The organism is Paenibacillus sp. FSL R5-0378 (genome assembly GCF_038009285.1).
Classification (GTDB): domain Bacteria; phylum Bacillota; class Bacilli; order Paenibacillales; family Paenibacillaceae; genus Paenibacillus_AQ; species Paenibacillus_AQ favisporus.
In genome coordinates this window covers 5603836-5660174 of record NZ_JBBPAY010000001.1, presented here as the reverse complement: position 1 = coordinate 5660174, position 56339 = coordinate 5603836, and the positions used below count along the sequence as shown (strand labels likewise).

66 protein-coding genes and 1 riboswitch (2 of these 67 only partly in view) are annotated in these 56339 nt (G+C 53.8%); of the genes, 61 read left to right on the top strand and 5 right to left on the bottom strand.

The window, feature by feature from the left end:
- From spoIIIAE to MKY74_RS26150, 24 genes are all read left to right on the top strand, one after another.
- On the top strand, positions 1–645 hold the 3' portion of the coding sequence (spoIIIAE, locus tag MKY74_RS26265; protein ID WP_076170010.1) for a stage III sporulation protein AE. The gene continues 546 nt to the left of window position 1, outside the view; only the last 645 of its 1191 coding nucleotides appear in the window; its start codon lies beyond the left edge, outside the window; its stop codon occupies positions 643–645.
- Between the two features lie 15 nt (positions 646–660).
- Entirely contained in the window at positions 661–1425 is a 765-nt protein-coding gene (spoIIIAF, locus tag MKY74_RS26260) for a stage III sporulation protein AF (protein WP_076170011.1), read from the top strand.
- Positions 1426–1441: 16 nt separating this feature from the next.
- On the top strand, positions 1442–2080 hold the full coding sequence (gene spoIIIAG, locus MKY74_RS26255) for a stage III sporulation protein AG (RefSeq protein ID WP_076170012.1): 639 nt from the start codon (positions 1442–1444) through the stop codon (positions 2078–2080).
- A 49-nt stretch (positions 2081–2129) separates the two neighbouring features.
- Positions 2130–3029, top strand: a complete 900-nt coding sequence (locus MKY74_RS26250; protein ID WP_076170013.1) for a SpoIIIAH-like family protein — start codon at positions 2130–2132, stop codon at positions 3027–3029.
- Between the two features lie 148 nt (positions 3030–3177).
- Positions 3178–3678 (top strand): acetyl-CoA carboxylase biotin carboxyl carrier protein, encoded by a 501-nt coding sequence (gene accB, locus MKY74_RS26245; protein WP_076170014.1) that lies wholly within the window; start codon positions 3178–3180, stop codon positions 3676–3678.
- 28 nt (positions 3679–3706) lie between these two features.
- Complete coding sequence (accC, locus tag MKY74_RS26240; protein WP_076170015.1) at positions 3707–5050, top strand: acetyl-CoA carboxylase biotin carboxylase subunit; 1344 nt, start codon at positions 3707–3709, stop codon at positions 5048–5050.
- A 121-nt stretch (positions 5051–5171) separates the two neighbouring features.
- The gene (locus tag MKY74_RS26235) at positions 5172–5579 is read left to right on the top strand and encodes an Asp23/Gls24 family envelope stress response protein (protein ID WP_076170016.1); all 408 of its coding nucleotides are present in this window, start codon (positions 5172–5174) and stop codon (positions 5577–5579) included.
- Positions 5580–5657: 78 nt separating this feature from the next.
- Positions 5658–6197: an alkaline shock response membrane anchor protein AmaP gene (gene amaP, locus MKY74_RS26230; RefSeq protein WP_076170174.1), complete on the top strand. Its 540-nt coding sequence runs from the start codon at positions 5658–5660 to the stop codon at positions 6195–6197.
- A 15-nt stretch (positions 6198–6212) separates the two neighbouring features.
- Positions 6213–6446 (top strand): DUF2273 domain-containing protein, encoded by a 234-nt coding sequence (locus tag MKY74_RS26225; RefSeq protein WP_076170017.1) that lies wholly within the window; start codon positions 6213–6215, stop codon positions 6444–6446.
- A 165-nt stretch (positions 6447–6611) separates the two neighbouring features.
- Positions 6612–7055: a transcription antitermination factor NusB gene (gene nusB / locus MKY74_RS26220; RefSeq protein WP_076170018.1), complete on the top strand. Its 444-nt coding sequence runs from the start codon at positions 6612–6614 to the stop codon at positions 7053–7055.
- 61 nt (positions 7056–7116) lie between these two features.
- On the top strand, positions 7117–7974 hold the full coding sequence (gene folD, locus MKY74_RS26215; RefSeq protein ID WP_076170019.1) for a bifunctional methylenetetrahydrofolate dehydrogenase/methenyltetrahydrofolate cyclohydrolase FolD: 858 nt from the start codon (positions 7117–7119) through the stop codon (positions 7972–7974).
- A 13-nt stretch (positions 7975–7987) separates the two neighbouring features.
- The gene (gene xseA / locus MKY74_RS26210; RefSeq protein ID WP_076170020.1) at positions 7988–9352 is read left to right on the top strand and encodes an exodeoxyribonuclease VII large subunit; all 1365 of its coding nucleotides are present in this window, start codon (positions 7988–7990) and stop codon (positions 9350–9352) included.
- Entirely contained in the window at positions 9342–9605 is a 264-nt protein-coding gene (gene xseB, locus MKY74_RS26205; RefSeq protein WP_076170021.1) for an exodeoxyribonuclease VII small subunit, read from the top strand. The genes xseA and xseB overlap by 11 nt, the downstream gene beginning before the upstream one ends.
- Positions 9577–10503: a polyprenyl synthetase family protein gene (locus MKY74_RS26200; protein WP_208629303.1), complete on the top strand. Its 927-nt coding sequence runs from the start codon at positions 9577–9579 to the stop codon at positions 10501–10503. The genes xseB and MKY74_RS26200 overlap by 29 nt, the downstream gene beginning before the upstream one ends.
- A gap of 117 nt (positions 10504–10620) precedes the next feature.
- A complete protein-coding gene (dxs, locus tag MKY74_RS26195) occupies positions 10621–12528 on the top strand; it encodes a 1-deoxy-D-xylulose-5-phosphate synthase (protein WP_076170175.1) in 1908 nt (635 codons plus the stop codon).
- A 36-nt stretch (positions 12529–12564) separates the two neighbouring features.
- Complete coding sequence (locus MKY74_RS26190; RefSeq protein ID WP_076170023.1) at positions 12565–13422, top strand: TlyA family RNA methyltransferase; 858 nt, start codon at positions 12565–12567, stop codon at positions 13420–13422.
- Between the two features lie 187 nt (positions 13423–13609).
- Entirely contained in the window at positions 13610–14092 is a 483-nt protein-coding gene (locus MKY74_RS26185) for a hypothetical protein (protein ID WP_076170176.1), read from the top strand.
- A gap of 30 nt (positions 14093–14122) precedes the next feature.
- Positions 14123–14572 carry a transcriptional regulator AhrC/ArgR gene (gene ahrC / locus MKY74_RS26180; RefSeq protein WP_076170024.1) on the top strand — a complete coding sequence of 150 codons (450 nt, stop codon included), beginning with the start codon at positions 14123–14125 and terminating at the stop codon, positions 14570–14572.
- 42 nt (positions 14573–14614) lie between these two features.
- Positions 14615–16351 (top strand): DNA repair protein RecN, encoded by a 1737-nt coding sequence (gene recN, locus MKY74_RS26175; protein ID WP_076170025.1) that lies wholly within the window; start codon positions 14615–14617, stop codon positions 16349–16351.
- Between the two features lie 103 nt (positions 16352–16454).
- Positions 16455–17780, top strand: a complete 1326-nt coding sequence (spoIVB, locus tag MKY74_RS26170; protein WP_089548090.1) for a SpoIVB peptidase — start codon at positions 16455–16457, stop codon at positions 17778–17780.
- 184 nt (positions 17781–17964) lie between these two features.
- On the top strand, positions 17965–18768 hold the full coding sequence (spo0A, locus tag MKY74_RS26165; RefSeq protein ID WP_076170026.1) for a sporulation transcription factor Spo0A: 804 nt from the start codon (positions 17965–17967) through the stop codon (positions 18766–18768).
- Between the two features lie 285 nt (positions 18769–19053).
- Positions 19054–19893, top strand: coding sequence for a stalk domain-containing protein (locus MKY74_RS26160; RefSeq protein WP_076170027.1), 840 nt, complete (start codon positions 19054–19056; stop codon positions 19891–19893).
- A gap of 59 nt (positions 19894–19952) precedes the next feature.
- Positions 19953–20840, top strand: a complete 888-nt coding sequence (locus tag MKY74_RS26155; protein ID WP_076170178.1) for a ComEC/Rec2 family competence protein — start codon at positions 19953–19955, stop codon at positions 20838–20840.
- 5 nt (positions 20841–20845) lie between these two features.
- Positions 20846–21058, top strand: coding sequence for a DUF3006 domain-containing protein (locus tag MKY74_RS26150; protein WP_076170028.1), 213 nt, complete (start codon positions 20846–20848; stop codon positions 21056–21058).
- Positions 21059–21125: 67 nt separating this feature from the next.
- On the opposite strand, the gene MKY74_RS26145 is transcribed toward MKY74_RS26150, so the two are convergent.
- Entirely contained in the window at positions 21126–21731 is a 606-nt protein-coding gene (locus tag MKY74_RS26145) for a thymidine kinase (protein ID WP_084203876.1), read from the bottom strand.
- A gap of 199 nt (positions 21732–21930) precedes the next feature.
- Here MKY74_RS26145 and MKY74_RS26140 point away from each other — a divergent pair, with 199 nt between their 5' ends.
- Together MKY74_RS26140 and MKY74_RS26135 are read left to right on the top strand one after the other, a co-directional pair.
- Positions 21931–22143 (top strand): hypothetical protein, encoded by a 213-nt coding sequence (locus tag MKY74_RS26140; RefSeq protein WP_076170030.1) that lies wholly within the window; start codon positions 21931–21933, stop codon positions 22141–22143.
- A 105-nt stretch (positions 22144–22248) separates the two neighbouring features.
- Positions 22249–22593: a hypothetical protein gene (locus MKY74_RS26135; RefSeq protein WP_076170031.1), complete on the top strand. Its 345-nt coding sequence runs from the start codon at positions 22249–22251 to the stop codon at positions 22591–22593.
- A gap of 49 nt (positions 22594–22642) precedes the next feature.
- On the opposite strand, the gene MKY74_RS26130 is transcribed toward MKY74_RS26135, so the two are convergent.
- Positions 22643–22942, bottom strand: a complete 300-nt coding sequence (locus MKY74_RS26130) for a DUF2627 domain-containing protein (protein WP_076170032.1) — start codon at positions 22940–22942, stop codon at positions 22643–22645.
- Between the two features lie 215 nt (positions 22943–23157).
- Between MKY74_RS26130 and lpdA the strand changes: the two genes are divergently transcribed.
- The 5 genes from lpdA to lipB all read left to right on the top strand — a co-directional run bounded on the left by lpdA (position 23158) and on the right by lipB (position 28904).
- Entirely contained in the window at positions 23158–24579 is a 1422-nt protein-coding gene (gene lpdA, locus MKY74_RS26125) for a dihydrolipoyl dehydrogenase (protein ID WP_076170033.1), read from the top strand.
- Positions 24580–24713: 134 nt separating this feature from the next.
- Complete coding sequence (locus MKY74_RS26120; protein WP_076170034.1) at positions 24714–25745, top strand: thiamine pyrophosphate-dependent dehydrogenase E1 component subunit alpha; 1032 nt, start codon at positions 24714–24716, stop codon at positions 25743–25745.
- Positions 25745–26731, top strand: coding sequence for an alpha-ketoacid dehydrogenase subunit beta (locus MKY74_RS26115; protein WP_076170035.1), 987 nt, complete (start codon positions 25745–25747; stop codon positions 26729–26731). The genes MKY74_RS26120 and MKY74_RS26115 overlap by 1 nt, the downstream gene beginning before the upstream one ends.
- A 26-nt stretch (positions 26732–26757) precedes the next feature.
- A complete protein-coding gene (locus tag MKY74_RS26110) occupies positions 26758–28134 on the top strand; it encodes a dihydrolipoamide acetyltransferase family protein (protein ID WP_076170036.1) in 1377 nt (458 codons plus the stop codon).
- Between the two features lie 50 nt (positions 28135–28184).
- Positions 28185–28904, top strand: coding sequence for a lipoyl(octanoyl) transferase LipB (gene lipB, locus MKY74_RS26105; RefSeq protein ID WP_076170179.1), 720 nt, complete (start codon positions 28185–28187; stop codon positions 28902–28904).
- On the opposite strand, the gene prli42 is transcribed toward lipB, so the two are convergent.
- Positions 28890–28991, bottom strand: coding sequence for a stressosome-associated protein Prli42 (prli42, locus tag MKY74_RS26100; protein ID WP_076170037.1), 102 nt, complete (start codon positions 28989–28991; stop codon positions 28890–28892). The genes lipB and prli42 overlap by 15 nt on opposite strands.
- A 96-nt stretch (positions 28992–29087) precedes the next feature.
- Between prli42 and MKY74_RS26095 the strand changes: the two genes are divergently transcribed.
- Positions 29088–30212, top strand: coding sequence for a tripeptidase T (locus MKY74_RS26095; protein WP_076170038.1), 1125 nt, complete (start codon positions 29088–29090; stop codon positions 30210–30212).
- Positions 30213–30345: 133 nt separating this feature from the next.
- Here MKY74_RS26095 and MKY74_RS26090 read toward each other — a convergent pair whose 3' ends face one another.
- Complete coding sequence (locus MKY74_RS26090; RefSeq protein ID WP_076170039.1) at positions 30346–31566, bottom strand: tetratricopeptide repeat protein; 1221 nt, start codon at positions 31564–31566, stop codon at positions 30346–30348.
- Between the two features lie 158 nt (positions 31567–31724).
- A complete protein-coding gene (gene mciZ, locus MKY74_RS26085; RefSeq protein ID WP_076170040.1) occupies positions 31725–31877 on the bottom strand; it encodes a Z-ring formation inhibitor MciZ in 153 nt (50 codons plus the stop codon).
- Between the two features lie 125 nt (positions 31878–32002).
- Between mciZ and MKY74_RS26080 the strand changes: the two genes are divergently transcribed.
- From MKY74_RS26080 to MKY74_RS25940, 29 genes are all read left to right on the top strand, one after another.
- A complete protein-coding gene (locus tag MKY74_RS26080; protein ID WP_076170041.1) occupies positions 32003–32587 on the top strand; it encodes an NUDIX domain-containing protein in 585 nt (194 codons plus the stop codon).
- Complete coding sequence (locus MKY74_RS26075; protein WP_208629294.1) at positions 32584–33825, top strand: endonuclease Q family protein; 1242 nt, start codon at positions 32584–32586, stop codon at positions 33823–33825. Before MKY74_RS26080 ends, MKY74_RS26075 begins: the two co-directional genes overlap by 4 nt.
- A gap of 55 nt (positions 33826–33880) precedes the next feature.
- Positions 33881–34531 carry a stage II sporulation protein M gene (spoIIM, locus tag MKY74_RS26070; protein WP_076170042.1) on the top strand — a complete coding sequence of 217 codons (651 nt, stop codon included), beginning with the start codon at positions 33881–33883 and terminating at the stop codon, positions 34529–34531.
- Positions 34532–34624: 93 nt separating this feature from the next.
- The gene (gene fur, locus MKY74_RS26065; RefSeq protein WP_076170043.1) at positions 34625–35092 is read left to right on the top strand and encodes a ferric iron uptake transcriptional regulator; all 468 of its coding nucleotides are present in this window, start codon (positions 34625–34627) and stop codon (positions 35090–35092) included.
- A gap of 185 nt (positions 35093–35277) precedes the next feature.
- Positions 35278–35511, top strand: coding sequence for a DUF4227 family protein (locus MKY74_RS26060; protein WP_076170044.1), 234 nt, complete (start codon positions 35278–35280; stop codon positions 35509–35511).
- 93 nt (positions 35512–35604) lie between these two features.
- On the top strand, positions 35605–36519 hold the full coding sequence (xerD, locus tag MKY74_RS26055) for a site-specific tyrosine recombinase XerD (protein WP_076170181.1): 915 nt from the start codon (positions 35605–35607) through the stop codon (positions 36517–36519).
- A gap of 14 nt (positions 36520–36533) precedes the next feature.
- Entirely contained in the window at positions 36534–37358 is an 825-nt protein-coding gene (locus MKY74_RS26050) for a purine-nucleoside phosphorylase (protein WP_076170045.1), read from the top strand.
- A 272-nt stretch (positions 37359–37630) separates the two neighbouring features.
- Positions 37631–38818 (top strand): D-alanyl-D-alanine carboxypeptidase family protein, encoded by a 1188-nt coding sequence (locus MKY74_RS26045; protein WP_076170046.1) that lies wholly within the window; start codon positions 37631–37633, stop codon positions 38816–38818.
- Between the two features lie 91 nt (positions 38819–38909).
- Complete coding sequence (gene spoIIAA / locus MKY74_RS26040; protein ID WP_076170047.1) at positions 38910–39263, top strand: anti-sigma F factor antagonist; 354 nt, start codon at positions 38910–38912, stop codon at positions 39261–39263.
- Positions 39260–39721 carry an anti-sigma F factor gene (spoIIAB, locus tag MKY74_RS26035; protein ID WP_076170048.1) on the top strand — a complete coding sequence of 154 codons (462 nt, stop codon included), beginning with the start codon at positions 39260–39262 and terminating at the stop codon, positions 39719–39721. Before spoIIAA ends, spoIIAB begins: the two co-directional genes overlap by 4 nt.
- A gap of 11 nt (positions 39722–39732) precedes the next feature.
- Positions 39733–40488: an RNA polymerase sporulation sigma factor SigF gene (gene sigF / locus MKY74_RS26030; protein ID WP_076170049.1), complete on the top strand. Its 756-nt coding sequence runs from the start codon at positions 39733–39735 to the stop codon at positions 40486–40488.
- A gap of 121 nt (positions 40489–40609) precedes the next feature.
- Positions 40610–41251 carry a stage V sporulation protein AA gene (locus MKY74_RS26025; protein ID WP_076170050.1) on the top strand — a complete coding sequence of 214 codons (642 nt, stop codon included), beginning with the start codon at positions 40610–40612 and terminating at the stop codon, positions 41249–41251.
- On the top strand, positions 41248–41670 hold the full coding sequence (locus tag MKY74_RS26020; protein WP_076170051.1) for a stage V sporulation protein AB: 423 nt from the start codon (positions 41248–41250) through the stop codon (positions 41668–41670). Before MKY74_RS26025 ends, MKY74_RS26020 begins: the two co-directional genes overlap by 4 nt.
- 73 nt (positions 41671–41743) lie before the next feature.
- Positions 41744–43447 carry a spore germination protein gene (locus tag MKY74_RS26015; protein ID WP_084203885.1) on the top strand — a complete coding sequence of 568 codons (1704 nt, stop codon included), beginning with the start codon at positions 41744–41746 and terminating at the stop codon, positions 43445–43447.
- A gap of 116 nt (positions 43448–43563) precedes the next feature.
- Positions 43564–44895, top strand: a complete 1332-nt coding sequence (lysA, locus tag MKY74_RS26010; RefSeq protein WP_076170182.1) for a diaminopimelate decarboxylase — start codon at positions 43564–43566, stop codon at positions 44893–44895.
- A gap of 224 nt (positions 44896–45119) precedes the next feature.
- Positions 45120–45551 (top strand): peptidylprolyl isomerase, encoded by a 432-nt coding sequence (locus tag MKY74_RS26005; protein WP_076170052.1) that lies wholly within the window; start codon positions 45120–45122, stop codon positions 45549–45551.
- 185 nt (positions 45552–45736) lie between these two features.
- Positions 45737–45908, top strand: a riboswitch (FMN riboswitch).
- Positions 45909–46322: 414 nt separating this feature from the next.
- Positions 46323–47432 carry a bifunctional diaminohydroxyphosphoribosylaminopyrimidine deaminase/5-amino-6-(5-phosphoribosylamino)uracil reductase RibD gene (gene ribD, locus MKY74_RS26000; RefSeq protein WP_076170053.1) on the top strand — a complete coding sequence of 370 codons (1110 nt, stop codon included), beginning with the start codon at positions 46323–46325 and terminating at the stop codon, positions 47430–47432.
- 101 nt (positions 47433–47533) lie between these two features.
- On the top strand, positions 47534–48199 hold the full coding sequence (locus tag MKY74_RS25995) for a riboflavin synthase (RefSeq protein WP_076170054.1): 666 nt from the start codon (positions 47534–47536) through the stop codon (positions 48197–48199).
- Between the two features lie 56 nt (positions 48200–48255).
- On the top strand, positions 48256–49497 hold the full coding sequence (locus MKY74_RS25990) for a bifunctional 3,4-dihydroxy-2-butanone-4-phosphate synthase/GTP cyclohydrolase II (protein ID WP_076170055.1): 1242 nt from the start codon (positions 48256–48258) through the stop codon (positions 49495–49497).
- Positions 49498–49517: 20 nt separating this feature from the next.
- The gene (gene ribH, locus MKY74_RS25985) at positions 49518–49985 is read left to right on the top strand and encodes a 6,7-dimethyl-8-ribityllumazine synthase (protein ID WP_076170056.1); all 468 of its coding nucleotides are present in this window, start codon (positions 49518–49520) and stop codon (positions 49983–49985) included.
- A 124-nt stretch (positions 49986–50109) separates the two neighbouring features.
- Positions 50110–50904, top strand: coding sequence for a segregation and condensation protein A (locus MKY74_RS25980; RefSeq protein WP_076170057.1), 795 nt, complete (start codon positions 50110–50112; stop codon positions 50902–50904).
- Entirely contained in the window at positions 50873–51472 is a 600-nt protein-coding gene (scpB, locus tag MKY74_RS25975) for an SMC-Scp complex subunit ScpB (protein ID WP_076170183.1), read from the top strand. Before MKY74_RS25980 ends, scpB begins: the two co-directional genes overlap by 32 nt.
- A 140-nt stretch (positions 51473–51612) precedes the next feature.
- Positions 51613–52296, top strand: coding sequence for a DUF2953 domain-containing protein (locus MKY74_RS25970; RefSeq protein WP_167372868.1), 684 nt, complete (start codon positions 51613–51615; stop codon positions 52294–52296).
- 121 nt (positions 52297–52417) lie between these two features.
- The gene (gene ytfJ, locus MKY74_RS25965) at positions 52418–52885 is read left to right on the top strand and encodes a GerW family sporulation protein (protein WP_076170059.1); all 468 of its coding nucleotides are present in this window, start codon (positions 52418–52420) and stop codon (positions 52883–52885) included.
- Positions 52886–53043: 158 nt separating this feature from the next.
- Complete coding sequence (locus MKY74_RS25960; RefSeq protein WP_084203877.1) at positions 53044–54234, top strand: D-alanyl-D-alanine carboxypeptidase family protein; 1191 nt, start codon at positions 53044–53046, stop codon at positions 54232–54234.
- Between the two features lie 35 nt (positions 54235–54269).
- Positions 54270–54917 (top strand): nucleoside recognition domain-containing protein, encoded by a 648-nt coding sequence (locus tag MKY74_RS25955; RefSeq protein ID WP_076170060.1) that lies wholly within the window; start codon positions 54270–54272, stop codon positions 54915–54917.
- 9 nt (positions 54918–54926) lie between these two features.
- Positions 54927–55460 (top strand): spore maturation protein, encoded by a 534-nt coding sequence (locus MKY74_RS25950; protein ID WP_076170061.1) that lies wholly within the window; start codon positions 54927–54929, stop codon positions 55458–55460.
- A gap of 80 nt (positions 55461–55540) precedes the next feature.
- Positions 55541–55882, top strand: a complete 342-nt coding sequence (locus tag MKY74_RS25945) for a peptidoglycan recognition protein family protein (RefSeq protein ID WP_076170062.1) — start codon at positions 55541–55543, stop codon at positions 55880–55882.
- 21 nt (positions 55883–55903) lie between these two features.
- Positions 55904–56339, top strand: the 5' portion of a protein-coding gene (locus MKY74_RS25940) for a pseudouridine synthase (RefSeq protein ID WP_076170063.1). Its footprint extends 305 nt past the window's final position; 436 of the gene's 741 nt are visible here — the first part of the coding sequence; the start codon lies at positions 55904–55906; its stop codon lies beyond the right edge, outside the window.

The following is a 56339-nucleotide window of genomic DNA, read 5'->3' as shown; positions in this document are numbered from 1 at the left end:
GCTTCAATGGGCAACATCGTCACCGTGTCCGTTACGCATCCGCTGATCATCTTCATGATCAATACGATCGGAACGCTGATCCACGTCATGGTGTTTCCGCTGCTCTTCTTCTCAGCCGTGCTTCATCTGGTCAGTTCGCTGTCGGATAAGTACAAGCTGACGCAGATGGCGAATTTGCTGCGCAACATCAGCGTGGGGCTGCTCGGGGTGCTGCTGACGATCTTTCTCGGCGTTATCTCCGTGCAGGGCATCACGGGATCCATCACCGACGGGGTGACGATCCGGGCGGCCAAATACGTCTCCGGAAGCTTCATTCCGGTCGTCGGCAAAATGTTTGCGGATGCGACGGACACGGTGATCTCGGCATCGCTGCTGGTGAAAAACTCCATCGGTCTGGCAGGCGTCATCATCATCCTGTTCCTTTGCGCCTTCCCGGCCATCAAAATCCTGACGCTCGCGCTGATCTATAAAGTATCGGCAGCCATCATGCAGCCGCTCGGCGATTCCCCGATCACCGCCTGCCTGGACACGATCGGCAAAAGCATGATTTACGTCTTTGCCGCCCTGGCGGCGGTCGGACTGATGTTTTTCCTGGCGATCACCATCATGCTGACGGCTGGCAACGTGACCGTCATGATGCGGTGAAGGGAGGGGAAGCCCGTGGAATGGCTTGGAAACTGGCTGAAAGAGGTCGTCATGGTTGTGCTGCTTGCCACTTTCGTCGACATGCTGCTGCCGAGCAGATCCATGGAGCGATACGTCAAGCTGGTCCTGAGCCTGCTCGTGCTGGTCACCCTGCTCAATCCGCTGATCCGGATCGTGACTGACGCGCCGCTCGACAAGCTGAGCGCAGCGATCGGCCGGATGGACCGGCAGCCGGGCGGCAGCGGCTCCAAAACCAGCCTCGAGCAGATTATGGACGAGGCCGAACAGATCAAGCATCGGCAGCAGAAACAAACGCTCCAGTGGGCGGGAGAGCAGGTCGCTTCCACCATGAAGGAACAGATCAAGCAGCAAACCGGCGAGGAACCCGCGAACGTGCAGGTTGTTCTCGGACTGCCGAAGTCTAATGACGATCCGAATGCCGGAGCCGGCCAGTCACAGCCATACATTAGCGCAGTCACCGTTACAATGAGGGATTCGCAAGGCGATTCGGGCAGTTCGGACGGCACCCGGGGGGAGAGCGGCATCCAGATCGAGCCGGTGAAGCCGGTTCACGTGCAGGTCACGATCGAGCCGGATGAGAAGCAGGCTGGAACAGATCAAATGAATTCTGATCCGGGTGAGGATCAAGCGCAGGAGGCCGCAGGCGCTGTGGATGACAAGAGCGCCGGCGAAGTCCGCAAGCTGCTGGCAAGCGAATGGAATATCGATCCGGAAGTGATCACTGTACGAAGCGGATCCGGGCAGGAGTCCCGGTTATAAAGGCGGAGGTGAAACGATGGGGAAGTGGCTGAAGAAGCTTGAGCAGTGGCTGGGGGGCGGACAGGGAGGGACGAAGCGAGTACATACGTTCAGGTGGCTGATTATCGTCGGCTTGATCGGGGTGGCAATCGTGCTGTTCAACTCCTTTGTCAATGTGAAGAAACTCGATAACGAAAACATAGGGAGGGAGCCTCCTGCTGGGGCTGAGTCCCAGGAAACGTTCCAGAGCTCGGCAGGTCAGACTTCGGACTTTGCAGCGATTGAGGAAACGGCCGAAGGCAGGATGAAGGACATTTTGGAGAAAATCGTTGGCGTAGGCACGGTGGACGTCATGGTCACGGTGGATTCCACGGAGGAAATCGTCTATCAACGGAATGTGAAAGACTCCCAGCAGCAGTCGGAAGAAAACGACGCGAACGGCGGTCAGCGCCATACGACCCAGTATACCCGGGATGGCGAGATCGTCACCTACGAGCAGTCGGGAACGCAGACGCCGATCATTACGAAAAAGGTAAAGCCGCAAATTCGCGGGGTGCTGATCGTAGCCAAAGGTGCAGAGAATGAAGTGGTTCGCAACTTGATTGTGGACGCGGTGGAAAAAGGCCTGAACGTACCGGATTACCGGATCTCCGTCGTTCCGCGCAAGCAGGGGTAAGCCGATTTCCCCGATATAATCCAGTTGACTTATGAGGAGGATTTAACGAATGAACAGTAAAAGACAAACGATTTGGTTGGTGTCGATGCTCAGTTTGATGGTAGTCCTGTCCGCTTATTATCTGTTTACCGAGGACTCCGGGACGTCGAAGACGCCGGTCGCCGACAGCCAGCAGGTGGACAGCAAGACAGACAAAGACGCCAAGACGACGGCCTCGGCCGGCAGCAAAGACAACGGGGTTGTCGTAGACGAAGTCGTGACATCGGGCCAATCGGGTGACAAGACTGCGGATGCGGGCAAGGCCGACGGTTCCGCCGCGAAGGATACAGCCCAGGATACGTCGAAGGAAGACGCGGCTAAGGACGCGACAAAGGATACCGCAGCTGCTGGCAGCACGGCCGATAAGGACGCAGCAGCCAAAGACACAGCCAAGGATACGGCTGACGCCGGACAAAAGAGCGCAGCGACAACCGACAAAGCTGCGGACGATAAAACGGCATCCACAAGTAAAGCAGACGCCGGCAAGACAACCGCAAGCACGGAAAAAACGGACGATGAGATCCTGAAGGAAGTGGCTTCCCAGGCTTCGACAGGCAGCAGCATGCTCGAATCTCTTCAATGGCAGCGGTCGCAGACGAATGCTCAAAAAACAAATGACCTGATGGCTGCGATCAATGACATGAGCAAGGACAGCGAAGCTTCGGCCAAGGCGAGCCAGGAACTGCAGGCGCTCGAAAACAAAGAGACGATCATCGAAAGCATCGAGGAAGAGCTGGAGCAAAAATTCTCCTTTGCGAACGCATTCGTGAAGGAAAATGACGACAAGTACCAGGTGCTCGTCCTGAGCGACAAAATGGATGCCAAGCAGGCAGCGGGCATCGTTCAGCTGGTGATGAAAGAGCTGAAAGTGACCCAGGACAAAGTCAGCGTGAAAGTCGTCTCCGAGTAAAATGGCGGAAAAACAGAAATATCGTCGAAAGAGTCCGGGACAGCCCAGGACTCTTTCCATTTCTTCCGATTATGTTATAATACTTATCGTTATGTGTATGAATTGTCCGAAGCCACGGCTTCCATGCAGCTGAAGGAGTGAATTGCGAATGTTTAAATTGAACGAGATAAAAGAATTGATCAAGCTGGTCGATGAGACCTCCGTACATGAACTTGAACTTGAATCAGAAGGAGCACGCCTTTCCATCCGCAAGCCGGGCAAAACCGAAGTGGTTAGCGTTCAGGCTGCGCCTCAATTTGTACAGGCCCCTGCCGCACAGCAGGCTCCGCAATACGTACAGGCACCCGCCGACAATGCGCAGGCCCCTGCAGCAGGACAGGCAGCAGTACCGGATGCGGCTTCTTCCTCACTACATAAAATCGTCTCCCCGATGGTAGGAACGTTCTACAAAGCCTCTTCTCCGGACGCCGCGCCGTTTGTCAGCGTCGGTGACCGCGTTGACGAGAAAACGACGGTTTGCATTATTGAAGCGATGAAGCTGATGAATGAGCTCGAAGCAGAAGTAAAAGGCACCATCGTTGAGATTCTTGCGGAGAACGGACAACTGGTGGAATACGGGCAGCCTCTGTTTCTGGTGAAGTCGGAATAGGCACCGCACAATGGAGGAGGTTACTTGCATGAAATTTCAAAAAATTCTGATTGCCAACCGCGGTGAAATCGCAGTCCGGATTATCCGGGCCTGCCGCGAGCTCGGCATTTCCACCGTTGCGGTTTATTCGGAGGCCGACAAGGAAGCGCTGCACGTCCGTTTGGCGGACGAGGCATACTGTATCGGCCCTACGCTTTCGAAAGACAGTTACCTGAATTTCACCAACATTATGAGCGTCGCCACGTTGACGGAGTGCGACGCCGTTCATCCGGGATACGGATTTCTCGCCGAGAATGCCGATTTCGCGGAAATTTGCGAGTCCTGCAACATTACCTTTATCGGACCTTCGGCCGACGCCATCAACAAGATGGGCGATAAAGCGGTTGCGAAGCAGACGATGAAGAGCGCTGGCGTACCGGTCATTCCGGGTTCCGACGGCCTGGTTGAAGATTTGGATGAGGCGGTAATGATCGGCCGGGACATCGGCTACCCATTGATCATCAAAGCGACGGCCGGCGGCGGCGGAAAAGGAATCCGCATCGCTGAGGACGAGCAGGCGCTGATTAAGCAAATCACGGCGGCACAGCAGGAAGCCCAAAAGGCGTTCGGCAATGCCGGCGTTTATCTGGAGAAATATTTGACCGGCATGAAGCACGTTGAGATTCAAGTGATTGCCGACAACCACGGCAACGTCGTTCACCTGGGCGAACGCGACTGCTCCGTACAGCGCCGCCGCCAGAAACTGATCGAGGAAGCGCCTTGTCCGGTGCTGTCCCCCGAGATTCGTCAGCGGATGGGTGAAGCCGCAGTCCGCGCAGCCCTTGCTGTTAACTATTCGGGTGCGGGCACGCTTGAGTTTCTGCTCGGCAACGACGGCCAGTTCTACTTCATGGAAATGAACACCCGAATTCAGGTGGAGCATCCGGTTACGGAAATGGTCACCAATGTGGATTTGATCAAAGAGATGATTTCGGTCGCGGAAGGTCACCCGTTGTCGTTTACGCAGGAAGACGTTCAAATTAACGGCTGGTCGATCGAATGCCGCGTCAACGCGGAAGATCCGGACCGCAACTTTATGCCGGCTCCGGGCAAAATCCAGTTTTACCTGCCTCCGGGCGGTCCTGGTGTACGGGTGGACAGCGCAGCCTATCCGGGCTACAGCATTCCTCCTTTCTACGATTCCATGATCGCGAAGCTGATCGTATGGGCGCCGACGCGTCAGGAAGCGATTGCCAAGATGAAGCGGGCGCTGTCCGAATTCGTCATCGAGGGCGTGCACACCACCATTCCGTTCCATCAGAAGCTGATGGAGCATCCGGTGTTCAACCGCGGCGATTTTGACATCAAGTTTTTGGAGGAAAACGAAATCTGACGCCTGCTTCGGATTGTTTGTCATAAAGTTCCCCAAATGGTATAGTATGAATGATTAGGGGCAATCCTGCTTTCGTCTGAAGCGGTTTTATATATTATCTGAAAGGTGTGTTGATTCAGGGATGAGCACATTACCGAGTGAATTTGAACGTACGGACATCGGTGAAATTCAAATAGCACCTGAAGTGATTGAAGTGATCGCGGGTCTGGCTACGGTGGAAGTGAAAGGCGTCGCCGGCATGAGCGGCGGATTTGCCGGAGGCATCGCCGAGCTGCTTGGCCGCAAAAATTTGTCCAAAGGCGTGAAGGTGGAAGTCGGACAGCGCGAAGCGGCTGTGGACGTCTCGGTGATTATCGAGTACGGAAACCGCCTGCCGGAAGTGGCGACGGAAATCCAGCGCAATGTCAAACGCTCCATCGAAATGATGACAGGCCTTACGGTCATTGAAGTCAATGTGCATATCCATGATGTTTACTTCAAAAACGCGGAGAGAGCCGAAGACGTTGATTACAGTCAGCGCGTAAAATAAAGGATTCAATTGGTCACCATAACCCCCGACACCCGAAATGTCGAGGGTTTACTCTAATTTAAGGAGGCTGTGCTGTTCGTGGCTAAGATACTGGACAGACTTCTGCTGTTTATTTACAGCTTGAGTATCGGAGTAATATGTGTATTTGCCATCCTCCTCATGAGTGATTTGGTTCCGTCTCCGGATGAACTGCTGAACACAGCCGAGCTTCAGCTGACGGTCATCGTGGCGGCGGTGATCCTCTTTTTACTCAGTATCCGCTTCTTCTATATCTCGATTCGCCCGGACAGAACGCATGTCCACTCGATTGACCAGAGGACCGAATTCGGCGACATTCAGATCTCGGTCGAGACGATCGAGAACCTGTGTCTCAAGGCGGCTTCGCGGGTGAGGGGCGTCAAGGACCTGAAGGCCAGAATCCATGTGACGGAAGCGGGCCTTGAAATCATGATTCGTGCCGTCGTTGACGGCGATGTGTCCATCCCGGCCATGACTACCGACGTGCAGAAGCAGGTTCATGATCACCTTCAGGAAACGACAGGCATTCCGGTCTCTAACGTGGCGGTATATATAGCGAATGTGGCCCACGCACCAGTGATCAAGAGTAGAGTGGAATAGAGGTGAATTCTCCGAGTGATCTGGAAAGAAATTTGGGAGAGTCACAAAGGACGGATTACCGGTATTGCCGGCGGTATTTTTTTCGGTTTTATTTATTTGTTTGCGGGTTTTTGGGATATGTTGTTCTTTGCATTGGTAGTGTTCATAGGATATTCTGCCGGCAAAAGGAAGGATCTTCGGATGGATTCCTTTTTCCGCTGGCGGGAAATGGGTCAGTGGCTCTCCGAGCGCTGGCGCCCCTTTAAATGAACCCGTGATATGCCTTTCTCCGGAAAAAGAGCTGCAGCTTCTTGAAGCCCATATTCTGGAGATTGACATGCTCACGGTTTTTTTTGTGCAAATCACGATGTTTTTATTCCCGCGGTGACCCATAATAAGGACAAGAGGAAATTTCAAGGTTCTAGGAGGAACATAATGAAAAGACGTGTAGCCAGGGAACTGGTCGTTCAGTGCCTGTATCAGATGGAAATGAACGAAGCAACAAGCGAAGAAGCGCTGGAAATGCTGCTGGAGGATGCCGCTGAAGAAAATGATACCGAGCGGACCATCACCGATGAAGCGGAACTGAAGGAATTTGTGCTGGGGCTCGTAAACGGCATTTGGGGCAGCAAGAAAGCGGTGGACGACCTGCTGGAAAATTATTTGAAGGGCTGGCAAATGAGCCGCCTCTCCAAGGTGGACCGCCAAATCCTCCGCCTCGCCGCCTATGAAATGCTGTATCGCGACGACGTGCCGGCCAAGGTTGCCGTCAATGAGGCGATCGAGCTGGCCAAGCATTTCGGAACCGAGGATTCGGGCAAGTTTGTTAACGGAGTTCTGGGGAACATGATCCGCGAGCTGGATCAATTGAAGTCATAGTCTTGCATAAGGACGTTTAGCCGTCCGCTTTGCCAATCTAAAACATAGGGGAGAGAGCGACATGACAGCATCTATTATCAATGGAAAACAGGTTTCTGAGGATATCCGGACCGGAATTGCCGCCGAAGTCAAGGAGCTGGCCGCCAAAGGCGTCACTCCGGGGCTTGCCGTCGTGCTGGTAGGCGAGGATCCGGCTTCCCAGGTTTATGTGCGAAACAAGGAAAAAGCGTGCCACGACCTCGGATACTATTCGGAGGTTCACCGGCTTCCGGCTTCGACAACTCAGGAGGATTTGCTTGCATTGGTGGACAAGCTGAACAAGCAGGACACCATTGACGGCATCCTCGTCCAGCTGCCGCTTCCCGGGCATATAGACGAGAAGGCGGTCATTAACGCGATCGCGGTAGACAAGGACGTTGACGGATTCCATCCGGTAAACGTCGGCAACCTGGTCATCGGAGATGACAGCCTACTTCCATGCACGCCGGCAGGCGTCATCGAGCTGATCAAGCGTGCGGGTGTAGAGCTGGCCGGTAAGCATGCCGTCGTCATCGGCCGCAGCAATATCGTCGGCAAACCGGTTTCGCTGCTGCTTCAGCGCGAAAACGCGACCGTGACGATGTGCCACTCCCGGACGATCGGCATGGCGGACATTGCGCGTCAGGCCGACATTCTGGTCGTTGCGATCGGCCGGGCCAATTTCATCGATGCAAGCTTTGTGAAACCGGGTGCCGTCGTCATCGACGTGGGCATGAACCGGCTGGAGAACGGCAAACTGGCCGGAGACGTGGATTTCGAAAGCGTTAAGGAAGTATCTGGCCCGATCACGCCGGTGCCTGGCGGCGTAGGACCGATGACGATTACGATGCTGATGCAGAACACCTTGATCGCGGCCAAACGCCACCACGGATTGGCATAACGGAGCGGATGCCATGGAACCGCAGCGTATTTTTTCAATCAAGGACTTGAACCGTTATATCCGGATGAAGATGGACTCGGACAGTCTGCTGTCCGACGTCTGGATCCGGGGTGAAATATCGAATTTTACCCACCATTCCAGCGGGCATATGTATTTCACGCTCAAGGATGAAGGGAGCCGCATCAAAGCGATCATGTTTGCCTCCCACAACCAGCGGCTGCCGTTTCGACCCAAAGAGGGCTCAAGGGTCATCGCTAGAGGGAATGTTACGGTATACGAGCGGGATGGGCAGTACCAATTTTATGCCACCCAAATGCAGCCCGATGGGATCGGCAGTCTGTATTTGGCTTATGAGCAGCTTAAGGAAAAGCTGGAGAAAGAAGGGCTGTTTGCTGCAGACCGCAAGCGGCCGATTCCGGAGTTTCCGGAGACGATCGGCGTCATCACATCACCGACAGGTGCGGCCGTACGCGATATTATGACGACGCTTGAGCGGCGTTACCCGCGGGCGCGGATCATTCTCGCCCCTGTCCTGGTCCAGGGAAAAGGGGCCGCTCCTTCGATCGTGAAGGCCATTCGCACGATGAACGAGCTGGATGAAGCGGACGTGCTGATCGTCGGCCGCGGCGGCGGCTCACTGGAGGAGCTGTGGGCCTTTAACGAAGAAATGGTCGCGCGGGCGATCCGCGCCTCGCATATTCCGGTCATTTCGGCCGTCGGGCACGAAACCGACTTCACGATCGCGGACTTCGCCGCAGACCTGAGAGCGGCGACTCCGACCGCGGCCGCGGAGCTGGCCGTGCCGCATGCAGGCGAGCTGAAGGCGCGGCTGCAGCAGCGGGAACGGCTGCTGCTCCAGCTGCTTCAGCAGCGGGTGAAGCGCAGCCGCCAGCAGCTGGCGTCACTGCAGCGCTCGCCCGTGCTGCTGCATCCGCGGCGCTACATGCTGCAGCATGCGGAGCGCCTGGACATGCTGCGCCAGCGGCTGAGCGGCAACCTGCGTTCCCGGGTTCAGCTGAACCGGGAAAAGAGAAGCCGCATGTACCATGCGCTGATGCGGTACAATCCGCAGGAGCAGCTGACAGGGGCTCGGAGCCGCAACGATGCGGCGCGCCGGCAGCTGCTTCAGTCGATGCAGAACATACTGAAAGACAAGAAATCCCAGCTTACTTCCGGCGTGCGCCATCTGGATGCCCTCAGTCCGCTGAAGGTGATGGCCCGCGGCTACAGCCTCGTTTATGACGAGCAGGAGAAGCGTTTAATTAAATCGATTCATGAGGTACAGCCTGGCGACGTGGTCCAGATCAAAGTGAACGACGGCCAGTTATCCTGCCAGGTATGGGAACTGAAGGAGGATGCACAGGAACATGGGGAATGAAAAAGAGCTCAGCTTTGAGGACGCAATGATTCAGCTCGAGGATATCGTCGGAGAACTGGAGCACGGCGACGTTCCGCTCGAAAAGGCGATCGAGCTGTTCCAGCAGGGAATGAAGCTGTCCCAGCTGTGCGGGCAGAAGCTCGAACAGGTGGAACGGAAAATCGAGATGATCGTTGAAGAGGATGGAGAACTTCGCAAGAAGCCGTTCGGCGGCGGACAGCTCGATCAGAGCGGCGGTGAAGTTTTTGAGTGACCGGGTTTCGTTCCAGGAATACATGCAGCAGATTTCCGAGAAAGTAACCGCCTCGTTGGAGGACAGCCTGCCGCATCATTGGCAGGTTCCTTCTTCTTTAAAGGAATCCATGACGTATTCCTTGATGGCCGGAGGAAAGCGGCTCCGTCCGCTGCTGGTGATTGCAGCCTGCGAAGCGCTCGGAGGCAATGGGGAGGCGGCCCTTGATGCGGCATGCGCCGTTGAAATGGTGCATACCTACTCGCTCATTCATGATGATTTGCCAGCTATGGATAATGATGACTACCGCCGGGGCAAACTGACCAATCATAAAGTATATGGCGAAGCTACCGCCATTCTGGCCGGAGACGCCCTGCTGACGCATGCCTTTTATACGATCGCCCGAATCTCGGCGAAGCATGGCATTGATGCGGCCCCGATTTTGGCCATTGTGCAGGACCTCGCGGAAATGGCCGGTCCAAGAGGCATGGTTGGCGGACAGGCGGCCGATATGGAAGGGGAGCAGGGAGTCACGGATCTGGAGCATCTTCAGTATATCCACCAGCACAAGACGGGCGATCTGATTATTTTCTCCCTCCTTGCCGGCGGACGGATTGCCGGAGGCTCGGAGCCCGAGCTGGAAGCGCTGCGTACGTTTGGCAGCCGCCTTGGGCTCGCCTTTCAAATTCAGGACGATATCCTGGACCTGGTTGGAGACGAGGCAAAACTGGGTAAGAAGACACAGAGCGACATCAAGCAGGAGAAGGTGACATATCCTTATTTTATCGGCCTGGAAGCTTCGCAGCAGCAGGTCGAATCACTGACTCGAGAAGCCAAAGCGGCTGTCTTGAACGCCGGTTTTCAGGATCCGGAGCGCCTGCTGGAGATCGCCGATTATTTAATGCACAGGGACCATTAGAGCATGATGCTTTATGTATGATGGGCATTTTATGATATAATGGCGAAAAGAATCTAATCATGGAAGAATGTCATGGATAACTATACACTAATTACGAAGGAAAGCGGGGAGATTGCCGTGCTGCTTCCACAAATTAACGAGCCAGGACAATTGAAATCACTATCGGTTGACGAGCTCACTTCTCTGGCGGCCGAAATCCGTCAATTTCTGATTGAGAAGCTGTCGGTCACCGGGGGGCATCTCGCATCAAATCTGGGAGTGGTGGAACTCACGCTGGCCCTGCACTATTGCTACAACAGCCCGCGCGATAAATTTATTTTTGATGTAGGACATCAGGCGTACGTACACAAGATGCTGACGGGCCGGATGGATCAGTTCGACACGCTGCGGAAATACAAGGGGATGTGCGGCTTTGTCAAACGCAGCGAAAGCGAGCATGACGTCTGGGAAGCCGGGCACAGCAGCACCTCTTTGTCCGCCGCTATCGGCATGGCCGTTGCCCGGGACTTAAAAGGGGAAAACAACAAAGTGATCGCCATGATCGGGGACGGTGCGCTCACCGGCGGCATGGCATTCGAAGCCTTGAACCATATCGGACATGAACAGAAGGACCTGATGGTCATTCTAAACGACAACGAGATGTCGATTGCGCCGAACGTCGGCGCCATGCATAACTATTTGAGCAAAATCCGCTCGGACCGCCATTATTTGCGTGCAAAAGACGAGCTTGAGATGATGCTGAAGAAGATCCCGGCGATCGGCGGCATGCTGGCTAAGACCGGATCCAGGCTGAAGGAAAGCCTCAAATACATGATGGTTCCCGGCGTGCTGTTCGAAGAGCTGGGCTTAACTTATCTCGGACCGGTGGACGGCCATGATATCCACAAGCTGATCGAAACGTTCAAGCAGGCCGACAACGTGCGCGGACCGGTATTCGTGCATGTGCTTACCACCAAAGGCAAAGGATATAAACCCGCAGAAGCGGATTCATATAAATGGCACGGGGCATCACCATACAAAATCGAAACGGGCCAGGTGCTCAAATCGGTAGGAAATCCGATGTACACCGACGTATTCGGCAAGACGCTGATCGAGCTTGGGGAGCAGGATCCGCGTCTGATTGCGGTAACTCCTGCAATGCCAAGCGGTTCAGGTCTCATTCCGTTCAGCGAACGGTTTCCGGACCGCATGATCGACGTCGGCATTGCGGAGCAGCACGCCGCGACAATGTGCGCCGCGTTGGCGATGGAGGGCATGAAGCCGGTGTTCGCTGTCTATTCCACGTTCATGCAGCGTGCGTATGACCAGATCGTTCACGATATTTGCCGCCACAACGCCAATGTCATGTTCGCCATCGACCGGGCAGGTTTCGTAGGAGCCGACGGCGAGACGCATCAGGGTGTGTTTGACATCGCGTTTATGCGCCACATTCCGAACATGGTCATGATGATGCCGAAGGATGAAAATGAGCTGAGACATATGATGAAAACCGCCCTGGAGTATAACGACGGACCGATTGCTTACCGCTACCCGCGGATCAACGGCCTGGGGGTTCATCTGGACGAGGAGCTTGTGCCGATTCCGATCGGCAAGTGGGAAACCGTCCGTGAAGGCGAAGGGTACGCCGTCTTGGCCTGCGGCCCGATGGTACAGGTTGCGCTCGAGGCAGCAGACCAGTTGAAACGGGAAGGTATTCACCTTCAGGTGGTCAACGCCCGGTTCATGAAGCCGCTGGATGAAGAAATGCTGCTGGAGCTTGCCGAGAACGGCACGAATATGGTGGTGCTTGAGGAAGCCAGCGAAGCGGGCAGCTTGGGCAGCGCCGTACTGGAGTTTTATGCTTCGAAGCATATATTTGACACGAAAGTGTCCTTGATGGGTGTGCCCGACCGCTTTATCGAGCATGGCAGCGTGAAGGAGCAGCGGGAGGAGACCGGTCTAACGGCAGCAGGAGTCGTCGGCGAAATCAAGAAGCTGATGTCCCTGCATCCTTACGAGATCGGCAAAACCCAGTTTCCTTCCTAATGGACGCCGAAATCGCCGTGCAGTCAGGAGATAACGATGAATTTGCCTAAAGAACGAATCGATGTCCTGCTCGTTGAGCAGGGCTTTTACGAGAGCAGGGAAAAAGCCAAGGCGGCGATTATGGCCGGGCTGGTCTTAGCCGCAGAAGAACCGGTCGAAAAGGCGGGAACGAAAATTCCGCGCGATACGCCGCTTAGGGTCAAGGGAGCGGTGCACCCGTATGTCAGCCGCGGCGGTTTGAAGCTGGAGAAGGCGCTCCGCACCTTCGGGATCGATCTGACCGGCAGAACGATGCTGGATATCGGGTCTTCCACAGGCGGCTTTACCGATTGCGCGCTTCAGAACGGAGCCAGCTATGTGTACGCCATTGATGTCGGGTACAATCAACTGGATTGGTCGCTGCGAAATGACGAGCGGGTATGCGTGATGGAACGGACCAACTTCCGCTACATGACGCCCGAGGATCTGAAAGGCCAGGCCCCGGATTTTGCCAGCATCGATGTATCCTTCATTTCGCTGCGCATCATCCTGCCCCCGCTGATGGCGCTCCTGAACAAACCGGCCGACGTAGCTGCGCTGATTAAGCCGCAGTTTGAAGCCGGCAGGGAGAAGGTCGGAAAGTCGGGCGTCGTCCGGGAACCTGAAGTTCACCGCGAGGTGCTGATGAACGTGCTGTCTTTTGCCGCGGAGTTAGGCTTTATTCTAAAAGGACTAACGTTTTCGCCGATTACCGGCGGTGAAGGAAATATCGAATTTCTCGCTCATTGGCATGTGCCCGCGAGCCCATCGGATACAGCAGGACAACCTGTAGCTGAAGAAGAACTGCAGGTTTTGGTTGCTGATGTAGTTGCGCAGGCACGCCATACGTTTACAGGGAACTCATCCAAGGGATGAGTTCTTTTTGTAGAGACGGTCATCATTCTGTTGAAACAAAAACTTTGGAATAACGATTGATGAGAACGTTTGTTTGGGTTATAATGAGCTTGTTTATATGCGTTTATACATTCGAAAAACGGATTTTTATACATTTAAAAAAGGGATTCTTCCGCATTTCCGCGAATACCAAGGCGAGGTGATGAGGATGGAGGGACGTGCAGACTTGCTGGTCATGGTGCTGATCGGCGTGCTCTTGATTGTTTGGATCGCGTACGGTCTGAGATCATGGCTGTTTAACCCTCTGCCTGCCCGCGTACCGGAAATGCCGATTAACGAACAGATACATGACCATCCCGCGGTAGATCTGCTGGAGGAGGCAGGCTATGAAGTGATCGGCGGCAAAATTAAGATCCCGCTGCTGTTTGAGGCGGACGGGGAGGAATATCACAGCCGCCTGTTTATCGATTATGTCGTGAGGGACGATGACGAGGTATTGTACCTTGTGAAAGTCGCCAGAAGGCGTCTGCCCCTGGAATGGACCGGATCCGGTCTGCGCGACCGTCTGCTGCCCTATTTTTTGCTGTATCCGGGCTCAGGCGGCGTGCTCTTCGTCGATGCCGACGAAGGGGAAATCCGGCGTATTCATTTTGATTGGGATGAAGAGGACTGGAATGGTTATGATGATTAAATATGAGCAACTAACATTTGGGAGGCCACTATGAAAGGACAACGCCATATCAAAATACGCGAGATTATCACGCAGCAGGAGATCGAGACCCAGGACGAGCTGGTGGAGGCTCTGCGTGAAGCGGGTTTTCAGGTGACCCAGGCAACCGTGTCAAGGGACATCAAAGAACTGCTGCTGATCAAGGTGCCGATGGATGACGGCAGGTATAAATATTCACTGCCGACGGATCAGCGCTACAATCCGGTTCAGAAGCTTAAGCGCGCGCTGGTGGACAACTTCGTGCACATCGATTACACGAACAACCTGGTCGTCATGAAGTGCCTGCCGGGAACGGCCAATGCCGTTGCCGTTCTGCTGGATAACATGGAATGGAACGAAATCATGGGAACGATCTGCGGCGATGACACGGCGCTGATCATTTGCCGGACGAATGAGGACAGCGAGCGGCTGGTCCAGATGATCAACAGCTTTATTTCATAGTACAAATTATAGATTTGCCTTAGCGGAGGTGCGCTTTTTATCATGCTTTTAACATTGAGTATCCGAAACTTGGCGGTCGTCGAATCCGTCGACGTCCATTTTCATCCCGGCTTTCACGTGCTGACCGGGGAGACCGGTGCCGGGAAATCCATCATTATCGATGCTTTGGGGCTGATTGCCGGAGGAAGAGGCTCGGCGGACTTGATCCGCTATGGCTGCGACAAGGCGGAGATTGAAGCGATGTTCGAGCTGCAGGAAGGCCATCCCGTGTGGGAAGCCTTGGCCAAGATCGGTGTCGGAGGAAGTCATGATGAGCATTTAATTATCCGCAGGGAACTGACGTCCCAGGGTAAGAGCACGTCAAGAATCAACGGGCAGCTCGTTAACTTGACGATGCTGCGGGAAGTCGGCGAGCAGCTGGTCAACATTCATGGCCAGCATGAGCATCAGAACCTGTTGCGCGCAGACAGGCATCTCAGCTTGTTGGATACTTACGGGGATACGCTGATCGGACCCATCAAACGGGAATATCAGGAACGGTATGCGGCGTTCTCCAAAGTGGAGAAGGAGCTTCGGGAGCTGATGGAATCCAGCCAGAAAGCGTATCAGATGCTCGATCTCTATCGTTTCCAGCTGGAAGAAATCTCAGCCGCTTCATTAAAATCCGGAGAAGATGAATGGCTGGGCGAAGAAAGGGTCAAGCTATCCCATAGCGAGAAAATGATGGATGCAGTATCGGGATCCTATGAGCTGCTGAACGGGCATCAGGGAATCAGCGTGATCAGCACGGCCATTTCCCGTCTGGAAGACGTTATGAAGTATGATGAGAAGGGTCTGAAGCCGGTACTTGAGCAGCTGCAGTCCGCTTTTTACCAGCTGGAGGACGCTGCCTTTCAGCTCCGGGATTACCGGGATCAGGTCGAGTTTAACCCCGAACGGCTGGAAGAGGTGGAGCAGCGTTTGGATCTCATCTCCACACTCCGACGTAAATACGGGGACAGCGTGGAGCAGATTCTGGCCTATTACGAGTCGATCCTGCAGGAAACGAGCCTGCTGGAGAACAAGGATGAGCGTCTGGAGCAGCTGAAATCCCAAAGGGAAGGACTGCTGAACGGACTGGTTGAATCCGCCCTGGAGCTAAGCGAAGCAAGACAGCAGTGCGCTGCGGATCTCGCCCGACAGGTCGAGGCCGAGCTGAAGGACCTGCACATGGAGCGAACGTCACTGGAAGTCCGTCTGGAGCGGCTTGATGATCCGCGGGGGATCGAGGTCGACGGCCGGAAGATCCGGCTCACCAGACAGGGACTTGATACCGCTGAGTTTATGATATCCCCGAACCCGGGCGAGCCGCTGCGGCCGCTCAGCAAGATCGCGTCAGGCGGTGAGTTATCCCGGATGATGCTGGCGATGAAGAGCATCTTTGCCCGCCATGACCGCATTCCGGTCCTGATCTTTGACGAAGTGGACACGGGGGTCAGCGGAAGAGCGGCACAATCCATCGCCGAGAAGCTGAACAAGCTGGCTGAGACCTGCCAGGTGTTTTCGATTACCCATCTTCCGCAAGTGGCCTGCATGGCGGATCATCAGTATTTAATCGAAAAGAATGTGGATGAAGGACGTACAATGACGCACGTGGAAGAGCTCTCGACGAAGGGCCGGGTTGAAGAATTGGCCCGCATGCTCGGCGGGGTGGAAATTACGAAGAAAACGCTCCATCATGCCCAAGAAATGCTGAAGCTGGCGGACGAGCGGAAAGCCGTCAAATCCGCACCAGAGTAATGATTGACAGTAATAAAAGCCTAGAGGCGGGGTAATCTTAAAGGTACGCAATTGGCGACCACCTTTCGTCAAGCGAAAGAAGCAAAAGGGAGCGTGACAGCCATTGAACTCCAGCCTCAGGAATAAAATGCTCGGTCTTTTCATTGTCTTCTTTCTTTGTTTTTTAGGAACAACAGAGCCGGTACAAAGCCTGGCCGCCATCCCGAATGAAATCAGGATGTTTGCGGGAACGGCACAAGCGCTCTCCATGCCGGTGACGGCCCAAGCTACCGTCGACCGTCCGGGCGTTCTGCATCTCAACGGTTCCGCCGTTACCGCCAAGGTGACTCCAGGACGTCCATTGCAGCTGACGCCGCAGCACAGCGGAATGGCGAAAGTAACCTTGAAATTATTCGGAACCATCCCTTTTAAAACCGTTCAGATCCACGTCGTTCCCGGACTCAAGGTTATACCGGGAGGACAAACCATTGGAGTGAAGGTGAAATCGGCAGGCATTTTGGTCGTTGGGCATCACCTGGTCAGCGTGGATGCCGATACAAAGGTGTCCCCTGGCGAGAATGCCGGAATCCAGCTGGGTGATTTAATGACCCACATGAATGGGGTTCCGATGGACGATGTCGCAAAAGTTGCCAAAGTAGTCGAAGAGGCGGGCAAAAGCAAGCGACCGGTCGAAATCAAATTCAAACGCGGAAACAAAGAGATGAGCACGAAGCTGTCCCCCGCCTATGACCAGGAAGACAGGGTGTGGCGATTAGGACTGTATATTCGCGACTCAGCCGCAGGTGTCGGAACGTTAACCTTCTATGCTCCCGATCAAGGCGTTTATGGGGCGCTGGGCCATGTTATTACGGATATGAACACGCAAACGCCGATTTCCGTCGGCAGCGGGGAAATTTTGCAATCCAGCGTAACCTCGATATCGAAGAGCCAAGATGGCGAACCTGGCGAGAAGAGAGCGCATTTTCTCAAGGAAAGTAAAATCCTCGGTAATATTGAGCGCAACACGCATTTCGGAATCTTCGGCAAGATGAATCAGAATCCGGAGCACAGCTTGTATAAAGAAGGCATTCCGGTAGCATTCGCCCAGGAGGTTAAAGAAGGCCCGGCCGAAATTTTGACTGTGGTGGATGGGCAGCAGGTCGAACGGTTCAAGGTCAATATTGTCCATGTGGCGAAGCAGGAATCGCCGGCCACCAAAGGACTAGTCATCCGAATTACCGATCCGCGGCTGCTGGAGAAGACCGGGGGCATCGTCCAAGGGATGAGCGGAAGCCCAATCGTGCAGGACGGCAAATTGGTCGGAGCAGTGACCCACGTGTTCGTTAACGATCCGCGGTCCGGTTACGGATGCTTCATCGAGTGGATGCTTCAGGATTCCGGAGTTCTCCCTCAATCGAAAAGTACTCAAAAAAGTCTTAAGGCCGTGTAGCCTTAAGACTTTTTGTCGTTTCATCGCGAAATAGTTAGAATAATGGATGAAAATATTAATTATAATTCAACAAGGTAAAAAAATAAACAAAAATAATTTTCGACAGAAGGAATTTAATGTTGGGTGTCGAAAACTTATCTCTGCAGAAAAATAAGGGAATACGATTCTAAGGAGGAAGCAGCCAGTGCAAAAAATAGAGGTATTGTTGGCGGATGACAACCGGGAATTCACGAATTTGCTTGCGGAATATATTACCGAGCAAGACGATATGATGGTAACGGGAATCGCCTATAATGGCGAGGAAGTGCTAAATATGATCAGTGAATCGAGAAAAATACCGGACGTATTGATTTTGGACATTATTATGCCGCATCTGGACGGATTGGGCGTTCTCGAAAGACTGCGCGAGATGAATCTGTCCCCGCAGCCTAAAATCATTATGCTGACTGCTTTCGGCCAGGAGAACATCACCCAAAGAGCGGTACAACTCGGTGCTTCATACTACATTCTTAAGCCGTTTGACATGGAGGTTCTAGCCAGCCGTATTCGTCAGCTCGTGGGGCAGCAGCATATCACGACAGGCAATATGACGGTATCAACGACCAAATCCAATGTGGTTCCGATGGCGAAAGGGAAAAACCTTGACGCCAATATTACGTCCATCATTCATGAGATCGGCGTTCCGGCCCATATCAAAGGTTACCAATATTTGCGCGAAGCGATTACGATGGTGTACAACAACATCGAAATCCTCGGTGCCATTACCAAAACGCTGTATCCGGCGATCGCCGAAAAGTTCAAAACGACGCCATCCCGGGTCGAGCGGGCGATCCGTCATGCGATTGAAGTCGCCTGGACGCGCGGCAACATCGATTCGATCAGCCATCTGTTCGGTTACACCATCAACATCAGCAAATCGAAGCCGACCAACAGCGAGTTTATCGCGATGGTGGCCGACAAGCTGCGCATTGAGCATAAGGTGTCGTGAAAGGAATAGCGTGACCCTAAAGAATACGCCATACTATGACGATGATCATAGTATGGCGTTTTTTTATTTGATGAAGATCCATCTGTTCCAGAAAAATTCCGATATCCATTATTTTCATCTTGAGAAGGGTAATAATATATAGATTGAACTAAAATTTTGCAGTTTCTTCGTTCATTCCATATAGTTACAAAGTTTTATCTGGATATCAAGCCTGATTAAAATTACACTTAAATTGTTATCAAAAATTGGAAACCTTGCTGGGCGAATACGGGAAGGAGTTTAACATTGAAAGCAAAAGGATGGATCATTGCCACCACGGCTGCGATGGTGTTGTCGGCAACGTCAATAATGGTCATGGCGAAACCGGACCCCATCAAAGTGATGCTCAACGGAACCGAGTGGGTGACGGAAGCGGCACCCGTTCACATAGATGATGAAATTATGATACCCTTGCAAACCTTCGGAAAGCTTTTTGGCAAACAAGTCACCTATGACAGCCAAAGCAACACGGTTCGAATTGATGACAAGAAACAGGTTCCCTTTGCGCAATCCGACGACCAGACGATACAGATCAGCGGAGATGCCAGCGAATCGGGAACCTATGAAAACTTAACGCTGAAGACTCAGACTTTCAGCCGTCACATCCCTGGGTACAATGTGGACAATCCAAGCTATGCTCCAATCATCGAAAGGGCCGATTTGACGGGTGACGGCAAGAAGGATATTGTTATCATTTTAACGACAGGATATGGAACCGGCGTTTATACTTCCAATCCGCTCGTGTATGCCGAAACAGCAGAACCCATACCTGTAGAGGACGCATATACGGCATTTTTAAAACAGTTCGACAGTAAAGTGACGGACAAGCAAGTCGAGCTGGATATTCGCGGCGAGCGGACGGTCATCCCTATATCCAAACTGCAGTCCGGCCCTGTAAAGCACCCGCCGGGGATCGGAAGCGTTATGACTTATACCCTTGAGGGGAATACCCTGAAAGCGACTACGGCCGTGCAGGTGTCCCCTGCCGAATTTATCGGCGATTTAACCTTAAGCTACACGTTTAAAAACGGTCTTCTTCAAGCAGGTGATGCTCAGTTCGCCTTGTACCCCGAGTACGGTTCGTGATAAGATAACGTTCTGGCAGTTATTACTAACTTGTTAAGGCTACAGCCGTGAAAGGAACGATGATGAAGACATCCAAGATAACCACTTTACTGCTGACAGGCGTCATCACGGCGTTACTGATCCTGAGCGGATGCAGTCTGGAGATCAACCCGGCACCGGAGAGCAACAGCACCCCAGCGAGCACCGGGGGGAACCTTCGAGTCGTTTTTCTTGATGTAGGGCAGGGAGCTTCTCAGCTTATTATTTCCCCTTCCGGTAAAACGATGCTGATTGATGCCGGGAACAATGACAAAGAAGAGCTGATGCTGCAATATATGGACCAATACGGCATCACCAAGCTCGACACGGTCATCGGAACTCATCCGGATGCCGACCATATCGGCGGACTGGATGCGGTCATTAACCACATTCCGGTGGGCCGAATTTATATGCCGAAAGCACAGGCCAATACGAAAACGTTTGAATCCGTTCTGCGCGCCGTAAAAAATGCCAAACTGAAGGTACAAACGGCGAAGGCTGGGATCTCTTGGGAGATGGACGATGAGGTTCATGTCGATATGCTGGCACCCCGCCGAAGTTATGAAGACTCGAATAACATGAGCGCCGTGGTGAAAATAACGTACGGTCGCACTTCTTTTCTGTTGACCGGTGACGCGGAGGCGGACAGCGAACGGGATATGGTTGACGCCGGAACGGATTTGCAGGCGGATGTTATGCTGGTGGGGCACCACGGCTCCAAGTCGTCGACCACGCTCGCATTTCTCAAACGGGTTCATCCGAAGTATGCGGTCATACAGGTGGGTGCAGACAATACATACGGCCATCCGAAAAGCGTCATTCTAAACCGGCTGAAGCAGCAGGGCGTCAAGGTATACCGTAACGATCTTCAGGGAACGATTGAAGCGGAGTCGAATGGGCAGAAGGTGACATTCCGAACGGAAAGGTGAGAACGATGACGGGATATGTCGAAGGCTTTGAAGGACCGTATTGCCGCATTGAAGTGGACGGTAACATCCAGGCCGTTCCCCGTGAACAAGTGGATCCTCAAGTGAAGGCAGGAGACGCTGTGGAACTGAAGGACGGAAAATGGGTGACCGATCCGGCTGCAACCAAACGGCGCACGGACGAAATCAAAAAGCTGATGGACGATGTTTGGGAATCATAAAAAAACTCTTCGCCGGATGATGTGCTGATCGATCTTGCTCATCATCCCGAAGAGTTTTTTTGTATGATCAGGCGCTTCCTTTGGCACTGACCTTATGCGGTGGAACAAAACAGCACCGGCAGCGCGGCTCGTAATCATCGGAATCCCCGATCATAATGACAGAGCCCAGCGGAGCGGGGTGGCCGTTGACAATCCGCTGTGTGAACACGGCTTCCGGGCTGCCGCAAACCGCACAAAAGGCGGTCAGCAGCTGGATGTCGTCGGCCATAGCCAGCAGCCCGCCTATGTAGCCGAATTCTTTTCCACGATAGTCCAGATTCAGTCCGTCCACAATGACATGCTTCCCGCTGTAAGCCAGCTCTTCCACCAGGCCCAGGATCGGCTTGCTGAAGAACTGAACCTCGTCAAAAGCGACCACATCCGCGTCAGCGGTTTCCGCCAAGATTTTGGCGGTAATGTCAGCGGTCAACTGCCGCGGAATGGAGATGGCTGGCAGCCGGTATCCGATCCGGCTTACGATTTCGTCCTTCGCGTAGCGCTGATCCTCCTCGGGCTTGTAAGCCACCAGCTTTTTCCGTCCGTATTGGATCAGTTTTTGGCACCGGCGGATAAGTTCACCCGATTTTTCGCTAAACATGGGTCCCGTAATTACGGTAATCCGTCCTTTATTCACGTTCAGCCTGCTCCTTTCCCGTTAGCATAACCCGTTCATGTTCTATATGATGACAAAACACGAAAAATTGCGACTTTTATAGAGTACCACAATTAAAACGGACATGGCTACAAAAATAACCGAAAGTGGCGTGCAGGCGTTTGGCCGTGGTATGGTTAATAGAAGAAGGATCGAATGAGCATTTGGAGGAGAAGGCATCATGCAGGAAAAAATAGAAGCTTATAAAGCAAGGATCGCTGAACTGACAGCAGAGCTCGGCAAGGATCCGCAAGTGGAAGATCTGGTAAGCAGTCTGCTTGCGGACCTCGAAGAAGCGGTTCAGCAAAACCATAAACTGCGGCTCACGCTGCTGAAGTCTTCATCGAAGGAATCACGGATGTCCACCAAGCTGAGAGAGGCGCTGTACGAATAATTTATCCGGTCCGGTTCATGTCTAGTCGCTTGCTGCAGCTTTTGCGGCAAATTGGGATACACCAATTCACACGATCCGCTATATCCTAAAGTGAGCAGGAATACATTGAAGCGGGGTGATTGGGTGAACCGGTCCACGGATAACAAGAAACGGCGCAAGCCGGCAAAACCGGTTGTAAAGTATGCCAAAGCCGGCGTGCCCCCGCCGAAATTGAGCCCGCAGCAAATCGCCATCATTGCGGGATTACTGAACAATTTCTTTGTGGTCGAATCTGTGCTTTACAACCGCGATAACGAGCTGAAGGTCGTCTTAACGAGCAGAACGCTGACGAATCTTCCGGTGCTGGGGAATCCGGAGTACGGATTGGTGAAGGAGGACATCGTTCTTGACATTATCGCCAGCGAAACCGATCAAGATTCGGACCAACAACAAAACCCCGTTCTGAGATAAATCTGCAGTCCGGGGTTCTTTGTTCGATTCCTGGTCTGGGAATCCGGCATTATGAAGATTGTACGGGCGGTTTGGGCTTGCGCTTCTCCTTGAAACGCGGCCCTACATAGTTTCGTTTGCGGTCCCGGAACAGAATCCAGCCGCCGAGAAAGCTCATCCCTGCCACGAACAGGAGCAGGCCGAGCACAAAATGTCCCCACGCAAACGACGGATGGGCGACGCTCGCATCGCCGTGGAGCGAATAATATTCGAATACCGCATCTTTCATAAACAAAAATCCGGTCATTGCCGCCAGTCCCGGAATGACGAGGATCAGGATGGCGATAAAGCGGGAAATAATCAGTTTCATGAAAAATCCCTTCCTGTTGGCCTGTTTTAGTCCACTATATCATAACTCGTCCGGCGAATCTTTGTCTATTTCCGGACATGTGATAACATTTTGTAATGCGGTGAAAACCGAGTACAATATAAAAGCGATGGAGTGCTTCTTACTCCGGGCACAACTTGTCATAAGTTATGCGCCAAATGGTTTCAATATAAACATGTTAAGATGGGGGATGGACAATGACTATATCATGTGACGTAGCCGTTCTGGGCGGCGGTACCGGCGGTTATGTGGCTGCAATCCGCGCAGCTCAGCTGGGCAAGGAAGTCGTTATTATCGAAGCGGACAAGCTGGGAGGAACATGCCTGCACCGCGGCTGTATTCCAAGTAAGTCTTTGCTGCGGAGCGCGGAAGTATACGCAGAGATTAAAGAAAGCGAGAGCTACGGCATCGAAACAGCAGGGGCCGCACTCCAATTTCCCAAGGTTCAGGCGCGGAAGGAAGCGATCGTAGATCAGCTGCACCAAGGGGTTCAATACCTGATGCGTAAAAATAAAATTCAGGTGGTTCATGGAAAAGGGCGGGTCATCGGTCCTTCCATTTTTTCGCCGAAAAGCGGTGCCGTTGCTGTGGAGCTTGCGGATGGGGAGATGGAGACGGTGGTTCCGACGCATTTGATTATCGCCACAGGCTCCCGTCCAAGAGTGCTGCCAGGACTTGAACCCAACGGAATACATATTTTGACCAGCGACGAGGCACTACAAATGGAGGAGCTTCCGAAGTCCATCATCATCGTTGGCGGCGGCGTGATCGGTGTCGAATGGGCTTCGATGCTGAACGATTTCGGCGTAGAGGTTACCGTTGTGGAGGCGGCAGGCCAGCTGCTGCCCGCAGAAGATGAAGAGGTGGCCCGTGAGCTTCAGAAGTCGTTTTCGCGCCGGGGCATCAAAATTATTACCGGGGCCCAGCTGCAGACGGAGACATACGAAGCAGCGGATCATCAGGTGCAGATCGATGTGCGTGTTGGGGACAAAACCGAACGGCTTCAAGCGGACAAGCTGCTTGTGTCGATTGGCCGCCAGGCGAATGTGGAGAACATCGGTCTGGAGAACACGGATGTCCGGGTGGAGCGCGGTTTTATAGCTGTCAATAAACATTATCAAACCGGCGAATCCCATATTTATGCCATCGGCGACGTCATTGGCGGGCTGCAGCTCGCGCATGCGGCAAGCCATGAAGGAATTGCGGCCGTCAACCATTTGGCAGGAGAAGAAGTTCACCCGGGGGATGCGGATCTGATTCCAAGGTGCGTGTACACAAGACCCGAAGTGGCCAGTGTCGGCATCACCGAGAAGGAAGCCCGCAGCCGCGGATTCGAGGTTAAGGTCGGCAAGTTCCCGTTCCAGGCCATCGGGAAGGCATTGGTACAGGGGAGCAAGGAAGGATTCGTAAAAGTAGTAGCTGATCCTAAGACAAACGACATTTTAGGCGTTCAAATGATCGGAGCCCATGCGACCGACCTGATCAGCGAGGCGGCATTGGCCCAATTTTTGAATGCAACCCCTTGGGAGATCGGGCAGATGGTGCATCCGCATCCGACGCTCTCGGAAATTTTGGGCGAGGCGATGCTGGCAGTAGACGGTAAATCCATCGGAATGTAAGACCAAAATTTAGAATCGGTTCTTTTCTTTTCGCCGCGGTTATGATTATAATAGGGTTAAGCCAAGTCTTAGTACCAGGTTTTAATAGTAGATCAGGGACAGACTGCAGGCTCTAAAATAAGGAGGTACCTCCCATGAATGATCAGGGTACTGTTCACACGCCACATGAGCATGAGCAGCTTGGACTCACCAATGGCCAAGTCATCGACATGTACAGATATATGCTGCTCGGGCGCAAATTTGACGAGCGTAACCTGCTGCTGCAGCGGGCTGGCAAGATTAACTTTCACGTATCGGGAATCGGTCAGGAAGCGGCCCAGGCCGCCGCGGCGTTTGCGCTGGATCGGGAAAAGGATTACTTTTTGCCTTATTATCGCGACTATTCATTTGTGTTATCGGTAGGAATGACTCCGTACGAACTGATGCTGTCGGCCTTTGCGAAGGCTGACGATCCGAACAGCGGCGGGCGGCAAATGCCTGGACACTTTGGCAGCAAGCGGCTGCGGATCGTAACGGGCTCAAGCCCCGTCACGACCCAAGTGCCCCACGCCGTAGGCGTAGCCTTGTCCGCCAAGATGAGGAAACAGGATTTCGTTTCGTTTGTCACTTTTGGCGAAGGCTCGAGCAATCAGGGGGACTTCCACGAGGGAGCCAACTTTGCGGGCGTTCATAAGCTGCCTGTGATTTTTATGTGCGAAAACAACCAGTATGCCATTTCGGTACCGCTTCATAAGCAGATCAGCGGCAAAGTCAGCGACCGTGCGCTTGGCTATGGGTTTCCGGGCATCCGGGTGGACGGCAACGATGCGCTTGCGGTATACAAAGCCGTGAAGGAAGCGCGTGAACGTGCTGTCCGCGGTGAAGGACCTACGCTGATCGAAGCCATGATGTACCGCTTGTCTCCGCACTCCACCTCGGATAACGACTTGGCATACCGTACGAAAGAAGAAGTGGATGAGAACTGGAAAAAAGACGGCATTGTCCGTTTTAAACAATATTTGATCAGCTGCGGCATTTGGGATGAAGAAAAGGATGCGGACTTACAAGCGCAGTTGGCTCTTGAGATCAAGGAAGCAACCGAATCGGCCGACAATGCTCCGTTCCCGAAACCCGAGGATACGCTGAAGCATGTGTATGCGGGCGATAGCGAAGAGGGGGTATACTAATGGCCGAAATGGAATATATCGATGCGATTCGTCTGGCAATGAAAGAAGAAATGGAAAAAGACGAAAACGTGTTTGTCCTCGGTGAGGATGTCGGCGTTAAAGGCGGCGTGTTCACGACGACCAAAGGCCTGCAGGACCAGTTCGGCGAGGAGCGGGTCATCGACACGCCGCTGGCGGAATCCGCCATCGCCGGCGTTGCGATCGGCGCGGCCATGGTCGGCATGAAGCCGATCGCGGAAATGCAGTACTCCGACTTCATGCTGCCGGCAACGAACCAAATTATTAGTGAAGCCGCGAAAATCCGCTATCGTTCCAACAACGACTGGAGCTGTCCGGTCGTCGTTCGCGCGCCGATCGGCGGAGGCATTTTCGGGGGATTATACCATTCCCAATGCCCGGAATCGATCTTCTTCGGCACCCCCGGTTTGAAAATCGTAGCGCCTTTTACCGCCTATGACGCGAAAGGACTGCTGAAAGCTGCGATCAACGATCCGGACCCGGTGCTGTTTTTTGAAAATAAAAAATGCTACCGCATGATCAAAGGCGACGTGCCTTTGGACGACTATACTGTACCGATCGGCAAAGCTAACGTGCTGCGCGAGGGGACCGACATCACGGTCATCGGCTACAGCATGCCGCTGCACTTCTGCCTTCAAGCCGCCGAAGAGCTGGAGAAAGAAGAAGGCATTTCGGCCCATATTCTGGATCTGCGATCCCTGCAGCCGCTGGACCGTGACGCCATCATTGAGGCGGTCCGCAAAACCGGCAAGGTGCTGATCGTACACGAAGACAACAAAACGGGCGGTGTGGGCGCCGAAGTGTCCGCCATTATTTCGGAAGAATGCCTGTTCGACCTCGATGCGCCGATCAAGCGGCTGTGCGGTCCGGACGTACCGGCCATGCCGATCAGTCCGCCGATGGAGAAGTTCTTTATGCTCAGCAAGGAAAAGGTCAAGCAAGCCATGCACGAACTGGCGGTTTATTGAGAATTGCCGAGTGAAGGAGTGAAAATATGTCAAATCAAAAGTTTACCGATATGGTGATGCCGCAGCTGGCAGAATCGCTCGTGTCAGCCACCATCGCCAAATGGCTGAAGCAGCCTGGCGATAAGGTGGAACAGTATGAGCCGATCTGTGAGGTCATCACCGATAAGGTCAACGCGGAAATCCCGTCCACGGTGGACGGGATTATGGGAGAATGGGTCGCCGAGGAAGGCCAGACCGTCGCCGTCGGCGAGGTCATCTGCCGCATTGCGGCGGCAGGCGCCGCGGGGGCTCCGGCGGAGGAACGGCCCCAGGCGGAGCCGCGTACTACACCGGCCCCAGTTCAGGCTGAAGCCCCTGGAGACCAGTCGATGCGCGGCCGGTATTCTCCAGCGGTGCAAAGCCTTGCAGCCGAGCATGGCGTGAACCTGAGCGCCGTCCAAGGAACGGGCATGGGCGGACGGATTACCCGTAAGGATGTCCTTGCTTATATCGAAAACGGCGGTGCGGCAGCGGAAACCGGCCGGGCTGAGGAAGCTCCTGCGAAGAGAGAGGTTCATTCTCCGTTCGAAGGGCTGCCGCATGCCAATCCTGCGGTCCGTCCGGAGCAGTACATCCCGGTTCCGCCAGCATCCAGCCGGCAGTCAGGTCTGCATATGACCGAATCGCCGCGTATTCCGGCCGTGGAACTCGAGGACCAGAACGGGCGCGCCGAGACGATGATCGACGTCACCCCGATCCGCAACGCCATTGCGACGAACATGCGCCAAAGTGTGTCGGAAATTCCGCATGCCTGGACGATGATCGAGGTCGACGTGACCAACCTGGTGCTGCTGCGCAACAAATTGAAGGATGAATTTAAGCGCAGAGAGGGCTATAATTTAACCTATCTGGCGTTTCTTCTGAAGGCTGTGGTCAATGCGATCAAGGATTACCCGATCATGAACTCGGTCTGGGCGGTCAACAAGATCATTGTGAAACGGGACATCAACATTTCCCTCGCCGTCGGGACGGAAGACTCGGTTATGACACCGGTTATTCAACGGGCCGATCAGAAAAACATTGCCGGTCTCGCCCGTGAAATCGAAGAACTGGCAACCAAAACGCGGCAGGGCAAGCTCAAGCTGGAGGATATGCAGGGCGGCACCTTTACGGTGAATAATACCGGATCGTTCGGTTCGATCCTGTCTTACCCGATTATTAACTATCCGCAGGCAGCCATCCTGACCTTCGAATCGATTGTGAAGCGGCCTGTCGTGATCAACGACATGATCGCCGTCCGTTCGATGGCGAATATCTGCCTGTCGCTGGACCACCGGATTTTGGACGGAGTCATCTGCGGACGCTTCCTGCAGCGCGTGAAGGAAAACGTGGAGGGCTATACGCTGGATACCAAAGTTTACTAATGAAAAGTCTACGAAAGCTTGGTCATCATCTGAAAGGGCGTGAAGCAGTCATGACAACCAAACTTGAAGTATCCTATACGCCGATGATGGATTATGGTGCGGCCTGGGATTTGCAGAAAAGCATCGTCAGCCGCATAGACCTTGGAGAGCAGCAGGAAACCCTGCTGCTCTTGCAGCATCCACCGACGTATACGATCGGATCGCAGCGGCACCCGGAGCATCTCTTGCTCAGCAAGGAACAGCTGGAGCAGCAGGGCATCGGGCTGTTTGAAATCGACCGCGGCGGCGACATCACTTACCACGGTCCGGGGCAGCTGGTCGGGTATCCGCTGCTGCTGCTGGCGGGCAAGGAAGGACTGGATCTGCACGGCTATTTGCGCAATCTGGAGCAGGTCATCATCAATTACCTTGCGCATTACGGGATCGAGGCAGGCCGCAAGCCCGAATATACGGGGGTCTGGGTAGGCGATCTGAAAATTTGCGCGATCGGGGTCAAATTCAACAAGTGCAAACACCAAAGAGGGTTCGTGACCAGCCACGGGTTTGCCTTCAACATAACGTCCGGCATTCAAAACGAAGGCTTTCAGGGAATTATACCGTGCGGAATTCAGGAGTATGGCGTCACGTCGCTTGAGGACTGCATTGGAAAGCCGATCGCGGTCGAGCAGGTGGCGGAGGAGATTGTTCCGTTCTTTTCCGAGGTATTCGGATTTGAGGCCGTTTCAGCCCAACGGGCAGAGGAAAGCCCGCTGAAATCAGCGGGCCATTAAGGACTCGACGAGCCCAAACACGACGGATCCGACCATGGCAATGAGCATGAGGTATACAAAAACGCGAAACCATTTTTTTCGTTGCATAAATAGCTCCTTTATTCATCTTTAATGAAGGCTCGATGTCGAGCCGGGACAACCTATGTACTATTGTAACTTAACGCCGAAGGAGAGGAAAGTCCATTGATTAAACAAGACCGTTTGATACAGGAGTTTATGGAATTGGTTCAGGTGGACAGCGAAACAGGCCATGAAGCGGAGATCGCCGCGCTGCTCAAGCAGAAATTTACGCAGCTTGGATTGGAAGTTGTTGAAGACGACTCCCAGGCTAAAACCGGACATGGCGCCGGCAACCTGATCGTGACCTGGAAGGGGGAAGGCGGCGCGGAAGCCCCGAAGCTATTGTTCACCTGCCATATGGATACCGTAGCCCCAGGTAAAGGAATCAGGCCAATCCTGGGAGAAGACGGTTGGATCCGCAGTGACGGGACGACGATTCTGGGGTCGGACGATAAAGCGGGCCTGGCGGTGCTGCTTGAGACGATCCGCGTTATCCAGGAGCAGCAGCTTCCCCATGGACAGATCCAATTCGTAATTACCGTAGGTGAGGAGTCCGGACTGCTGGGAGCACGTTCGATGGATCCGCAGCATTTGGATGCCGAGCTTGGATTTGCTCTCGATTCCAATGGAGAGGTCGGATCGATTGCCGTTGCGGCACCAACCCAGGCTAAAATCCAAATGAAGATTTTTGGCAAATCGGCGCATGCCGGCGTGAATCCGGAAGACGGAATCAGCGCCATTCAGGTCGCCTCCAAAGCGGTATCGCGAATGAAGCTGGGCCGTCTCGACCAGGAGACGACAGCCAACATCGGTAAATTTTCCGGCGGTGGAGCGACCAATGTCGTGTGCGATTTTGTCCAGCTCGATGCGGAAGCGCGCAGCATCGTTCAGGAAAAGGTCGATCAGCAGATCGCCCACATGCGGGAAGCGCTCGAAACGACCGTCCGCGAGTTCGGCGCCCAGTGTGAGTTCCGGAGCGAAATCGTGTATCCCGCTTTTAATTTCAACGAAAACGATCCTGTGGTGAGCCTGGCCAAACGTGCCATTGAGTGCCTTGGACTGAGCGGAAGAGTGTTCCGTTCGGGCGGCGGCAGCGATGCCAACATTTTCAACGGGCTTGGAGTTCCTACGGTGAATCTGGCCATCGGCTATGAGGACATACATACGACGAAGGAACGGATCCGCGCGGAGGATATGGTCAAAGCGGCTGAAATGGTGCTCAGCATCATTCAGGAAACCGTCAAATAGAGCTTTAACCCGATACAGCAGAATAAACCTGCACAAACAGGCTGTTCCATGCATGCGGCAAACCGCGCTGGAACAGCTTTTTTGCTGGGTTCATCCTTCTTTACGGGCCAACAACAACGGGTAGGCTCACAAGTTAGTGAACATAACGCCGGCGATCCGCGGCAGGATGATTTCTGCGCTGTGCCGGGGTCCATACCGTATGCCAGCTGGTGGATTGGATAATTTGCAGGGCCAGGGTGATATTCGTCAAATATTCGTCAATTTGAAAATACAGATCACTTCCGATCACTTGACGTTCCTGTCTGTGATCCAAAGAGGTACGGGTCTCCTCCAGGAAGCAGGAGGCTGCCGCAAACCGTGCCAAGGAGTGGGACGGATCCGTTGCATAAATCGACTCGAACAGCTGCGCTGCTTTGGCGAAGTCACCTTGATCGTACAGCATTTCAGCAGCGATAAAGCAAAGATCGAGCGAGCTCTGGCTTCTGTCGTGCGTCGGAATTCCCTCCAGTTTGTTCAGGAGCGTTTTAGCCTGTCCCACATAGCCCTCCCGGTAAAGGGTATAAATCAATTCGCTGGATTCATGGAACGAGGGTTCGGGCTGAAGGGACATCCCAATGTCCACTATGCCGAGCACGATCGCGGACTTGGCTGTTTCCAGCCGGTTAAACCTGGACAATTCAGGCAATCCCCGGCCCTCCTGAAGCGCACGGCAGCACAAATACGCCGCATGGGATGCGGTAACAGAATGGGAAGCTGATTTGACCACGACCTTGTCCGGATCCATCGTGCGCTGCGTCAGCCGCGCTTGCGCTTCCTTGAATTGATGGGTGTGAATAAGGCACAAAATATAAACGAGTTGAAGAGATTCATTGAACCGTACGTCATTCGTATAACGGCTTAGGATGCCAAAGGCTTCCTCGTAAGCGCCCAAATCCGCCAGCGTTTGGCCGACCTGCAGTTCGGTCGTGTCTGAGAGCGGGACCATTTCCAGAAGACGTCGGCATATTTCCGCATCTGTTTTTCCTGCGTCGTAGAGCAGTGCTCCCCATTCCGCGAGCGTTTTCCGATGATGCTGTCCGAGATTGATCGCCCGGCGGAAAGCTTCTTCGGCATCTTCGGTACGGCTGCATGCATATAAGAGCCTTCCGTACTCGAGCCATCCCTGCGCTTCGTCAAAGCTTTCAGCATGGGGCAAACTTCTGGAGTCATCATGTGCATGCGTCAGAGCCGTCCGAATGTGCGTCATCGCCTCACTGTTGTGTCCGCGCGATTTATACCATAATCCCAGCTTAAAATGCAGGGACGGGGAATTCGGGTAGGCTTGCAGCAGCGTCATCAATTCATCTTTGGTCATAATTGTACCCTCCAATATATAGAACAACCTGGTGAGTGAATAGTTGGTCGGAATGCTAAAAAAATGTTTAAAAAATTAAATCGCTTATCGTTTTCAGATCATATCCGAAAAACCTGGAGATTTCGGGAGATATTAAAGGACAAAGATTCATCCGTCCCTTAATGATCCCGCCGGGAGGACGCGAGCGATTGCAAAATATGCTGCAGCGGCGTGTCAGGGTTCCATTCCTTCTGCAATTGGCGGAGCATGATTTTAATCTGCCAGGCTCGTCCTACCATATGGACCGAGTTCGCTGTACGGTAACTTTTCATGAAGGGATCCCTCTTTCCTTGGGGTGAAGTTTGTTATAATAAGACCATATGTGTCAGCATGGCCAAAAATGCTAGGTTTTAAATATAAGAGGTTGTTGAGCACGTACTATAAGGAGGATCATAGAATGAAAGAGTCTTTGCCACATATGAAGAAACCGTCCAAACCTCTCGAGGAAGAGACCCTGTCCACCGAATCTATTTTTCAGGGAAAGGTCGTATCTTTGCAGATTGACAAGGTCCGGCTTCCCGACGGCAAGACGGCTACACGGGAAATCATCCGCCACCCCGGTGCGGTAGCTGTTCTGGCCATCAAGGAGGACCGGATCATTCTGGTCGACCAGTATCGCCAGCCCATGGGACGGTGCGAGCTTGAAATCCCGGCAGGGAAGCTCGAGCCAGGGGAGGACCCGATGGAAGCGGCCAAGCGCGAGCTTGTGGAGGAAACGGGGTATACATGCGGCCGCCTGGAGCTGCTTCACTCCTTTTATACTTCTCCCGGGTTTGCCGATGAGGTGATCCACCTCTACGTGGCTCATGATCTTCAAGAGGGCGATGCGGCGCCGGACGAAGACGAGTTCGTGGAGCTGCTGGAATTGACGATGGAAGAGGCGCTTGAGGCGATTTCGCAAGGCCGGATCAGCGACGCCAAGACACTTATGGCGGTGTACGCCTGGAAGTTGAACAAGCTGACGGGTGAATTCCGCGTATGAGCCGTCCGGAACGTGTCAGTCACCAAGAGCTTGCATATGAGTCGGATATTTTAAGCGAATACTTTGCAGATCTGCACATCCATATCGGCAGGACGAACGACGGGCATGCGGTCAAAATCAGCGGCAGCTCCAATCTGACATTCGCGAACATCGCCAAGGAAGCGTCGGAGCGCAAAGGGATCGAGCTGGTGGGCATTATCGACTGCCACTCGCCGGTCGTCCAGAAGGACATTATTGACTGCCTGGAATCCGGTGAAATGAATGAAGTGAAGGGCGGCGGGATCGCCTACCGGGGAACCACGATTCTTCTGGGCTCCGAAATTGAAATCTATGAACAGGGTAAGGGCGCTGCGCATTTGCTCGTTTATTTTGCGGACCTGCCGACGATGCAGGCCTTTACGGCCTGGATGTCGGGCCATATGAAAAACGTAAACCTCAGCTCACAGCGCATTTACGTTTCCGGTCGGGAGCTGCAGGCCAAGGTATACGACATGGGAGGCATCATGATTCCCGCCCACGTGTTCACTCCGCATAAAGGCCTGTACGGCAGCATGACGCCGCGAATGGAGCAAGTGCTCGACCCGGGACTTGTGAGCGGAATCGAGCTTGGGCTGAGCTCCGATTCGGAAATGGCCGGACTGATATCGGAGCTCGATCCGTATACATTTGTAACCAACTCCGATGCCCATTCCCTGGGTAAAATCGCCCGCGAATACAACCGGATCCGTTTGGCGGAGCCTAACTTTGCCGAATTCCGCAAGGCGCTGGAGATGGCGGACGGCAGGTGCGTGACAGGGAACTACGGCCTCAATCCGCGCCTGGGCAAGTACCACCGTACCTATTGCCATGGCTGCAGCCGCGTGTTGGACATCGAACATGGGGGCGCAGGCTGCCCGTTCTGCGGCAGCACCAAGCGGGTACAGGGGGTGCTCGACCGGATCCTCGATATCGCCGACCGCAAGGAGCCGTACATGCCTGCCTTCCGGCCGGCATATCATTACCAGGTCCCGCTTGAGTTCATTCCGGGTCTCGGCAAGGCCAAAATGAAGCAGCTGCTGGAGCGGTTCGGTACAGAAATGTCGATTCTCCACCATGCGGCTGAAGCAGAAATTGCCGAGGTCGTGGGCACCGATTTGGCGCGGATGATCGTCATGGCCAGAAACGGCACCTTGAAGCTGACCTCGGGCGGAGGGGGAACTTACGGGAAAGTGGAAGGGGCTTCCGTGTCCAAGACATAGTTTGGGACTTGCTTTCATACAGTAAGGGTATGCGAATGGAAAGGGGAGAAACTGCATGCGAGCTTTCCGCCATGCCCTGAAAGAACAAAACATCCTGTATATTTTTGTCGCCGTACTGTTTCTGGTTGGAGTTATCTTCGGCGCGCTCATGGTCAATGCTCTTTCCCTTGAACAGCAGCAGGACTTGGGACGGTATTTGGGCAATTTTTTCGTAACCGTTAATCAGGGAGCGGAGGCCGGACAGCCTGCGCACTCCTACTGGGACATCGCCGGGCTGCATTTGAAATGGGTTGGGTTGATTTGGATTCTCGGCCTGTCGGTCATCGGCCTGCCGGGCATCCTGATCCTCGATTTTTTGAAAGGCGTTCTGGTCGGCTTTACGGTTGGCTACCTGGTTGGCCAGTTTTCGTGGCACGGTCTGCTGTTCGCGCTGGTGTCGGTGGCTCCGCCGAACCTGCTTATCATTCCGGTGCTGATCGTTTGCAGCGTATCGGCGATCGCCTTTTCGCTTCATATTATTAAAAACCGGGTGATGCTCCAGCGCCCGGGCAACATTACCCGCCCATTTGCATCGTATGTCGGGATGACGCTCGTCATGGGCCTGATCATGCTCGGCATCTCCTCGTTTGAAACCTGGGTGACTCCCACGATGATGAGATGGGTGACGCCCATGCTGATCCACTCTCCAGCCATCACCGGCATGTGAGGCAAAAGCGTTTGACTTTGTTTGGCAACTCCCCATATAATGAGAGAAGCGGTTATAGATAGGTGCAGAGATTTTCCTGTGGGGAGGGAGACAATGGAAGCACGGATCGATAAAATCAAACAACAATTACAATCCCAGGGCTATAAGCTGACACCCCAGCGGGAAGCTACCCTCAGAGTACTATTGGAGAATGAAGAAGACCATCTGAGTGCGGAAGACGTATTTATGCTTGTGAAAGAAAAGGCTCCGGAAATCGGTCTGGCAACCGTGTACCGTACCTTGGAGCTGCTGAGTGAGCTGCATGTCGTCGAGAAGATCAACTTTGGCGACGGTGTAGCCAGATACGATCTACGCACCGATACGGCCAAGCATCACCATCATCATATGATCTGCGTGAAATGCGGGAGCATGGATGAGATCCGCGAGGACTGGCTTGGACCGCTGGAAGAGCGGGTTGAACGGGAATTCAATTTCACCGTCTCGGACCACCGTCTTGATTTCCACGGGGTATGCTACCGCTGTAAGGCGAAGGAAGACAACGGCGGCAGCGATGACAAGTAATCATACAACGATTTTATAATATGATCTTGACGATCAAAGCTCTCTGCCCGGCATGCTGCCGGAAGGGGGCTTTTTTGGTCGGGGCGTCCTGGGGCATACATAAGGACAAACGTTCATATGCTGGATATAGCAAGGATGAACGGGAAGGAGAGGCGTCTCCTTCAAGAATGTGAGGTGCTTCCGGGATGATCATTCCGCTGCGAAAATGGCTGTCCGTGCTAAAGTTTCTGATCGTGTTCGTTTCTTTGGCCTATATGTTTTACCATGTGCTAACCCTATTCACCGCATGGATCACGCCGGTGGACCATTACCGCATTCCGGAGGGGCATGCCGTCAAGGCGTTCCAGTCCGGTGACGGGAAGCAGTACGGTGAGCGGATGGGGGACAGGCTCCGTTTTTATTTTTGGTACGGTGAATAATGCCTCCGGCAGGGGACGTCCGCCCTGCTGTCGAAGTAGAACAGGACGAAGATACGTCAATCCAAAATGAACCCGAAGGAGCTGTTTCACAACATGATGCAGTATGTACAGCCCTTCATTCGGTACATCCGTGAGGAGAAAGGGCTGTCCAGTAACACACTTGAATCGTACACCCGTGATGTCCGTCAGTTTGTGGAATTTGTAGAGGAACGGGGGCTGAACTCGGCGGATCAGGTCAAACGGACGCATATCCAAATGTATTTGAACCTGAAGAAGCAGGAGCGCATGGCCCCGGCGACGCTCGCCCGCAAGCTGGTTTCCGTACGGTCTTTTATTCATTATTTGATCCGGGAATCCGTCATCCGGCAGGATCCGAGTCTTGGACTCGACGCTCCCCGGTTGGAGAAGAAGCCTCCAAGAGTTTTGTCCATCGGGGAAGTGAACCGGCTGCTGGAAGCCCCCGATGTTTCCGCACCGCAGGGGCTTCGGGACAAAGCTATGCTGGAACTGCTCTACGGTACCGGTTTGAAAGTATCGGAGCTCATCTCCCTGAACGTGGACGATGTCAATTTGGACATGCATTTCCTCCGCTGCACAAGCAGCGCAGGCAAGGAACGGGTGCTTCCGATCAATGGGATTTCGGCCGGGGCGGTCAAGGAGTATATAACCGGAATGCGGGAGCCGCTCGTACGGGAAACCTCCTCGGATGACAGAGCCCTGTTTCTGAACCTGACCGGCAGCCGCCTGACGCGCCAAGGATTCTGGAAGGTGTTGAAAAAATACGCCGCCGATGCGGAGATTGAAGGCGAGATTACGCCGCATACGCTCAGGCATTCATTTGCCGCACACCTGCTGGAGAACGGAGCCGATCTGCGCTCCGTACAGGAGATGCTGGGGCATGCCGATATGGCGACGACTCAGATGTACACCACAAGTACGAAAAGAACGATGAAGGACGTTTATGAAGAGCACCATCCCCGTGGACGGGATCATTCCAATACCGATTAGGAGAGATTATACGCATGTCAACGACACAGCTGAAGCAAATTCAAGAGGCAGCCGCCTTTATCCAGAGCAAGGGAGGCGTTCAACCGGAAGTGGGCCTCATACTCGGTTCCGGTCTCGGAATACTGGCTGACCTGATCCAGGACGGCATATCCATTGCCTACGAGGATATCCCTCATTTTCCGGTGTCGACGGTGGAAGGCCATGCGGGAGAGCTTCTGCTCGGTACGATTGAAGGACGAAGTGTCGTCTTAATGAAGGGACGCTTCCACATGTATGAGGGTTACGGACCGGAAGTGACGGCTTTCCCGGTAAGGGTCATGAAAGAGCTCGGCGTGAAGAGCCTGCTGGTGACCAATGCGGCCGGCGGAATCAACACGGCTTTCGAGCCGGGAGACCTGATGGTCCTGACCGACCATCTGAACCTGACCGGCCGGAATCCGCTCATCGGCCCGAACGACCCTGCGCTTGGCGTCCGCTTCCCCGATATGTCCGAGGCGTACAGCCGCCGGCTCCGCCAGCTCTTGAAGGACACGGCCGCGTCGAAGAACATCCCGATTCGCGAAGGCGTATATGCCGGTCTGCTTGGACCGACCTACGAAACGCCGGCCGAAATCCGTATGCTGCGTACGCTCGGTGCAGACGCTGTCGGCATGTCGACGGTTTCGGAGACGATCGTGGCCCGGCACGCCGGCCTGGAAGTGCTCGGCATTTCCTGCATCAGCAACATGGCGGCGGGCATTCTGGACCAGCCTTTGTCCCATGAAGAGGTTATGGAAACGACCGAGAGAGTCCGCGAGAAGTTCCTCGGCCTGGTGCTTGCGGTCATCCCTCATATGTAATATGCACGGCACGTTTATTCAAAGCAGCCCCCGCAGGAGACATCCTGCGGGGGTTTTTGCGTGTATCAAAAATAATTCGGCGTAAGCCGCCCCTGGCATGGAATATTTTCCTGTGATCCTGACGAAACTGAAAGACAGTAACCATTTCAATTGAACCATATAGACATGAACTAAAGAAATGAAAGTTATAGGCCATATCAGGCCTTAATAACAGGAAGTTCAATGAAAAAGCTTTAGTTCAATCTATACAATAGGTCAGGAGGGGACTTATTTTGAAAAAAACGATACTGGCGCTCGCGCTGTCCTTCGGGCTGTCCACGGTGGCGCTGCCTTATCTGGGGTATGCCGAAGAAGCGCCAAAAGGCGGTCAGGCTCCGGGCGTGGAGCTGGCGGCGAATGCTAGGTCAGCCATCCTTATGGATGCGGATACGGGAACGGTTATTTATGAGAAGAACAGCCATGATAAACTTCCGCCGGCAAGCATTACGAAAATTATGACCATGCTGCTGACCATGGAGGCCATCGACGAGGGCAAACTGAAAATGACCGATATGGTCCGGACGAGCGAATATGCGGCATCGATGGGCGGTTCGCAAATATTCCTTGAGCCGGGTGAAGAGATGACGGTCAACGAAATGCTCAAGGGCATCGCAATGGCATCCGGCAACGATGCCTCGGTGGCGATGGCCGAAAAAATCGCCGGCACGGAGCAGGCCTTTGTCCAAATGATGAACGACAAGGCACAGGAGCTGGGGCTGAAGGATACCCATTTCGTGAACTGTAACGGGCTTCCTGCCGAGAACCATTACTCTTCGGCGCACGATATCGCGGTGATCAGCCGTGAACTGTTGAAGCATTCGGAAATTACGAAATACACCGGTTCCTATCAGGATTATTTACGGAAAGATTCCGAAAAGCCCTTCTGGCTCGTGAATACGAACAAGCTGGTCCGCTTCTATACTGGGGCCGACGGCCTCAAAACGGGGTATACCTCCGAGGCGAAGTTCTGCCTCTCGGCTACGGCCAAGAACGGCAACCTGAGAGCGATCGCCGTAGTGCTGGGCGAGCCTAACACCAAGACACGGAACGAAGAAGTGTCCAAAATGTTCGACTATATGTTTGCCCAGTACAGCACGCATACCATTTTCAATCCGGGTGACGTGATGGGTACGGTGAAGGTGAACAAGGGCAATTCGAAGGAACTGACCTTGAAGGCCGGACAAACCTACAGCGTTCTGACAAAGAAGAACGCCAAGGCAGCGGACATCCGCCACGAAATGGTCGTTCCGAAGGAGATCAAGGCTCCGGTCCAGCAGGGACAGGTTCTCGGTAAACTGGTCGTCTATGAAGGCGGCAAGGTGCTGAAGGAATTTGAGCTGAAGTCGCCGGAGGCGGTGGGCAAGGCCGGATGGTGGAAGCTGTTCAAACGGACGACATCAAAATTGTTTCTTGTAGATTGATAGCGGTTTTCTTCTAGTTTTGTCGTGATGCAGGAATCCGGTTTTACTCCGTAGAAATCGTTGTTCATGACAGGGAGGAGAGTGAGCAAACGTGAATCTGCAAGTGGAAATGGAGCATCACCGCAACATCTTGATTGTGCGCTTATCGGGAGAGCTCGATCACCATACGGCTGACCATGTCCGCATGAAAATGGATGAGACGATCCAGCGCGGACTGACAGACCATCTGGTGCTCAGCCTGAAAAATTTACAGTTCATGGACAGCTCAGGCCTGGGTGTGATCCTCGGAAGGTATAAGCTGATCAAGGCCAAGGGCGGCAAAATGGCGGTGTGCGACGTCAATCCTACCGTCTACCGGCTGCTCGATATGTCCGGCTTGTTCAAAATTATGCCCATTTACGATAACGAGGGTCATGCGCTCTCGGGTCTGGAGGTCGTGTCATGAGTAAAGAAAAGGCCATGGAACGCAATTTCATGACGCTCCAATTCGCAGCCAAGTCGGAAAACGAATCGTTCGCTCGTGTGACGGTGGCCGCCTTCATCTCACAGCTGGACCCGACCATGGATGAGCTGAGCGACCTGAAGACGGTCGTTTCCGAAGCGGTGACCAACAGCATCATTCACGGGTACGACAGCGATCCCGAGGGGATCGTCACGATCACTGCGGAAATTGTGGGAGATACCGTCACGCTGACCGTGGAGGATCGGGGAAGAGGGATCGAAGACCTGGAGCTTGCCAAGCAGCCCCTGTATACGTCGAAACCGGAGCTGGAACGGTCGGGCATGGGCTTTACGATCATGGAGAACTTTATGGATGAATTCGAGGTATCCAGCGAGCCCGGTTCCGGAACATCAATCAAGATGAAGAAGAGGATCGAATCTAAGAAAGCTTTGTATAATTAGGGGTTGGGCGCATGGATGCTGATGTGAAGAAAGGTTCGCAGACTTATTTGGATGATGCCGAAGTCAAACGTCTGATCGCACTCAGCCAGACCGGGGACAGCTTGGCCCGCGATACGCTGGTAAACTGCAACATCCGCCTCGTCTGGTCTGTCGTGCAAAGGTTTATGAACCGGGGGTACGAACCCGAGGATCTGTTCCAGATCGGATGCATCGGCCTGCTGAAATCGGTCGACAAATTCGATTTAAGCTATGACGTCAAGTTTTCCACCTATGCCGTTCCGATGATTATCGGCGAGATCCAGCGCTTTCTCCGCGATGACGGAACGCTGAAGGTCAGCCGGTCGCTGAAGGAAATGGCCAACAAGGTACGCAAGAAAAGGGACGAGCTGTCGAAGCACCTGAACCGGCTGCCGACCGTCAAGGAAGTGGCCGAGGAGCTTGGGGTAACGCCGGAGGAAGTTGTGTTCGCCCAAGAGGCCAACAAGCCGCCGACCTCGATCCACGAGACCGTGTTCGAAAATGACGGGGATCCCATTACGCTAATGGACCAGATCGCCGACGAATCCCAGGAACGCTGGTTTGATAAACTGGCGCTGAACGAAGCAATCGATGGCCTGTCGGAGCGGGAAAAGCTGATCGTCTATTTAAGGTACTACCGCGACCAGACCCAATCGGAGGTAGCCACCCGGCTCGGGATATCCCAGGTACAGGTTTCGCGCCTCGAGAAAAAAATACTGCAGCTGATCCGCGATCAGATTGCCCAGTGAACAAGGAACCGTCTTCCGTATGGGAAGGCGGTTCCTTTTTTTGGGCAGCGATGCAAATCGGACTAGAAAGTAGACCTTTTTCCTATACTAACGGTAATTCAGCAGCAAAAGGAGTGATTGGATGTCTGATCACGGATTGCCTACGGTCTACCTGCAGCTGCGCAGCCGCGTACCGATTTCCCATGGAAGGGTCGTGACCCTCGGCCACATCGCCCGGATTTTATGCGACCCCGAGTGGGAATCTTCGCTCCGCAGCCTGGAGCTGGTTCATCCCCATAAGTGGGATGGAAATTTGTTGTTAATTGACATGATGCACATCATACCGAAGATCCAGGAGCTCATTCCGGGCGTCCGCATAGAGTCGATGGGGAACAAGCACTCCCTGGTGGAAGTGGTAAAAAAGGAGAAGAAACCGTCACTGATCCTATTCCTCCTCGTCTGGCTCCTCCTTTTCTTCGGATCAGCGCTGACGATCATGAATTTCCATGCGGACGTGAACATGCAGGAGGTGCAAATCCGTACGGTGGAAATGGTGACCGGCCGCCGGGATGAGCATCCCTACTTGTTCCAGACGGCTTATTCCTTCGGCATCGGGTTTGGCATGGTCGTTTTCTTCAACCATTTATTCAAAAAGAAATGGAACGAGGAGCCGACCCCGCTGGAAGTGGAAATGTTTCTGTACCAGGAAAATATCGACCAGTACGTCGTTGCCGAGGAATATAAACGGATGAAAACCGCGAGCCGTCAGGGGGATTCGTCTTGATTCTGGTCGGCTGGTTCATCCAAATACTGCTCGGGATTGCCGGGGGAATTGCGGTTGGCGGCGGCGTTATCGCGCTGTTCATCGTCCTCGACATGATTCCAAGGCTGGCTCAGCTGACTTCATCCTATAACCGGGTTCACTGGTACGAAGGGGCGATGGTAACGGGGTCGCTGGTCGGGACCGTGTTCGACTTTTGGAACTGGAAACTATCCTTGGGACCGCTGGCGAGCCTCTTGATCGGGCTGTTTAACGGGATATTCGTCGGTATGCTGGCCGCCGCGCTCACCGAAGTGCTCAACGTGCTGCCCATTTTGGCTAAAAGGCTGCAGATGACCCGCTACCTGTTCGGTTTTTTGATGGCGATGGTCACGGGAAAAGTGGCGGGTTCCCTGTTTGACTGGTTTGTTTACAGAAAGTAAGGAGGAACGCTTCGTGAGAGATGACAAGGATCAGGAAATCAACGTAGAGGACCCTGCCGGCATTGCGATGATCATGCAGTACGGGGACGAATCGAAAGAGAAGAAGGAAGACGCTTCTCATCCGTCGGAGGAGGGGAAGGAGCCCCGGAGGACGGCGGGCCGGCGTGAAGGCGGAGAAGAACAGGCTGAAGGTGAGCATAAGGCAGCGGGTGACGGCGGAGAAGATAAGCGGATGCAGGAAAAACGCGACCAGGAAAGGTCCGACACCGTCGAGGAATCCATCATCTATTGGCAGGATAAGGATGAAATTCCGGAAAGCCTGGAGACGACCAAAAACACGCTCAAGGAAGTGGTGGGCCTGGGTTCATCCTTTGACATCGTGTTTCGCGAAATGACCCTCGCCGGCCAGAACACGGGATTGTTCTTCATTAACGGCTTTGCCAAAGACAACATCATGCTGGAAATACTGAAGCGGCTTACCTATTTGTCCGCCGACCAGCTTACTTCGGATGCGCTTAAGTCCTTTTTTGAATTTTACATCCCGCATATTCAGGTCGAGATTGTCGACAAGCTCAGCGCGGCAGTCAATAAAGTACTGATGGGGATGTCCGCTCTATTCATCGAGGGAGAACGGGCGTGCATCATTTTAGATACCCGGAATTATCCGGTCCGTAGTCCCGAAGAACCAAGTATAGAACGGGTGGTGCGGGGTGCACGCGACGGGTTCACCGAAACACTGCTTACCAACATCGCCCTTGTGCGGCGGCGGATCCGCGACCCCGGATTCAAAAGCGAGCTGGTGCAGGTCGGGCGGCGGACGCGGACGGACGTCTGTATCGCCTATATCGACGACATTGTGGATAAGGTTCAAGTGGACTCCATCCGGAAAAAAATCAAAAGTCTCGACATCGACGGGCTTCCCCAAGGCGACAAACAGCTGGAGGAAGCGATTATCAATAAGGGATGGCATCCGTATCCGCTGGTCAGATATTCGGAGAGACCGGACGTGGTCGCTTCGCATATCATGGAAGGCAGGGTAGTGGTGTTCGTGGACACCTCGCCGAGCGTGATGGTCATGCCGACTACGTTTTTCGACCTGTGCCAGCATGCCGAAGAGAACCGGCAGACGGCCTTTATGGGAACCTACCTCAGATGGGTCCGGTTTCTGGGCATTTTCGCTTCCATGTTTCTGCTTCCGCTCTGGATGCTGCTTGTGATCGATCCGCACCTGAAGCCTCCGGAATTAAATTTCATCGGGCCGCACGATACGGGCAAAATTCCGCTTATCGCCCAGTTTCTGCTGGTCGAGTTCGGCGTCGATCTCCTACGATTGGCCGCTGTGCACACGCCGACCCCGCTGGCTTCGGCCATGGGCCTCATCGCGGCGATCCTCGTCGGGGATATCGCGGTGAAAACAGGCTTGTTCGTCAATGAGGTCGTCTTATACATGGCCGTAGCGGCCATCGGCATGTTCGCCACGCCGAGCTATGAGCTGGGATTGGCCAACCGGATGGTGAGGCTTGTGCTGCTGGTCGCGGTGGCCATTTTCAAAGTGCAGGGATTCGTTGTCGGGACGACGCTGCTGATCCTGCTGCTGACGCTGCACCGGTCTTACAACTCGTCTTATCTATGGCCGTTTATACCGTTTAATGCAAAGGCTCTGTCTGAAGTGCTGCTGCGCTTCCCGGTGCTTGAGAGCAAGAAAAGGCCGTCTTTCAACAAAACGAGGGATAATACGCGGATGGCGAAGAACCCGGACAACCGCGAACAGTCGTAGGAAAACACAAATGTTGTGCAAAAAAATCCATTCATTCTCTTCCCTTGTCTGGTATACTGATGTAAAAGTTCACATGGAATATTTACATTTCCAAGGAAAGCGAAGGGATGCATAATATGTTTCTACATGGTACAAGTAAAATCAATGCGGACGGTCACCTGGAAATCGGTGGCTGTGACGTTACCGAGCTGAAGAAGCAGTATGGTACGCCGCTTTATATCGTCGACGAGGAGCTGGTCCGCACGCGGTGCCGCGAATACGTCGATGCGTTCCGCGCGTCCGGACTGAAATTCCAGGTGGCTTACGCCAGCAAGGCGTTCTGCGTCATGGCCATGTGCCGGATCGCAGAGGAAGAGGACATGTCTCTAGACGTCGTGTCCGACGGCGAATTGTTCACGGCGCTTCAGGCAGGCTTCCCGGCCAAGCGCATCCATTTCCACGGCAACAACAAGACGGTGGAAGAGATGGAAATGGCGATCGACGCCGGCATCGGCTGCTTCGTCGTAGACAATTTTGTTGAGCTGCATGTGCTGGAATCGGTGGCGGCTGAGAAAAAGGTGAAGGTCAACATTTTGCTCCGCGTCACACCAGGGGTTGAAGCTCATACGCATGAATATATTTCAACCGGCCAAACCGACTCGAAATTCGGTTTCGACATCGGTAACGGCTCTGCGTTTGAAGCAGTCAAAGCAGCTGCCGCTCAGGAGCATCTGGAGCTTCTCGGCGTCCATTCCCATATCGGGTCGCAGATCTTCGAGGTTGACGGATTTCAGATGGCGGTTCAGCGTGTAGCCGAATTTGCCAAGAGTGTCAAAGAACAGCTGGGCGTGCAGTTCAAAGTAGTGAACCTCGGCGGCGGCTTTGGCATCCGTTACGTTGAAGGCGACACCCCGCTTGAAGTCAGCCAGTACGTGAAGGCGATTACCGACGCGGTGAAAACGCATTTTGCCGAGTGGGGAAGCGAGCTGCCGGAAATTTGGGTGGAACCGGGCCGCAGCATCGTGGGCGATGCGGGGACAACCTTGTACACCGTCGGCACCAGCAAGGATATTCCGGGTGTGCGCAAGTACGTGGCCGTGGATGGCGGCATGACGGACAACCCGCGCCCGGCGCTGTACGAGTCGAAGTACGAGGCCATGCTGGCCAACCGTGCCAACGACAAGCCGGAAGAAACCGTGTCCATAGCCGGCAAATGCTGCGAGAGCGGCGATATGCTGATTTGGGATGCAGAACTTCCGAAAGTCAATAACGGTGACCTGCTCGCCGTTTCGTGCACAGGAGCCTACAATTATTCGATGGCGAGCAACTATAACCGGATCCGCAAACCGGCGGTCGTGTTCGTGAACCAAGGTCAAAGCGACCTGGTCGTTCGCCGCGAGAGCCTTCAGGATATCATCGGCCACGATGTCATTCCTGAGCGGATCGCAAAGCAGGCTGTGCTTAAGTAAGGAGATGCATTAAGGGGGCAGGCGCTGTTCGCCAGCGCCTCTGGTAAATGAATTGGTGCGCAGTATAAAGGATCATCTCTGTATTGGGGAATGCAGAGGGGTCCTTTTGCGCGTTTATAGAACGAGGAGAAATGCGGAATTATTTTGCTTCGCCCGGGATTTCATAGTAAACTAGAAGATGTCTGTTAACACTCAGGAAAGACATGAAAGGAGTCATTGACATAATGGCCAAGCAAGCAAAAATCACTCTTGAAAACGGCGGCGAAGTGCTGCTCGATCTGTTTGAAAAAGACGCTCCGAACACGGTGGCGAACTTCGAAAAACTGGCAAACTCCGGTTTTTACAACGGTCTGGTGTTCCACCGCGTCATTCCGGGATTCGTTGCGCAGGGCGGATGCCCGAACGGCACCGGTACCGGCGGCCCTGGCTACACAATCAATTGCGAAATCAACCCGAACAAACACGAGCGCGGATCGCTGGCGATGGCACATGCCGGCCGCAACACCGGCGGAAGCCAGTTCTACATCTGCTACCAGCCGCAGCCGCATCTCGACGGACAGCATACCGTATTCGGCAAAGTGACGAAGGGCATGGAATACGTCGACGCGTTCCAAGGCCGCGACGTGATGAAGACGGTCGAAGTATACGAAGCTTAATCTGCGAGTCGCGCACGATTTATCAGCCGCTTTCCCTGTTTCAAAGAGGGACAAGCGGCTTTTTGTTCTGGGCCGGGAAAAGGGGGAGTATTGATTTTTTGCTGAGGCAGTGTTAACATTTCCTAGTATAGATGGGGCTTCCACTAGGCAGCCATTCCATCTGGCAATTGCATATTGATATTGGTTATATCCTTCGGGGCAGGGTGAAATTCCCTACCGGCGGTGATGATGCGGCAGCCGATCAGTTCTGGCGCCCGTCTCAGTCCGTGACCCGGACGCTTCGTTTGACGATTAGCGTACGGTGGACCTGGTGCAAATCCGGGACCGACAGTATAGTCTGGATGGGAGAAGGAGAGAAAGCGTGCACTTCAGTTCGGAGTGCAGCTGTCCAATAAGATGTCACGTGTACGTGGTTGTTTTCACATAGTAAAAGGTTGTCCCTGGAGGGACGGCTTCTGTTTACTGATGACTTTACGCTACCGATGACTTATTTGGCTGATCCTGATTATTGGGATTCTGCAGCCTTATTGGAGTGTATCTGACTTGTCTCTCACAGCCCCGAGGATGGTTTAAGCCATCCCGGGGCTTTTTGCTTTTTTACAAAGACCTAGGGATCCCTGGAGAATACCGGTTTGAACAGCGCGGAGCCAAAGCTGTGCATGGTAAAGTGATTTACCATGGAAATTCCAACATGCGAAGTATCCGCAAAGCGCTCGAAGCCGAGACTTAGCTTTGAGGGGATGTCCCGATTCCGAACAAGGGGGGAGATGAATGGACGGCATCATCAACGATGAATTTTATATGGCGCTTGCGCTCGATATGGCGGAACGGGCACAGGGTCAGACCGGGATCAATCCGGTTGTCGGCTGCGTCGTCGTTAAAGACGGGGCTATGGTTGGGCTTGGCACGCATTTGCAGCGGGGAACCGCTCATGCGGAAGTACATGCGCTGAATATGGCGGGTGACCGTGCGGAAGGGAGTACGGTCTATGTAACGCTGGAGCCCTGCAGCCATTACGGAAAAACGCCGCCATGCAGCGAACGCCTCATACGCGAGAAGGTGAAGCGGGTCGTCGTGGCCTGCGAAGATCCCAACCCCCAGGTGGCGGGCAGAGGAATCGATCTGCTCCGCCGAAGCGGGATTGAGGTGGAGGTTGGGCTGCTCGGTGACAGGTCCCGCCGCTTGAACGAAAAGTTTATCAAGTATATTACAACCGGGCTTCCTTATTTGACGGTCAAGACAGCAAGCACGCTGGACGGGCGCATCGCGGCTGAATCGGGAGACAGTAAATGGATCACGAACGAAGCGGCCAGGGAGCAGGTTCATACGCTCCGCCACCGACATCAAGGGATTATGGTTGGTGTAAATACGGTGATCGCGGACAATCCGCAGCTGACCACCCGGCTGCAGGGCGCCATCGGTCTGAATCCTGTGCGGATCATCGTCGATTCCTTGCTGCGGATACCGCTTGAGTCGAAGGTGGTTCGGGATGGAGCTGCGCCGACCGTCATTTTGACGACGGAACGCGCCGATCCGGATAAGGCGGAAGCCCTTAAGAAGATCGGCGTAGAAACGATCCGCTGCGGATCAGGCCCGCAGGTCGATCTTCGCCTGGCGATGCAGGAGCTGGGCAAACGTGAGATCGGTTCGATTCTGGTGGAAGGCGGCGGCCGGCTGAACGGTGCCTTGCTGGAGGCCCGGCTGATCGACCGGATCGTGCTCTATTTCGCACCGAAAATCGTTGGAGGTCCGGCGGCCCCCGTCAACTTCTCGCTGCGTGGCGCCGACAAGATGGCGGACGCCGTCCGGCTAGAAGACGTAGAGACCGAAGTGCTCGGGGATAACGTCTGTATCAGCGGAAAGCCGGTTTGGCCGGCATGACCTGATCCGGAAAAACGATACTTAACTTTTTAAGGCTGCACACGGTTAACGATATGAATCGTATGAAATACTTCTTTACAGGACAGAAAGGAGCGGTTGCGATGTTTACCGGTTTGGTTGAAGAGGTCGGCGTCATGCGGGGTGTCTCCAGCAAAGGGGAAGCGATGATCCTGCATATTGAGGCCTCCCGGATTATGGGCGATCTCAAAATCGGGGACAGCGTCTCAGTCAATGGCGTCTGCCTCACGGCTGTCGAGATTGGAGCCCGTACGTTCGCGGTGGACGTCATGCCGCAAACGTACCGCCACTCCAACTTGAAATCGCTGGGGGCCGGAAGCCGGGTGAATTTGGAGCGCGCCATGCAGGTGGGTGCCCGCTTCGGCGGACATATCGTGCAGGGACATGCCGACGGGACGGGGACGATCCGGGCGATGGACCGGGATCAGAATGCGGTGTTGATCGAAGTGGAGCCGGAAGATACCGCCCTGCTCCGCTACATCATCCCGCAAGGATCTATTACCCTGGACGGCATCAGCTTGACGGTGGTCAAGACGAGCGCCACAACATTCACCGTTTCCATTATCCCGCATACGCTTGCGGAGACAAGTCTGGCAGACAAAAAGCCCGGAAATGCGCTGAATCTGGAATGCGACATTCTCGGGAAATATGTGGACCATTTGCTTCACTACCGAACAGGGGAAGGGAACGGGCGTCCTGAACCTTCGGGAATCAGCATGGAGCTGCTAGCACAACACGGATTTGCATGAGGCAGGCAAGAGGACAGAAAGGCCAATAAGCCCATGCAGGAATAGGAGGGGAACCCATGAAGGAGGATTTTGTGTTTGACCGCATTGAAGATGCGGTGTCCGACTTGTCGGCAGGCAAGGTCGTCATCGTCGTAGACGACGAGGACCGCGAGAACGAAGGCGATTTTATCGCCTTGGCAGATCAGGCAACGCCTGAAGTCATCAACTTCATGATCACGGAAGGACGCGGACTGGTCTGCATGCCGATTACCGAGGAAAGAGCCGCTGAGCTCGGCCTGAAGCCGATGGTATCGAACAATACGGACCATCACGGCACGGCTTTTACTGTCTCCATCGACCACAAGGAGACGACAACGGGCATCTCCGCCTATGAGCGGTCCCTGACCGCCAAAGCGCTCGCCGATCCGGAAGCGACCGCAGCCGATTTTCGGCGCCCCGGCCACATGTTTCCGCTGATTGCCAAAACCGGCGGCGTGCTCCGGCGCGCCGGTCATACTGAAGCGGCGGTAGATCTCGCCCGTCTCAGCGGATCGTTCCCGGCCGGGGTGATCTGCGAGATTATCAAAGAGGACGGGACGATGGCACGGCTCCCGGACCTGGTGCAGATCGCCAAGAAACATGGCCTCAAGCTGATCAGCATCAAGGATTTGATCCAATACCGCAACAATAAGGAAAAGCTCGTTACCCGCGAGGTTTCGGTGCGGATGCCGACGGACTTCGGCGAGTTCCAGGTCGTCGCCTATACGAATGCGGTGGACAATAAAGAGCATTTGGCGCTCGTCAAAGGGGACATCGCATCCGGGGAGCCGGTGCTCACCCGCGTCCATTCCGAATGCCTGACAGGGGACGTGTTCCATTCCCATCGCTGCGATTGCGGTCCGCAGTTTGAAGCCGCACTCCGGCAGATCAACGAAGAAGGCCGCGGCGTGCTGCTGTACATGCGCCAGGAGGGCCGCGGCATCGGGCTCCTTAACAAGCTGAGAGCCTATAAGCTCCAGGAAGAGGGCCTTGATACGGTCGATGCCAACCTGAAGCTAGGATTCCCCGCGGATCTTCGCGATTACGGCATCGGAGCTCAAATATTGAAAGATCTCGGCATCCGCCAAATTCGGCTGCTGACGAACAATCCGCGCAAAATCAAAGGCCTGGAGGGCTACGGGCTGGAAATCGTCGAGCGCGTGCCGATCCAAATGCAGGCCAATAAGGACAACGAGAACTACTTGCATACGAAGCAAATGAAGCTGGGGCACATGCTGAAATTTGAGCAGCCCGATTCATTGACGACGACTACCGAATAATTACAGGAGGCTGATGAAGCATGGCACACATTTTTGAAGGAAATTTGGTATCCGAAGGATTAAAATACGGCATCGTGGTTGGAAGATTCAATGAGTTTATCACCAGCAAGCTGCTGGGCGGCGCACTCGACGGACTGAAGCGGCACGGCGCCAAGGAAGAAGAAGTGGACGTGGCGTGGGTTCCGGGCGCTTTCGAAATCCCGCTGATTGCCCAGAAGATGGCCGAAAGCGGCAAGTACGACGCCGTCATTACGCTCGGCACGGTTATCCGGGGGTCAACCTCCCATTACGACTACGTGTGCAACGAGGTGGCCAAAGGCGTGGCGGCGATCAACCTGAAAACCGGCGTTCCTACCATTTTCGGCGTCTTGACGACAGAGAACATCGAGCAGGCGGTGGAACGGGCCGGAACGAAGGCCGGAAACAAAGGATACGATGCTGCGGTGGCGGCAATTGAAATGGCCAACTTGACGAAACAGTTAAAATAGTGCTTATTTAATGTAGTACCCTTTTTCCGGGTACTGCATTTTTTATGTCCGCAAAGTGCCTTACGGGCCCATTGGGACACAGCCCCGCTTGGCGGGCGTACTTTATGTGACGGGAGGATAAGCCGTGAACACCGTATTATATAAGCTGGAGACGTTTGAAGGTCCGCTTGATTTGCTGTTGCACCTGATTGATAAAGCGGAAATCGACATCCAGGATATCCCCGTCAGTGAGATTACCGATCAATATATGGAATATTTGCAGAGCATGCAGGAGCTCGAATTGGATATCACCAGCGAGTTTCTGGTTATGGCGGCCACGCTGCTGTCGATCAAGAGCAAGCTCCTGCTGCCGAAGCCTCCGGTATTTGAAATGGACGAGTTTGACTTTTATGAAGAAGAAGAAATCGATCCGCGGGCGGAGCTCGTGCAGAAGCTGATCGAATACCGCAAATATAAAGGGATTGCCAAGCATTTGCAGGAAAAGGAATTTGAACGGAGCCTGATCTACTCCAAGGAGCCCGAGGATTTGACGCCGTGGGTGCCGCGCGTGTCGGACAATCCGGTCAAAGGCCTGCACGCCTCCGATTTGGTCGCGGCTTTTCAGAAGGCGCTGCGCAAGGCGTCGAAGCGGACCAGCTACGCCAAAATCCAGCGGGACGAAATTTCGGTGAAGGATCGCATCCGCGAGGTGGTGAATGCCCTGGAATCCAGCGGGCCCGGCGGCAAGCTATTGTTTTCCAAGCTGCTGCATGATGAGATGGTTCGGCATGAAATCGTCGTGACGTTTCTGGCCATTTTGGAGCTGATGAAGATGAAACAAATTATTTGTTATCAGGAAAAGCTGTTCGACGACATTGTGATGGAATGGAAAGGGGGAGGTCTCTCGAATGGACTTTCCGACATTGAAATCGATTATTGAGGGTCTGCTCTTTTTGGCGGGGGATGAAGGGCTGACGGCCAAGCAGATTGCCGAGGTCGTCGAGCACCGTCCCGAGCTGGTGACCGACGCCCTGGAGGAAATGAAGGAGGATTTTGTTAGGGAGAAAAGGGGGATCCAGGTCGTCCAGATTGCCGGCAGCTATCAGCTGGCTACGCTGCCCGATCACGCCCCGTATTTTGAGCGGCTCGCTTATTCCCCATCCCGATCCTCGCTGTCGCAGGCGGCACTCGAGACGCTGGCCATCGTGGCCTACCGGCAGCCGATTACCCGGGTGGAAATCGAAGAGATCCGCGGCGTCAAATCCGAGCGGGCGATCCAGACGCTGGTCAACAAGGACCTGATCGAGGAGACGGGACGGGCGGAGGCGATCGGACGTCCGATTTTGTACGGTACGACCAAGTCGTTCCTCGATTACTTTGGCCTGCCGAATATTCAGGCGCTCCCGGAGCCGGCCATTTTTGAAGATACGGATAATCTGGAGGAAGAAACCCAGCTCTTGTTCGAGAAGCTGGACGGAAAACAGCTGACGTTTGACGATGTGCCGTAAAACTGCATAAATAACAAGACCCATCCGGATTCCCCGGGTGGGTCTTTGGCGTTCAAAAAAAGCTTGTGGCCGAATCTTTTCCATTGGGGAATGCCATACTATGCACAGGAAGATTTATGGACAGACTTGGGGGTTTATACGTGTGGATTGTAGTCGCCATTATTGTTCTCCTGATCATTCTGCTGGTTGCCGTCATAATGTCAAGCATTACCATTACATTATGGTACAGCAAGCATAATAAGGATGACAAGGCCGTATTGGACGTCAAGATGCTGTATGGAATCGTAAAGATGCATTATGAAATGCCTTCCCTGGTGTTTGCCAATATGAAAAAGGGCTTTATGCTCCGGCTTGAGAGCAAAAACAGTTTCCGTAACGGCCAAACCGTCGGAAAAGCGCATATTAACAAAAGACTGCTGGACCATTGGGCAGATGAAGTGAGGATTATGCTCCGGTCGACGGCTTCTTTAAAGGAATGGTTTTACCGTACCATGCAGCATGTGAACATTATGAAGCTGGATTGGTCTACCAATTTATCAACCGGCGATGCAGCATGGACTGCGATTGCAACGGGAACCGTGTGGGGGCTCAAAACGACCCTGGTGGGCTGGCTTTCCTTTAAAGTACGCATGCGAAACAATCCAAGGCTCTTTGTCGTTCCGGTGTTTAAGGATGAGCCGCAGTTTGCTACCGAGCTGTCCTGCGTTGCCCGCATATCCTGCGGTTATGCCTTGTATGCCGGCATCATGCTGATGGCCCGAATTCTCAAAGTACCGGGAGGTCCGATCCATTGGTTCCGATTGGCCAAACAGGTTCTGCGATAAGAAAGGCTTACTTAATTTAACGGTACCGGTCGCGCAGGCCGAGCTACATACTTCAATGGGATATGGGCAAGCTAACATCTGTGGCTCAGAGCTTATTATCAACACACTAGGAGGAATCAACATGGCAGAGCATCCGATTCAAGGCTTAATGCAGACTGCGATGGAAAACATCAAAGGCATGGTTGATGTCAACACAATCGTCGGCGACCCTGTAGAAACTCCTGACGGCAGCGTCATCCTTCCGATCAGTAAGGTGGGCTTTGGCTTTGCCGCAGGGGGAAGTGATTTTAACGCGGATGATATCAGTAAAAGCGTGAGCGCGGCACCCGGACATGAATCCAAGTCCTTGCCGTTTGGCGGAGGCAGCGGCGGCGGAGTTTCGATTCGTCCGATCGCATTTCTCGTTGTCGGCAAAGCAGGCGTGAATATCGTTCCGCTCGATAATCAAACGCATTTATTCGAGAAATTAATTGATTCCGCACCGTCTATGGTGGATAAAATCACGTCGATGTTCCAAACGAATACGCAAACGGGTGCTGTCAATCCAGCCCAAACGACGACTTCGGAGATCAATCCTTCATTGTTTTAAGCCTGTGCCAATCCCTTCCGTCAGCCGGAAGGGATTTTTTGTGAAGAAACGGTTTCTGAAAAAGGGCATCGATTTTTTCTGGTTTGCACGTTTGGCATACCCGAGTTAGGCCAAGCATATACTTGTACAAGATTTTCTGAACCGAAAGGAAAGATAACATGTGGATCAAGCATAAACGAATATGGAGCTGGATTGCGGTCATCACACTCATCGCCAGCGGCTTTGCCGGTACAAGCCGGGCATCGGCCGCGAAAAATTTACCCGCTCTCGGCACCCACGCTCAGGCCGCAGCCTTGATCGATGTCACTTCAGGCAGGCTGCTGTATTCCAGCCACGGCGACGATGAGCTCCGGATCGCCAGCCTGACGAAAATCATGACCGCCATCGTAGCGATTGAGCATGGCAAGCTGGACAGCGAAGTGAAGGTCAGCAAAAACGCCTTTGGCAAAGAAGGGTCTTCCATCTATCTCAAGCTGGGGGAAGAAATGACCCTGGAAAATATGCTGTACGGGCTGATGCTGCGTTCAGGCAATGACGCGGCCACGGCGATTGCCGAGCACGTCGGCGGTTCTGTGGAGGGGTTTGTCTATTTGATGAACGAGAAAGCCCGTATGCTGGGCCTTTCCCATTCGCATTTTATGAATCCGCACGGACTGGACGAGGAAGGCCATTATTCATCGGCCAACGATTTGGCCAAGCTGACGGCATATGCCCTGCATAATCCGGTTTTTAAGGAAATCGTGAAGACGCCGACGAAGAAGGTTCCGAATCCGAATGAATCCTGGGACTACAAATGGGATAACAAAAATAAAATGCTCCGCCTTTATGAAGGAGCGGACGGGGTCAAGACCGGCTATACCAAAAAGGCGTTCCGCTGCCTGGTCAGCTCGGCAACCCGCAACGGCCAGCAGCTGGTCGCCGTGACACTGAACGACGGGGACGACTGGAACGACCACGGCAGAATGCTGGATTACGGGTTTGAATACTACCCGCTGAAACAGCTGACCGAAAAAGGGGAGTCGGTACAGGGTCAGGATTTGGTCGTCAGCCAAACGTTCCAGTACCCTTTTGCCGATGGCGAGGAAGCTCAGGTCAACAAGAAGCTGGTGCTCTATCCTGAAGCGGAGGAAGGAGCGCCGGATTTGAGATTCGGGCTGAGAGGGAAAATCGAGGTGTCGCTGAAAGGGGAAAAGATCGGAGAAATTCCGGTCTACAGAAAAGGAAGCGTGCTGCCGGAACGAAACGCGTCCGGAACAGCTGCTGAGCAGACGATGGCACCCGCTCACAAAAGTAATTGGGGACAATGGTTCAGCGTGGTGATGAAGCGTCTGCTTCAGCCTGGTGCCTGATGTTAACGTAACAACCTGGGGAGAGGGGATACGAAATGATCAATGCAATTTGGCTGGGGCTTATTCTGATTGGATTCGGTTTTGCAGCAGCCCAGGGGAAGATTGAACTGGTCACTTCTGCGGCCTTCGACGGGGCTAAGACCGGGGTGACAGTATGTTTCGGGTTAATCAGCGTGCTGGTCTTCTGGCTCGGTATGATGCGCCTTGCTGAAGATTCGGGACTGCTGAAAAAAATAGCCCGGCTGCTGAGCCCGATCGTTACCTTTTTATTTCCGGATGTGCCGAAAAACCATCCTGCCATGGGTTACATATTGTCCAATATGAGTGCGAATCTGCTCGGTCTAGGCAACGCAGCCACGCCAATGGGCATCAAGGCGATGCAGGAGCTGCAGACGCTGAATCCCGATAAGACGGCCGCCAGCCCGGCGATGTGCACGCTGCTGGCGCTCAATACGGCCAGCATCACCTTGATTCCGACAACGCTGATCGCGATCCGGATGAACTATCAGTCCGCCAATCCGACGGATATCGTCGGCACAACGCTAATGGCGACCGCCGTGGCCACGTTGGCCGCCATCGTGATGGACCGCTGGTACCGGCGCAAATTTATGCGCAGCAGGCCGAAGAAGCCGCCGGTGCACTCGGGTCCCGTTTCTTCCTCCCAATCCGAGCTGAAAGGGTGAGCAGGGCGTATGGTGGCGTTCATCAATTTGATATCGGCCTGGGCGATCCCCGTACTGATCGCGTTTATTCCCCTTTATGCTTTTACCAAGAAGGTGCCGGTGTACGAGTCCTTCGTCGACGGAGCCAAAGAGGGATTTCAAACGGCCATTCAAATCATTCCTAACCTGGTCGGGATGATGGTAGGGATCAGTATTTTCCGGGCCTCAGGGGCCCTTGATTTTTTTGTGGGCTGGACAGGTCCCTTCCTTCAGCATTTGGGCGTTCCGAGCGAAATATTGCCCCTGGGTCTGCTGCGGCCGCTGACAGGAACAGGGTCCCTCGCATTCGCCACCGATCTGATCTCGGTGTACGGCCCGGATTCCATGATCGGACGGATGGCTTCAACGATACAAGGGAGTACGGATACGACGCTGTACGTGCTCACTGTTTATTTGGGTGCGGTCGGGATCCGCAACGGGCGTTATGCGCTTAAGGTCGGTCTCTTATCGGATGCGGTAGGATTTGCAGCAGCTATTGCCGTCTGCCTGCTGTTCTTCGGATAACCGGCCAGCCGTGTGGAACGGTTTCATGGACACCTCATATACTGTAACAAGCTCAGGCTAGTTTAATTGAGGTGATCCGCATGACATTCGAAGGCTTTATCATTCATCATTCCGTATGCCCTTCCATCAACGGAAAAGGGTATGATTTTTGGATCGGGGAGGATGCCTCGGTCGTTTCTTCCCCTTACGTCACCGATCCGTCCCATATCCATATTTGCCTCCAGGGTGATTTCAACCGCGAATACACCCTGTTTCGCGCTGCCGAAAAACAGCAGCTGTTCGTTGCCAGCAAACTTATTATGGAGCTGGCACGCCGCTACAACATTTCCCCCCTCTATTTGTATCCTCACTCCGACACCTGCCCAGGAGCGGATTTTCCATGGAACGAACTTGTGATTTATCCGGTTGATGGTTATCATTAGGGTTGAGGTGACCTATTGAACATGGAGAGATTACAGAAAGTGTTAGCGCAGGCCGGTATCGCTTCGCGCCGTAAGTGCGAAGAATTGATTCTGGCTGGCAAAGTGGAAGTTAACGGGGAAACCGTAACCACGCTGGGGACCAAGGCGGACCCGAATCAAGATATCATCAAGGTGAACGGCAAACCGATCAAGCACGAGCAGAAGATTTACATCGTTTTCAACAAGCCGAAAGGGGTTATTACCAGCGCGTCCGACCCGGAGGGACGAAAAATCGTAACCGATTATTTGAAAGGCATCAAAGAGCGGGTTTATCCGGTCGGCCGTCTGGACTACGATACCGAAGGTCTACTGCTGCTGACCAATGACGGCGAATTTGCCAATCTGTTGACTCACCCGCGGCATCATGTGCCCAAAACGTATCTGGCGACGGTGGAGGGGATCCCGCATGGCAGCGACC

Bases quoted from the DNA above. Each gene is read 5' to 3' on its own strand.
- spoIIIAG (WP_076170012.1), top strand. From the start codon at position 1,442: ATGGGGAAGTGGCTGAAGAAGCTTGAGCAGTGGCTGGGGGGCGGACAG.
- MKY74_RS26250 (WP_076170013.1), top strand. From the start codon at position 2,130: ATGAACAGTAAAAGACAAACGATTTGGTTGGTGTCGATGCTCAGTTTG.
- accB (WP_076170014.1), top strand. From the start codon at position 3,178: ATGTTTAAATTGAACGAGATAAAAGAATTGATCAAGCTGGTCGATGAG.
- accC (WP_076170015.1), top strand. From the start codon at position 3,707: ATGAAATTTCAAAAAATTCTGATTGCCAACCGCGGTGAAATCGCAGTC.
- MKY74_RS26235 (WP_076170016.1), top strand. From the start codon at position 5,172: ATGAGCACATTACCGAGTGAATTTGAACGTACGGACATCGGTGAAATT.
- nusB (WP_076170018.1), top strand. From the start codon at position 6,612: ATGAAAAGACGTGTAGCCAGGGAACTGGTCGTTCAGTGCCTGTATCAG.
- folD (WP_076170019.1), top strand. From the start codon at position 7,117: ATGACAGCATCTATTATCAATGGAAAACAGGTTTCTGAGGATATCCGG.
- xseA (WP_076170020.1), top strand. From the start codon at position 7,988: ATGGAACCGCAGCGTATTTTTTCAATCAAGGACTTGAACCGTTATATC.
- xseB (WP_076170021.1), top strand. From the start codon at position 9,342: ATGGGGAATGAAAAAGAGCTCAGCTTTGAGGACGCAATGATTCAGCTC.
- MKY74_RS26190 (WP_076170023.1), top strand. From the start codon at position 12,565: ATGAATTTGCCTAAAGAACGAATCGATGTCCTGCTCGTTGAGCAGGGC.
- MKY74_RS26185 (WP_076170176.1), top strand. From the start codon at position 13,610: ATGGAGGGACGTGCAGACTTGCTGGTCATGGTGCTGATCGGCGTGCTC.
- ahrC (WP_076170024.1), top strand. From the start codon at position 14,123: ATGAAAGGACAACGCCATATCAAAATACGCGAGATTATCACGCAGCAG.
- recN (WP_076170025.1), top strand. From the start codon at position 14,615: ATGCTTTTAACATTGAGTATCCGAAACTTGGCGGTCGTCGAATCCGTC.
- MKY74_RS26155 (WP_076170178.1), top strand. From the start codon at position 19,953: ATGATGAAGACATCCAAGATAACCACTTTACTGCTGACAGGCGTCATC.
- MKY74_RS26150 (WP_076170028.1), top strand. From the start codon at position 20,846: ATGACGGGATATGTCGAAGGCTTTGAAGGACCGTATTGCCGCATTGAA.
- MKY74_RS26140 (WP_076170030.1), top strand. From the start codon at position 21,931: ATGCAGGAAAAAATAGAAGCTTATAAAGCAAGGATCGCTGAACTGACA.
- MKY74_RS26130 (WP_076170032.1), bottom strand. From the start codon at position 22,942: ATGAAACTGATTATTTCCCGCTTTATCGCCATCCTGATCCTCGTCATT.
- lpdA (WP_076170033.1), top strand. From the start codon at position 23,158: ATGACTATATCATGTGACGTAGCCGTTCTGGGCGGCGGTACCGGCGGT.
- MKY74_RS26120 (WP_076170034.1), top strand. From the start codon at position 24,714: ATGAATGATCAGGGTACTGTTCACACGCCACATGAGCATGAGCAGCTT.
- MKY74_RS26115 (WP_076170035.1), top strand. From the start codon at position 25,745: ATGGCCGAAATGGAATATATCGATGCGATTCGTCTGGCAATGAAAGAA.
- MKY74_RS26110 (WP_076170036.1), top strand. From the start codon at position 26,758: ATGTCAAATCAAAAGTTTACCGATATGGTGATGCCGCAGCTGGCAGAA.
- lipB (WP_076170179.1), top strand. From the start codon at position 28,185: ATGACAACCAAACTTGAAGTATCCTATACGCCGATGATGGATTATGGT.
- prli42 (WP_076170037.1), bottom strand. From the start codon at position 28,991: ATGCAACGAAAAAAATGGTTTCGCGTTTTTGTATACCTCATGCTCATT.
- MKY74_RS26090 (WP_076170039.1), bottom strand. From the start codon at position 31,566: ATGACCAAAGATGAATTGATGACGCTGCTGCAAGCCTACCCGAATTCC.
- mciZ (WP_076170040.1), bottom strand. From the start codon at position 31,877: ATGAAAAGTTACCGTACAGCGAACTCGGTCCATATGGTAGGACGAGCC.
- MKY74_RS26080 (WP_076170041.1), top strand. From the start codon at position 32,003: ATGAAAGAGTCTTTGCCACATATGAAGAAACCGTCCAAACCTCTCGAG.
- MKY74_RS26075 (WP_208629294.1), top strand. From the start codon at position 32,584: ATGAGCCGTCCGGAACGTGTCAGTCACCAAGAGCTTGCATATGAGTCG.
- spoIIM (WP_076170042.1), top strand. From the start codon at position 33,881: ATGCGAGCTTTCCGCCATGCCCTGAAAGAACAAAACATCCTGTATATT.
- fur (WP_076170043.1), top strand. From the start codon at position 34,625: ATGGAAGCACGGATCGATAAAATCAAACAACAATTACAATCCCAGGGC.
- MKY74_RS26060 (WP_076170044.1), top strand. From the start codon at position 35,278: ATGATCATTCCGCTGCGAAAATGGCTGTCCGTGCTAAAGTTTCTGATC.
- xerD (WP_076170181.1), top strand. From the start codon at position 35,605: ATGATGCAGTATGTACAGCCCTTCATTCGGTACATCCGTGAGGAGAAA.
- MKY74_RS26050 (WP_076170045.1), top strand. From the start codon at position 36,534: ATGTCAACGACACAGCTGAAGCAAATTCAAGAGGCAGCCGCCTTTATC.
- spoIIAB (WP_076170048.1), top strand. From the start codon at position 39,260: ATGAGTAAAGAAAAGGCCATGGAACGCAATTTCATGACGCTCCAATTC.
- sigF (WP_076170049.1), top strand. From the start codon at position 39,733: ATGGATGCTGATGTGAAGAAAGGTTCGCAGACTTATTTGGATGATGCC.
- MKY74_RS26025 (WP_076170050.1), top strand. From the start codon at position 40,610: ATGTCTGATCACGGATTGCCTACGGTCTACCTGCAGCTGCGCAGCCGC.
- MKY74_RS26015 (WP_084203885.1), top strand. From the start codon at position 41,744: ATGCAGTACGGGGACGAATCGAAAGAGAAGAAGGAAGACGCTTCTCAT.
- lysA (WP_076170182.1), top strand. From the start codon at position 43,564: ATGTTTCTACATGGTACAAGTAAAATCAATGCGGACGGTCACCTGGAA.
- MKY74_RS26005 (WP_076170052.1), top strand. From the start codon at position 45,120: ATGGCCAAGCAAGCAAAAATCACTCTTGAAAACGGCGGCGAAGTGCTG.
- ribD (WP_076170053.1), top strand. From the start codon at position 46,323: ATGGACGGCATCATCAACGATGAATTTTATATGGCGCTTGCGCTCGAT.
- MKY74_RS25995 (WP_076170054.1), top strand. From the start codon at position 47,534: ATGTTTACCGGTTTGGTTGAAGAGGTCGGCGTCATGCGGGGTGTCTCC.
- MKY74_RS25990 (WP_076170055.1), top strand. From the start codon at position 48,256: ATGAAGGAGGATTTTGTGTTTGACCGCATTGAAGATGCGGTGTCCGAC.
- ribH (WP_076170056.1), top strand. From the start codon at position 49,518: ATGGCACACATTTTTGAAGGAAATTTGGTATCCGAAGGATTAAAATAC.
- scpB (WP_076170183.1), top strand. From the start codon at position 50,873: ATGGACTTTCCGACATTGAAATCGATTATTGAGGGTCTGCTCTTTTTG.
- ytfJ (WP_076170059.1), top strand. From the start codon at position 52,418: ATGGCAGAGCATCCGATTCAAGGCTTAATGCAGACTGCGATGGAAAAC.
- MKY74_RS25960 (WP_084203877.1), top strand. From the start codon at position 53,044: ATGTGGATCAAGCATAAACGAATATGGAGCTGGATTGCGGTCATCACA.
- MKY74_RS25955 (WP_076170060.1), top strand. From the start codon at position 54,270: ATGATCAATGCAATTTGGCTGGGGCTTATTCTGATTGGATTCGGTTTT.
- MKY74_RS25950 (WP_076170061.1), top strand. From the start codon at position 54,927: ATGGTGGCGTTCATCAATTTGATATCGGCCTGGGCGATCCCCGTACTG.
- MKY74_RS25945 (WP_076170062.1), top strand. From the start codon at position 55,541: ATGACATTCGAAGGCTTTATCATTCATCATTCCGTATGCCCTTCCATC.